Annotated in this window: 54 protein-coding genes (1 of these 54 cut by a window edge); 25 read left to right on the forward strand and 29 right to left on the reverse strand. The window is 54.0% G+C overall.

Annotated features, from left to right (window positions below; translation table 11 throughout):
* Positions 1 to 64: 64 nt before the first annotated feature.
* Positions 65 to 733 carry an FMN-dependent NADH-azoreductase gene (locus tag SD69_RS03835; protein WP_041522157.1) on the forward strand — a complete coding sequence of 223 codons (669 nt, stop codon included), beginning with the start codon at positions 65 to 67 and terminating at the stop codon, positions 731 to 733.
* Between the two features lie 68 nt (positions 734 to 801).
* Here SD69_RS03835 and SD69_RS03840 read toward each other — a convergent pair whose 3' ends face one another.
* The 9 genes from SD69_RS03840 to SD69_RS03880 all read right to left on the reverse strand — a co-directional run bounded on the left by SD69_RS03840 (position 802) and on the right by SD69_RS03880 (position 10,738).
* On the reverse strand, positions 802 to 3,195 hold the full coding sequence (locus SD69_RS03840) for a TonB-dependent receptor domain-containing protein (RefSeq protein WP_041522158.1): 2,394 nt from the start codon (positions 3,193 to 3,195) through the stop codon (positions 802 to 804).
* A gap of 138 nt (positions 3,196 to 3,333) precedes the next feature.
* Complete coding sequence (gene rdgB / locus SD69_RS03845; protein WP_041522159.1) at positions 3,334 to 3,963, reverse strand: RdgB/HAM1 family non-canonical purine NTP pyrophosphatase; 630 nt, start codon at positions 3,961 to 3,963, stop codon at positions 3,334 to 3,336.
* A gap of 2 nt (positions 3,964 to 3,965) precedes the next feature.
* The gene (locus tag SD69_RS03850; RefSeq protein ID WP_052480867.1) at positions 3,966 to 4,475 is read right to left on the reverse strand and encodes a DUF4426 domain-containing protein; all 510 of its coding nucleotides are present in this window, start codon (positions 4,473 to 4,475) and stop codon (positions 3,966 to 3,968) included.
* 21 nt (positions 4,476 to 4,496) lie between these two features.
* Entirely contained in the window at positions 4,497 to 5,084 is a 588-nt protein-coding gene (gene metW, locus SD69_RS03855) for a methionine biosynthesis protein MetW (protein ID WP_041522160.1), read from the reverse strand.
* A 2-nt stretch (positions 5,085 to 5,086) separates the two neighbouring features.
* A complete protein-coding gene (gene metX, locus SD69_RS03860) occupies positions 5,087 to 6,232 on the reverse strand; it encodes a homoserine O-succinyltransferase MetX (protein ID WP_041522161.1) in 1,146 nt (381 codons plus the stop codon).
* A 102-nt stretch (positions 6,233 to 6,334) separates the two neighbouring features.
* Positions 6,335 to 8,323, reverse strand: coding sequence for a dynamin family protein (locus SD69_RS03865; protein ID WP_041522162.1), 1,989 nt, complete (start codon positions 8,321 to 8,323; stop codon positions 6,335 to 6,337).
* Positions 8,324 to 8,480: 157 nt separating this feature from the next.
* Positions 8,481 to 9,071 carry a YggT family protein gene (locus SD69_RS03870; RefSeq protein WP_041522163.1) on the reverse strand — a complete coding sequence of 197 codons (591 nt, stop codon included), beginning with the start codon at positions 9,069 to 9,071 and terminating at the stop codon, positions 8,481 to 8,483.
* A gap of 110 nt (positions 9,072 to 9,181) precedes the next feature.
* Entirely contained in the window at positions 9,182 to 10,006 is an 825-nt protein-coding gene (gene proC / locus SD69_RS03875; protein WP_157471604.1) for a pyrroline-5-carboxylate reductase, read from the reverse strand.
* 9 nt (positions 10,007 to 10,015) lie between these two features.
* The gene (locus tag SD69_RS03880; RefSeq protein WP_041522164.1) at positions 10,016 to 10,738 is read right to left on the reverse strand and encodes a YggS family pyridoxal phosphate-dependent enzyme; all 723 of its coding nucleotides are present in this window, start codon (positions 10,736 to 10,738) and stop codon (positions 10,016 to 10,018) included.
* 109 nt (positions 10,739 to 10,847) lie between these two features.
* Here SD69_RS03880 and SD69_RS03885 point away from each other — a divergent pair, with 109 nt between their 5' ends.
* Together SD69_RS03885 and SD69_RS03890 are read left to right on the forward strand one after the other, a co-directional pair.
* Entirely contained in the window at positions 10,848 to 11,882 is a 1,035-nt protein-coding gene (locus SD69_RS03885) for a type IV pilus twitching motility protein PilT (protein ID WP_041522165.1), read from the forward strand.
* A 61-nt stretch (positions 11,883 to 11,943) separates the two neighbouring features.
* On the forward strand, positions 11,944 to 13,089 hold the full coding sequence (locus tag SD69_RS03890) for a PilT/PilU family type 4a pilus ATPase (RefSeq protein ID WP_041522166.1): 1,146 nt from the start codon (positions 11,944 to 11,946) through the stop codon (positions 13,087 to 13,089).
* A gap of 53 nt (positions 13,090 to 13,142) precedes the next feature.
* On the opposite strand, the gene ruvX is transcribed toward SD69_RS03890, so the two are convergent.
* The 4 genes from ruvX to gshB form a co-directional block, all read right to left on the reverse strand.
* Complete coding sequence (gene ruvX / locus SD69_RS03895; protein WP_041522167.1) at positions 13,143 to 13,580, reverse strand: Holliday junction resolvase RuvX; 438 nt, start codon at positions 13,578 to 13,580, stop codon at positions 13,143 to 13,145.
* Positions 13,573 to 14,169 (reverse strand): YqgE/AlgH family protein, encoded by a 597-nt coding sequence (locus SD69_RS03900; RefSeq protein WP_052480868.1) that lies wholly within the window; start codon positions 14,167 to 14,169, stop codon positions 13,573 to 13,575. Before SD69_RS03900 ends, ruvX begins: the two co-directional genes overlap by 8 nt.
* An 82-nt stretch (positions 14,170 to 14,251) precedes the next feature.
* Positions 14,252 to 15,157 carry an energy transducer TonB gene (locus SD69_RS03905; RefSeq protein ID WP_041522168.1) on the reverse strand — a complete coding sequence of 302 codons (906 nt, stop codon included), beginning with the start codon at positions 15,155 to 15,157 and terminating at the stop codon, positions 14,252 to 14,254.
* Between the two features lie 2 nt (positions 15,158 to 15,159).
* A complete protein-coding gene (gshB, locus tag SD69_RS03910) occupies positions 15,160 to 16,122 on the reverse strand; it encodes a glutathione synthase (RefSeq protein ID WP_041522169.1) in 963 nt (320 codons plus the stop codon).
* A gap of 317 nt (positions 16,123 to 16,439) precedes the next feature.
* On the opposite strand from gshB, the gene pilG reads away from it, so the two are divergent.
* From pilG to SD69_RS17970, 12 genes are all read left to right on the forward strand, one after another.
* Positions 16,440 to 16,835 carry a twitching motility response regulator PilG gene (gene pilG, locus SD69_RS03915; protein WP_041522170.1) on the forward strand — a complete coding sequence of 132 codons (396 nt, stop codon included), beginning with the start codon at positions 16,440 to 16,442 and terminating at the stop codon, positions 16,833 to 16,835.
* A 57-nt stretch (positions 16,836 to 16,892) separates the two neighbouring features.
* A complete protein-coding gene (pilH, locus tag SD69_RS03920; RefSeq protein ID WP_041522171.1) occupies positions 16,893 to 17,255 on the forward strand; it encodes a twitching motility response regulator PilH in 363 nt (120 codons plus the stop codon).
* Between the two features lie 81 nt (positions 17,256 to 17,336).
* Positions 17,337 to 17,882: a chemotaxis protein CheW gene (locus tag SD69_RS03925; protein WP_041522172.1), complete on the forward strand. Its 546-nt coding sequence runs from the start codon at positions 17,337 to 17,339 to the stop codon at positions 17,880 to 17,882.
* Between the two features lie 186 nt (positions 17,883 to 18,068).
* Positions 18,069 to 20,300, forward strand: coding sequence for a methyl-accepting chemotaxis protein (locus SD69_RS03930; RefSeq protein ID WP_041522173.1), 2,232 nt, complete (start codon positions 18,069 to 18,071; stop codon positions 20,298 to 20,300).
* A 36-nt stretch (positions 20,301 to 20,336) separates the two neighbouring features.
* Positions 20,337 to 21,200 carry a CheR family methyltransferase gene (locus tag SD69_RS03935; protein ID WP_041522174.1) on the forward strand — a complete coding sequence of 288 codons (864 nt, stop codon included), beginning with the start codon at positions 20,337 to 20,339 and terminating at the stop codon, positions 21,198 to 21,200.
* A 12-nt stretch (positions 21,201 to 21,212) separates the two neighbouring features.
* Entirely contained in the window at positions 21,213 to 27,731 is a 6,519-nt protein-coding gene (locus tag SD69_RS03940) for a hybrid sensor histidine kinase/response regulator (protein WP_041522175.1), read from the forward strand.
* Positions 27,732 to 27,735: 4 nt separating this feature from the next.
* Positions 27,736 to 28,719 (forward strand): chemotaxis protein CheB, encoded by a 984-nt coding sequence (locus SD69_RS03945; protein WP_052480869.1) that lies wholly within the window; start codon positions 27,736 to 27,738, stop codon positions 28,717 to 28,719.
* Positions 28,716 to 29,201, forward strand: coding sequence for a chemotaxis protein CheW (locus SD69_RS03950; RefSeq protein ID WP_041522176.1), 486 nt, complete (start codon positions 28,716 to 28,718; stop codon positions 29,199 to 29,201). Before SD69_RS03945 ends, SD69_RS03950 begins: the two co-directional genes overlap by 4 nt.
* A gap of 352 nt (positions 29,202 to 29,553) precedes the next feature.
* Complete coding sequence (locus SD69_RS03955; protein WP_041522177.1) at positions 29,554 to 32,166, forward strand: TonB-dependent receptor; 2,613 nt, start codon at positions 29,554 to 29,556, stop codon at positions 32,164 to 32,166.
* Positions 32,167 to 32,180: 14 nt separating this feature from the next.
* The gene (locus SD69_RS03960) at positions 32,181 to 33,068 is read left to right on the forward strand and encodes a hypothetical protein (protein ID WP_052480870.1); all 888 of its coding nucleotides are present in this window, start codon (positions 32,181 to 32,183) and stop codon (positions 33,066 to 33,068) included.
* A gap of 192 nt (positions 33,069 to 33,260) precedes the next feature.
* The gene (locus SD69_RS17965) at positions 33,261 to 33,479 is read left to right on the forward strand and encodes a GNAT family N-acetyltransferase (RefSeq protein WP_052480871.1); all 219 of its coding nucleotides are present in this window, start codon (positions 33,261 to 33,263) and stop codon (positions 33,477 to 33,479) included.
* A 12-nt stretch (positions 33,480 to 33,491) separates the two neighbouring features.
* Positions 33,492 to 33,869 carry a GNAT family N-acetyltransferase gene (locus SD69_RS17970; protein WP_052480872.1) on the forward strand — a complete coding sequence of 126 codons (378 nt, stop codon included), beginning with the start codon at positions 33,492 to 33,494 and terminating at the stop codon, positions 33,867 to 33,869.
* Here SD69_RS17970 and SD69_RS03970 read toward each other — a convergent pair.
* Positions 33,829 to 34,560 carry a 16S rRNA (uracil(1498)-N(3))-methyltransferase gene (locus SD69_RS03970; RefSeq protein WP_041522178.1) on the reverse strand — a complete coding sequence of 244 codons (732 nt, stop codon included), beginning with the start codon at positions 34,558 to 34,560 and terminating at the stop codon, positions 33,829 to 33,831. The genes SD69_RS17970 and SD69_RS03970 overlap by 41 nt on opposite strands.
* 136 nt (positions 34,561 to 34,696) lie before the next feature.
* Here SD69_RS03970 and SD69_RS03975 point away from each other — a divergent pair, with 136 nt between their 5' ends.
* On the forward strand, positions 34,697 to 35,239 hold the full coding sequence (locus SD69_RS03975; protein WP_041522179.1) for a glutathione peroxidase: 543 nt from the start codon (positions 34,697 to 34,699) through the stop codon (positions 35,237 to 35,239).
* Here the strand turns inward: SD69_RS03975 and SD69_RS03980 are convergent, their stop codons facing one another.
* From SD69_RS03980 to sugE, 5 genes are read right to left on the reverse strand one after another with little or no spacing between them, the layout of a single operon-like run.
* Positions 35,240 to 35,425, reverse strand: coding sequence for a CPXCG motif-containing cysteine-rich protein (locus tag SD69_RS03980; RefSeq protein ID WP_041522180.1), 186 nt, complete (start codon positions 35,423 to 35,425; stop codon positions 35,240 to 35,242).
* Positions 35,426 to 35,428: 3 nt separating this feature from the next.
* Positions 35,429 to 35,971: a porin family protein gene (locus SD69_RS03985; protein WP_052480873.1), complete on the reverse strand. Its 543-nt coding sequence runs from the start codon at positions 35,969 to 35,971 to the stop codon at positions 35,429 to 35,431.
* A gap of 37 nt (positions 35,972 to 36,008) precedes the next feature.
* A complete protein-coding gene (locus tag SD69_RS03990) occupies positions 36,009 to 36,317 on the reverse strand; it encodes a hypothetical protein (RefSeq protein WP_041522181.1) in 309 nt (102 codons plus the stop codon).
* Positions 36,318 to 36,328: 11 nt separating this feature from the next.
* Positions 36,329 to 36,697, reverse strand: coding sequence for a PH domain-containing protein (locus tag SD69_RS03995; RefSeq protein ID WP_041522182.1), 369 nt, complete (start codon positions 36,695 to 36,697; stop codon positions 36,329 to 36,331).
* A gap of 8 nt (positions 36,698 to 36,705) precedes the next feature.
* Positions 36,706 to 37,017, reverse strand: coding sequence for a quaternary ammonium compound efflux SMR transporter SugE (gene sugE, locus SD69_RS04000; RefSeq protein WP_041522183.1), 312 nt, complete (start codon positions 37,015 to 37,017; stop codon positions 36,706 to 36,708).
* 227 nt (positions 37,018 to 37,244) lie between these two features.
* Here sugE and SD69_RS04005 point away from each other — a divergent pair, with 227 nt between their 5' ends.
* Entirely contained in the window at positions 37,245 to 38,804 is a 1,560-nt protein-coding gene (locus SD69_RS04005; protein ID WP_041522184.1) for a cation:proton antiporter domain-containing protein, read from the forward strand.
* A gap of 15 nt (positions 38,805 to 38,819) precedes the next feature.
* Here SD69_RS04005 and SD69_RS17975 read toward each other — a convergent pair whose 3' ends face one another.
* The 7 genes from SD69_RS17975 to ftsY form a co-directional block, all read right to left on the reverse strand.
* Positions 38,820 to 39,650, reverse strand: a complete 831-nt coding sequence (locus SD69_RS17975; RefSeq protein ID WP_052480874.1) for a CPBP family intramembrane glutamic endopeptidase — start codon at positions 39,648 to 39,650, stop codon at positions 38,820 to 38,822.
* 44 nt (positions 39,651 to 39,694) lie between these two features.
* A complete protein-coding gene (gene trmB / locus SD69_RS04015) occupies positions 39,695 to 40,402 on the reverse strand; it encodes a tRNA (guanosine(46)-N7)-methyltransferase TrmB (RefSeq protein ID WP_041522185.1) in 708 nt (235 codons plus the stop codon).
* Positions 40,403 to 40,419: 17 nt separating this feature from the next.
* Positions 40,420 to 40,803 (reverse strand): DUF423 domain-containing protein, encoded by a 384-nt coding sequence (locus SD69_RS04020; protein ID WP_041522186.1) that lies wholly within the window; start codon positions 40,801 to 40,803, stop codon positions 40,420 to 40,422.
* A 120-nt stretch (positions 40,804 to 40,923) separates the two neighbouring features.
* Positions 40,924 to 41,784, reverse strand: coding sequence for an RNA polymerase sigma factor RpoH (gene rpoH / locus SD69_RS04025; RefSeq protein ID WP_041522187.1), 861 nt, complete (start codon positions 41,782 to 41,784; stop codon positions 40,924 to 40,926).
* 182 nt (positions 41,785 to 41,966) lie between these two features.
* Positions 41,967 to 42,980, reverse strand: coding sequence for a permease-like cell division protein FtsX (gene ftsX / locus SD69_RS04030; RefSeq protein ID WP_041522188.1), 1,014 nt, complete (start codon positions 42,978 to 42,980; stop codon positions 41,967 to 41,969).
* On the reverse strand, positions 42,977 to 43,645 hold the full coding sequence (gene ftsE, locus SD69_RS04035; RefSeq protein ID WP_041522189.1) for a cell division ATP-binding protein FtsE: 669 nt from the start codon (positions 43,643 to 43,645) through the stop codon (positions 42,977 to 42,979). The genes ftsX and ftsE overlap by 4 nt, the downstream gene beginning before the upstream one ends.
* Entirely contained in the window at positions 43,642 to 44,808 is a 1,167-nt protein-coding gene (gene ftsY / locus SD69_RS04040; RefSeq protein WP_041522190.1) for a signal recognition particle-docking protein FtsY, read from the reverse strand. The genes ftsE and ftsY overlap by 4 nt, the downstream gene beginning before the upstream one ends.
* A 75-nt stretch (positions 44,809 to 44,883) precedes the next feature.
* Between ftsY and rsmD the strand changes: the two genes are divergently transcribed.
* Together rsmD and coaD are read left to right on the forward strand one after the other, a co-directional pair.
* Entirely contained in the window at positions 44,884 to 45,483 is a 600-nt protein-coding gene (gene rsmD / locus SD69_RS04045; protein ID WP_041522191.1) for a 16S rRNA (guanine(966)-N(2))-methyltransferase RsmD, read from the forward strand.
* Positions 45,484 to 45,543: 60 nt separating this feature from the next.
* Complete coding sequence (gene coaD / locus SD69_RS04050; protein WP_041522192.1) at positions 45,544 to 46,026, forward strand: pantetheine-phosphate adenylyltransferase; 483 nt, start codon at positions 45,544 to 45,546, stop codon at positions 46,024 to 46,026.
* Here the strand turns inward: coaD and SD69_RS04055 are convergent.
* Positions 46,001 to 46,831 (reverse strand): type 2 periplasmic-binding domain-containing protein, encoded by an 831-nt coding sequence (locus tag SD69_RS04055; protein WP_157471605.1) that lies wholly within the window; start codon positions 46,829 to 46,831, stop codon positions 46,001 to 46,003. The genes coaD and SD69_RS04055 overlap by 26 nt on opposite strands.
* 279 nt (positions 46,832 to 47,110) lie before the next feature.
* On the opposite strand from SD69_RS04055, the gene SD69_RS04060 reads away from it, so the two are divergent.
* On the forward strand, positions 47,111 to 48,286 hold the full coding sequence (locus tag SD69_RS04060) for an AGE family epimerase/isomerase (protein WP_041522194.1): 1,176 nt from the start codon (positions 47,111 to 47,113) through the stop codon (positions 48,284 to 48,286).
* A gap of 45 nt (positions 48,287 to 48,331) precedes the next feature.
* Here SD69_RS04060 and SD69_RS04065 read toward each other — a convergent pair whose 3' ends face one another.
* On the reverse strand, positions 48,332 to 49,330 hold the full coding sequence (locus tag SD69_RS04065; RefSeq protein WP_041522195.1) for a LacI family DNA-binding transcriptional regulator: 999 nt from the start codon (positions 49,328 to 49,330) through the stop codon (positions 48,332 to 48,334).
* A 295-nt stretch (positions 49,331 to 49,625) separates the two neighbouring features.
* On the opposite strand from SD69_RS04065, the gene SD69_RS04070 reads away from it, so the two are divergent.
* The 5 genes from SD69_RS04070 (at position 49,626) to SD69_RS04090 (ending at position 56,851) form a co-directional block, all read left to right on the forward strand.
* Positions 49,626 to 51,500, forward strand: coding sequence for a sodium:solute symporter family protein (locus SD69_RS04070; RefSeq protein ID WP_041522196.1), 1,875 nt, complete (start codon positions 49,626 to 49,628; stop codon positions 51,498 to 51,500).
* A gap of 123 nt (positions 51,501 to 51,623) precedes the next feature.
* Positions 51,624 to 52,805 carry a 4-O-beta-d-mannosyl-d-glucose phosphorylase Mgp130 gene (gene mgp130, locus SD69_RS04075; protein WP_041524420.1) on the forward strand — a complete coding sequence of 394 codons (1,182 nt, stop codon included), beginning with the start codon at positions 51,624 to 51,626 and terminating at the stop codon, positions 52,803 to 52,805.
* A complete protein-coding gene (locus tag SD69_RS04080; protein ID WP_041522197.1) occupies positions 52,802 to 54,037 on the forward strand; it encodes an AGE family epimerase/isomerase in 1,236 nt (411 codons plus the stop codon). The genes mgp130 and SD69_RS04080 overlap by 4 nt, the downstream gene beginning before the upstream one ends.
* Before the next feature lie 126 nt (positions 54,038 to 54,163).
* Positions 54,164 to 55,492, forward strand: coding sequence for a glycoside hydrolase 5 family protein (locus tag SD69_RS04085; RefSeq protein ID WP_052480875.1), 1,329 nt, complete (start codon positions 54,164 to 54,166; stop codon positions 55,490 to 55,492).
* Between the two features lie 123 nt (positions 55,493 to 55,615).
* A complete protein-coding gene (locus tag SD69_RS04090; protein ID WP_041522198.1) occupies positions 55,616 to 56,851 on the forward strand; it encodes a glycoside hydrolase family 27 protein in 1,236 nt (411 codons plus the stop codon).
* 66 nt (positions 56,852 to 56,917) lie between these two features.
* Here SD69_RS04090 and SD69_RS04095 read toward each other — a convergent pair whose 3' ends face one another.
* A protein-coding gene (locus tag SD69_RS04095; protein ID WP_041522199.1) for a bifunctional protein-serine/threonine kinase/phosphatase crosses the window boundary here: on the reverse strand, positions 56,918 to 57,109 show its end. 1,530 nt of this gene lie beyond the right edge of the window; the window shows 192 of its 1,722 coding nt (coding positions 1,531-1,722); its start codon lies off the right edge, out of view; its stop codon occupies positions 56,918 to 56,920.

Raw genomic sequence — 57,109 nt, forward strand, 5'->3', positions numbered from 1 at the left:
TTCTGGATCGGTCTAAAACTCCTGTGACACAGTGCGCACCACACTGACTTCACAGGAGAGACCCGTGGCAAATTTACTGATTCTTCACGCGAGCGGCCGCATCAACCGCTCCGTTACCCGCGCGCTGACGGCGCAATTTCGCGATCAATGGCAAGTGCGCTTCCCCGGTGGTTGTATCACCGAACGTGATTTGGTGGCCGAGCCCTGCTCGTTTGTGAATGAGCCCTGGATTGCGGCGGCGTTTACCGATCCGGCACATCGAACGGCCGACATGCAGCAGGCGTTGGCGTTAAGTGACGTTTTGATCGACGAGCTAATGGCGGCCGACCATGTGGTGATTGGTGCGCCTTTGTATAACTTTGGCTTGCCCGCCGCACTGAAAGCTTACATCGATCAGATTGTTCGCGTAGGCCGCACTTTTACGTTTGATGCTGAGCAAGAAAACCCCTATACGCCACAATTGCCGGGAACGCCTTTGACGGTCATTACCAGTGCGGGCGATGGCGCTTTACTGCCTGGGGGTGAGTTATACGAGCTTAATTGTCTGGAGCCTAATCTCAAAACGCTGGCGTCTTTTATCGGCCTGGCGGAACCGGTTTTTATCCGGGTGGGGTACGAAGAGTATCAAGATGGCAGGCATCTAAGCTCTAAGGCGCGAGCGGCACGGGAGCTGGCCGATTACGTGGCTCGCTTGGGCGCTGATGAGACGGCGGTTGTGGGTGAAGCCAGCTAGATAGGATTGGCCGGCACCTAAAAAACGCCCCGGGCGGAGCGTTTTTTAGGTGCGTGGATTACAGGGTATTAAAAGCTCACTTGCAGGCTAACCCAGTAATTGCGGCCGGCGTCTTTCACGTTATAGTCGTCGCTAAAGATAACTTCGCTTACCGCTCCGCGACCTGTGGCCAGGGTGTAAATGCCATCGCCGTCCAGATCAATGTACTCGGTGGAGTAAGAGGTAAAGTCTTCATCCAGCAAGTTGTTAACGCGGCCGAACACGGTGACGTTGTCGGTGATCTCCCAGGTTAGGCCCAGGTGGAACAGATCGTAGTTTTCGTAATACTGCGGCTTGTCCAGCACGGTATCCCAGTCGCGGTAGCGATCTGAGCGCAACTCCGCCTGCAGCATCATGCTCAGCTGCGGCAAGATGGCCCAGTTGAGCGAGGCGTTGGCCATATGCTCGGCGGTGTTGGTCAGCGGTTGGCCCTCTTGCGGGCCACTTTTTTGCTCGCTGTCGGTCCAGGTGTAGTTGGCATTAAACGACCAGTCTTCGCTGATCAGATAGCGGCCAGCCACTTCCACCCCCTGGATATCGACATCATCAATATTGATGTTCTGGCTGTAAGTGTCGTACCCCAGGGCGTCGTAGGCCCCGAGGTTAACGCAAGGGCGAGCGCCCCCGGTGATTTCACAGCTGTAGATGGTGTCGCCGCGGGCAATTTTGTCTTCGAACTTGGTGTTGAAGTAGGTGGCGTTAAAGTTGTGGCCATTATCGGAGGTCCAGTAAGCGGCGATCTCGCTGTTAACACTGGTCTCAGGCTGCAAATCCGGGTTGCCGGCAAATGGCGAGGTGCCCTGGCCGCCAAAGCCGGTGATGCCATCGTATAAGTCGGTGGTCTCTGGGGTTTTATAACCGGTGGCCACACCGCCTTTAACGGTCCAGTTGTCGCTGATGGTGTACACCCCATACAGGCGCGGAGATATTTGGCTGCCAAACACATCGTGCTCGTCGTAGCGGATACCGGCGGTTAGGGTAAAAGGGGTGACCATGGTCCAGCTGTCTTCGACAAACAGCGAGTACATTTTTTGCTCTTGCACCGCACCTGGTTGGTTGCTCTCCATACCAAACACGCCGTCTTCCAGCTCGCCGTCAATGATCTGACCGCCGATGACCAGCATATGGCTGCCGAGCGCTTGCAGCGGGATATCGACCCGGGCGTCCAGCGTGTACTGGCTGCTGTCCAGCGGGCGGTCCGGACGTGGCAGGAAGGTATCTTCGGCTAAATTGCGGCGCTCGTCTTCGCTCATGCCAGCATAGGCGCCCGCGCCATCGTACATTTCTTGTAATAGCAGGCGCTCATCCACGGTCAGTGGCAGGGTGCGGCCGTCGTTTTGGGTGTCGACATAAGACAGCGATAAATAACTCGTACCAAAGCCCCAGGTGCCGTCGTGGCTTAACGACCACCACTCGCGGTTAAACTCCTGATCGGCAGCGTAGCCGGCGCGGGGGTTAACCTGCCCGCGGCTGTCTTGCCACAGAGCGGTAATATTGTCTTTGGTGCCCAGTGGGTACGACAGTTCGCCGGTATCGGGGTTGGTAAACGGCGTGTTGTCGTACACCTGCTCCGAGTAGTCGTAGTCAAAGCGCAGAGTGTTATTGCTGTTTGGGGTGTAGGTCAGGGTCGCGCCGTATTCCGAGGTTTCGCTGTCGACGGTGCGGCCGCCGCTGCCAAAGCCGAGGCTGCGGTAATGCACATCACCGTTAGGGTCTACCGCCGGCTCAAATTGTGGCGACGAGGCATCCGTCTCGTAGAGGCTGCCGCGTACCCCGAGCGCCAAGGTGTTGGCAATCAGCGGCCCAGAGGCTGAGAAGTCTGCCTGAGTGGCATCGCCGAAATCGCTGTCTTCCTGAAAGGTACCGGCTAAATTGACGGTGCCGTGCCAGCGGTCGGTCACTTTTTTGGTGATGATGTTAATAACACCGCCCAAGGCGTCGGCGCCATACAGGGTAGAGGCGGGGCCACGAATCACTTCGATACGCTCGATCGCCTCGGCCGGTGGCATGTGGCCAAACGCATTGCCGCCAAAGTTGTTGGGGTAAATGTCGCCGTGGTTATTTTGGCGTTTGCCATCAATCAGGTACAGGGTGTACTCGCCGGTTAAGCCCCGCATGCTGACGCTGCCTTGTCCGGTTTTGTCGCGGGTGGTACCGATATCGATACCTTCCTGGTACTTCAGCATATCCAGCAGGTTAACGTGGGGGCGGGTGAGGATTTCGGTTTGGTCGATCAGCGAGATACTGGCCGGTGCGTCGGTTAGCTTTTGCTCAAAGCCCGAGGCGGTAATCACCATTTCTTCGACGATGCGTTGATCTTTTTCCGTCTCGGTGGCGGCGCCCGCCTGAACCGCAGCGAATAAAGCGCTCGTGCTGACAGCGCCTAGTAATAATGTACGACCGAGTACTTCTGAATGTGACAAAACTAATCCCCCAAGGATTTGCTATTAATAATAAGGGTGAGAATTATTAACATTTGCAGGTGCGAATGCAAGCCCTAAATAATACCGCCACCTTAAAGTTTGCTGGCGGTATTGTTTGAGTAAGTGTCGGGGGCGGGTTTAGCGAGTCGTTGCAGTGGGTGCGGCGAGCTGCTCGAGCAGTGCCTGTAACGCTTTGGCGCGGTGACTGATGCGGGATTTTTCATCTTTACTGAGCTCGGCCGCGGCGCATTGGTGAGTGGGCACGTAAAATAGCGGGTCGTACCCGAAGCCGCCGTCACCGGCCGGCGCCGTTAAAATGCGCCCTCCCCAGCTGCCCTGACAAATGAGGGGGGTTGGGTCGCGGCTGTGGCGCATGTACACGAGCACGCACTGGTAGCGAGCGCCGCGCTCGGCCTCGGGAGTGTTAATCAGCGCTTGCAGCAACTTTTGGTTGTTGCTTTCGTTGCTGGCACCCTCGCCGGAAAATCGCGCCGAGTAAATGCCGGGGGCGCCATTGAGGGCGTCTACCTCGATGCCAGAGTCATCGGCCAGCGCGGGCAGGCCGGTGGCGTCACACGCATTGCGGGCTTTGATAATAGCGTTTTCGACAAAACTCAGGCCGGTCTCATCGGCGTCGGTTACGTTAAATTCTGACTGGGGGCGCACATCGAGTCCGACGCCCGCCAGTAATTGCTGAAACTCTTTAAGTTTGCCGGGGTTGGAGCTGGCAAGCACGATTTTGTTTGGCGCCTGTGTGGTGGCTGACACGGTTATTCGGCCTCCTTGAAGTAGAGTTTACGGCTAAATTTGACGCGTAAAGGCTGTATGCCGGTTTGCTCCGCATCGGTAGGAGTAACGTTAAGCGTGAAGTTATACACCTCTTCATTACTGTGCTTGAGTGGTGCCAGGTAATAGGTGGCATCGCCTTCGTTAATCTCGTCGAACTCCAGTACTCGCTGCTGCTGCAACAGGTTGCTGGCGGTGCCGGTGACGTTGGCGGGTAGGCCCAGGCTGGTTTTTCCTCGCTTAGTTTGAGTGACACTGACATTGACGAGCACTTGATTGCGGGCGCGGGTAATACCGTAGATCTCGGCTACCTCGGGGGTTACAAAGGCGCTGTTAAAGGTGCTGAAGTGAACCGTGTAATCGCCAAAGGTTTGTTCGCGATAATTGGGGTCTAATACGGTGGCGTCGGGGATATCGGCGGCCGTGCTGATATTACTTGCCAGTAAAAAGCTGATGGCAATCACTGCGCGGGCGAGAGTTTGTAGGGCTGTCATAAACCAAGCTCCGAAGGGCGTTTATTTGCTGAGGTGATAAATCGCGGTCTCGCCAAATAAATTGGGGTTAAAGCTGCCCAGTGTTTGGCTGGTGCGCTCGTTAACCACCTGGCGGTTAAGCACATTGATGTGTTTTTCATGGCACAGCACTTCAAAATCTTTAAAGGTACAGAAGTGGATGTTGGGGGTGTTGTACCACTCGTAAGGCAACAAATCGGATACCGGCATACGGCCGCGAAACGCTAAGTGAAAACGCGCTTTGTAGTGGCCGAAATTGGGAAAGGTAATAATGCACTCTTTGCCCACGCGCAGCATTTCATCCAGCACTTTGTGCGGGAAATACATGGTTTGTAGGGCTTGAGTCATCAACACGGTATCAAAGCTTTTGTCGGCAAAGTTGCCCAAGCCCCGATCGAGGTTTTGATTGATAACGTTGACGCCGCGGCCGATACAGGCTTCGATTTGCTCGGGGTCGATCTCCAGGCCGTAGCCTTTGACCTGCTTGCTGTCGGTGAGGTATTTCAGCAAGGTGCCATCACCACAGCCTAAGTCGAGCACTCGGCTGCCTTCGCCAATCCACTGCTGTAGGTGGTTAAAGTCGATGCGCATGCTTACTCCGTGGCGATTCGGGCCATGTACTGGCGAAAGGTTTGCTCGTAGTGTTCGTTGGGCAACAAAAAGGCGTCGTGGCCGTAGGGCGAATCGATCTCGGTATAGCTGACCGATTTATCGGCGGCGATCAAGGCGTCGACAATCTCACGCGAGCGCTCCATGGGAAAGCGCCAGTCGGTATTAAACGAGGCGACATAAAATTTACACTGAGCGCGGCGAAAGGCCCCGGCCGGATCGTCATTGTATTCGCGGGCCAAATCAAAATAATCCAGTGCCCGGGTCATTAAAATATAGGTGTTGGCGTCAAACTTATCCGAGAAAGTGTCGCCCTGGTAGCGCAGATAACTCTCAACCTGAAACTCGACTAAATCGTCCAGTCCCTGCTCAAAGCTGCCGCTGCGCAGCTCGCGGCCAAACTTTTCGCCCATCACATGATCGGACAGGTAAGTGATATGGCCGATCATGCGAGCCACCGCCAAGCCGCTTTTCGGGTAGGTATCGTGCGCAAGATAATCGCCGTTGTGGTAATTGGGGTCGCTCATAATCGCTTGGCGCGCGGTCTCGTTAAAAGCGATATTTTGCGCGCTGAGTTTCATGGCTGAGGCGATAACTACACAGTGGCGCACCCGGTTGGGGTACTCCAGCGCCCAGCGCATGGCCTGCATACCACCTAAACTACCGCCGACCACAGCGGCCCATTGGCGAATACCGAGGTAATCGGCCAGGCGCGCCTGCGAGTGTACCCAGTCGCGCACACGCAAGGTGGGGAAGCGTGCCCCCCAGGGCTTTCCGGTCTCCGGTTCGATCGAGCGCGGCCCGGTCGAGCCGCTACAGCCGCCTAAGTTGTTGAGGCACACCACGTAAAAACGATTGGTGTCGATGGCTTTTCCTGGGCCGATGTAGTGGTTCCACCAGCCGGGTTTGCGGTCGGATTCACTGTGGTAACCGGCGGCGTGATGGTCGCCCGATAGCGCGTGGCATATAAGCACGGCGTTGCTGCCCTCGGCATTGAGTGTGCCGTAGGTTTCGTAAACCAACTCAAAGCTATCTAGGTTACGGCCGCAGGCCAGGGTCAATGGCTCTTGCAGCACAGCAGTGCGCGGCGTAACCAGGCCCACCGAGTCCGGTGGTAAAGGTGTCGTCATGGTGCTTGTTGTCTCACAGTGCCGGCGTTAGCGGCAAAAGCGCAAGTCTAAAGTCGTGTCGGCACGCCTGCAAGGGCTATCGCCAGCAAGCGGCCGCAGGCTTTAAATGACTTGGGCCTTCCGGGCTGACTGCAGCGAGACGACTTCGGCGCTCTCGTGGCTGGTGGGCCTCGGGGCGGTGGTGATTTCGGTAAACAGTGGCGCCAGGTCCGTGCGGGCGTGGCTGAGCTGGGCCAGGCTGGACTCCAGCGCTTGCAGCTGTTCCGTGCGGCTGTGGCTTTTGTTACGCAGCTCACCTAAACGCAGCATGTGGTGCTCGAGCAGCTGCTTTTGGTAGTGGTTGTGATGGGTGAGGGGCGCTAGAGCCTCGGCCAGCCAGTGATCGACACTTTGGTTAAGCTCGTTAAATAAGCCTTTCACCTCTTTGACGAGGGTTGCGACAAAACGCTTGATCAAGACCTTTTTGCTGGTAAGCACGCTGTTCAGCGAGCGCCGAAAGCGGTCGGCGTTTTGTTGCAGAGCGCGCAACTTGCGCCGTTGTCGGGTAATGTTTAGGCGGTGCTGGCTGGCCAGCGAGCCCGAGTCCAGCGCGTATTCAGGCCGCTCGTAGATGGACGTCATCACTTGATTGGCGCGTTCGATCTCGCGCAGCAGGTGGTTAATGCTGGTATCCACATCGTCAAAAAAGCCGCCGATGGCGCGCGATAAGCCTACAGTCGTCCAACTTTGTTCCATGGCGTCGTGGGTTTCGGTGATTAGTCTATCTAGGTTGCCCGGCGCGATGGGGGCGAGCAGTGCGGTGCGCTGGTTGTCCAGCATACGCTGACTGGTGCGCAGCGAAAGCGCCTGCTTGTGGTAGCGATGGTGCGCAACGCGAATTTTTTCTCGCTGCTGGTTTAGGGTTTGTTGCTGGTGCTGGTCGTCGGTGCCGCGCAGTGTTTGCAGCTCTTGCTCGGCCTCTTCGATGCGCCTGGTTAGGCTGTTATAGGTGCTAACCACCATTTCCAGGCTATTGCTGACAACCCTATGGCCAATAATTTGCTGCTGTGAGCGGATAATACATTCGCCCAAACGCTGCTCTAATTGCGGAAAGTTGCTGCGCAGCAGGGCGCTGCTGCGTTTGCAGGTTTTGGCTACCAGCGCCTGTTTGGCCGATAGCGGCAGCACGTGCTCGGGTGCCAATTGCAGTTGTCGAGCGGTTTGTAGACGCACCGCCTCAATATTAGCGGCTACTTGCCCGGGTGGGGTGAGTTCGTCCCATAGGGTGTCGATTTTATTTAACAGCGCCAACACCGCGGTGCAGTTTTCATCCCGCAACCCGGCAATGTGATTACGCCATATGGCCATATCGCTGGCGCTGACGCCGCTGTCGGCGGCCAGCAAAAATAAAACGGCCTGCGCTTCTGGCAGTGTTTTTAGGGTCAGTTCAGGCTCATTACCCAAGGCGTTCAAGCCGGGGGTATCGACAATACGCAGCCCCTCTTTTAACAGCGGGTGCTTAAGGTTAATCAGCGCGTGGCGCCAGGTGGGTACTTGTACCAGGCCGGTTTTTTCGTCCGGCTCCAGGTCGGCGGCGTTAAAGCCAAGCTTAACGGCCTCGGCGCGGCTGACGAGTTTATTGGCCGATACCTGAGCAATGGCCTCAGCTACGGCTTCCGGCTCATTCGGATCAAACTCGAGCGTAAACCAGTTTTGCGGAATGCGCTTAAAGCTCTGCAGGCTGGCGGCGCTGCGGCGTGTTTCGATAGGCAGTAAGCGCACACAATTGGCAGCTTGTGTGGCATCGTAAAAAATCTCAGTGGGGCACATGGTGGTGCGGCCTGCCTGAGAAGGCAGTAAGCGTGGCTGGCCATCGGTGTACAGCAGAGCATTGATCAGCTCGGTTTTACCGCGGGAGAATTCGCCAACACAGGCAAGGGTAAAGTGCTCGCCCTTGAGTAAGGTGCGAGCGCGCTGCAGTGAGCGCAAGGCGTCGCGGCTGACCAGCTTATGCTTGTCGCTCCACTGGGTAAACGCCACCAGGCGCCGATCGAGTTGTTGCTTCCATGCGTTGTACTGCGCCATTTGGCGGTGGAGTGCTTTTATATCCATAGTGCGCCTGCCGTATCCCGTCCCATTTTGCCTGTTAATTGTCGTTATAGGTAAAGTTTAGTAATAAAAAGGCAGGCTTATTAAAGCGCAAAAGCCCCGCCACCGCCAGTAGCAGTGAATAAGGGGCGATAGTCGGGGGATTTGGCGGTATTGGCGGTTAGAAACCGATCATCAGGCCTCGTGGCGCACCCATAAACTGGGCGATAGCGGGAATCACGAATTGATTGATGAGGTTGAGCGCCAGCATTAAAAAGATGGGGGAGATATCGATGGGCCCAAGCGGCGGAATGATTTTGCGAAAGGGCGCCATGACCGGCTCGATCAGCTGTCGCAGTAGCGCCAACGCCGGGTTGTGGCTAAAGGGCGCTACCCAGCTGGCGATGATGTAAATGATCATGCCCCAAAAATAAATGCTGGAGAGCATGGCCAATATGCCGACGACCGACCAGGCCAGTAGCATCAGCGGATTAAAAAAGCCGTAGCCGGCCATCATTAAAATTAGCTGCAGGACGATCCACTGCACGATAAGTGCGAGTACCAGGCAGGCGAGGTCGATACCAAACAAGCCTGGAATGATCCGCCGCAGTGGCAGCAACAACGGATTGGTGGCTTTGCTGATGCCCTGTGAAATGGGGTTGTAAAAATCAGCGCGTGATAGCTGCAGCAAAAACCGCAGCAACACCACCATTAGGTAGAGCGAGCCGAGTGTTTTAATCAGGTAAATGGCCATTTGTGCCATGGTTTGCATGGGGTATCCTCGTAGTGCGCTTAACAGTTGTCGTCGTGTTGGGGTCGCTCGTTATTATGCCTGATCACTCGCGTAGATGCGCAGTGGCTCGAGCTTTTTGGCCTGCACGGTTACGACTTGTCGGCCAACTCCTGAGCCAGAGACTTGGACCGCGCGGCGCACTCGCTCATTGCCTTGGCCACTTGCTGGCGCAGGCCGGCCTCTTCAAAGCTGTGAATGGCGCGCTCAGTGGTGCCACCCGGGGACATAACGCGGCGCTTGAGCTCGTCTACCGGAGCATCCGCCTGATTTGCCAGCGTTGCTGCCCCGAGGGCGGTTTGCAGCGTAAGAGTGCGCGCCGATTCGGGGGTGAGCCCAAGCTGCACGCCGGCCTCAATCATGGCCTCCATAAACAAAAAGTAGTAGGCGGGCCCCGAGCCTGACACGGCTGTAACCGCGTGGATTAGCGCTTCATCTTCTACCCAGATAAACAGGCCGGCAGCGCCGGCCAGTTGTTCGGAAAACTCGCGCTCAGCATCGCTTACCTGGGCGTTGGCGTATAAGCCGCTGGCGCCAACGCCTACCTGTGATGGAGTGTTGGGCATACTGCGGACAATGGCACGGTGGCCGCCGAGCCATTGATTAATGTCGTTGCAGCCAATACCCGCCGCCACTGAGACGATTAACTGTTGTTGTAACGATGGCTGAATACTACGGCACAGGTCGGCCAGCATTTGCGGTTTAACCGCCAGTACGACTACATCGGCCCATTGAATGGCGGCGTGGTTGTCGGTGCCTACCTTAATGCCCAGGCGTTGGCTGGCGCTTTGGGCTGACTCGTCCGAGCGGGTGGTGGCGCGGATCGCCTCGGTGGGGTAGCCCTTGTTAAGTAGGCCGCTAATAATGGCGCCGGCCATATTGCCTGCGCCGATAAAGACGATGTTCTTGTGATTCACGGTAACTCCTTATAATGAACGAGCGTTGGCCGCTGCCGCGTTTGGGCGCGGGCCAAAAATATCGGTGCCAATACGCACGGTAGTTGCGCCTTCGGCGATGGCCGCTTCAAGGTCGGCGGACATGCCCATGGACAATGTGTCCAGGGGGCAGTTTGGGTGCGATTGGCGCAGCTGCTTGAGAGCGGCGGCTACTTGGGCAAAACTACGTCGGCTGTCCTCAGGGTTGCTTGCCGGTGCCGGAATTGCCATTAGCCCACGCAGAGCAAGATTAGGCAACTGCGCTACTTGCCCGGCAAGCGTTGTTAACTCGTTTAGAGTGACGCCCGCTTTACTGGGTTCGTTATCGATGTTGAGCTGCAGGCAGATGTTAAGTGGGCCTAATTCGGCCGGGCGCTGATCGTTTAATCGCCGAGCAATTTTGAGCCGCTCGACGCTGTGTACCCAGCTGAAGTGTGTGGCAATCGCGCGGGTTTTGTTGGACTGGATGGGCCCGATAAAATGCCACTCGATGTCATTGAGCGCTGTTAATTCCTGTTGCTTGTCCAACGCCTCTTGCAGATAGTTCTCGCCAAAACGACGCGCGCCGGCGTTGTAGGCCTCACGCAAACGCTCGGCCGGTTGCGTTTTACTAACGGCTAGCAGGCTAATGTCGGCCGCATTGCGCTGCGCGGATTGGGCCGCGCGCATAATGCGGGCGGTGACATCGGCGAGCTTCTCGTCTATCTTGTGCATTTGGGCCTCGGGTCTGTGCCATCGTGCCAATTGCGAATTTAGCCTTTGACGGCGCCGCCGCAGCACAATAGCATGACTGAAAACTGACAAAAATTAAGGGTTTTGCTGTATGGATATCACGGAGCTTCTCGCCTTTAGCGCCAAGCAGGGCGCCTCGGATTTGCACCTTTCGGCGGGTTTGCCGCCTATGATTCGCGTCGACGGGGACGTGCGCCGAATCAACCTGCCGCCAATGGAGCACAAGCAGGTGCATAGTTTGATCTACGAGATCATGAATGACAAGCAGCGCAAAGATTACGAAGAGTTTTTAGAAACTGACTTTTCGTTTGAGGTGCCAGGGGTTGCGCGCTTTCGGGTTAACGCCTTTAACCAAAACCGCGGCTCAGGCGCGGTGTTTCGGACCATTCCGTCAAAAGTACTGACCATGGAAGAGCTGGGCATGGGGCAGGTGTTCCGTGATATTTGCGCGGTGCCGCGCGGTTTAGTGCTGGTAACCGGGCCTACCGGCTCGGGTAAGTCGACCACTTTGGCGGCGATGATGGATTACCTGAATGACAATAAGTACGAGCATATTTTGACCATTGAGGATCCCATCGAATTTGTCCACGAGAGTAAAAAGTGCTTGGTCAACCAGCGTGAGGTGCACCGCGATACTCACGGCTTTTCTGAGGCGCTGCGCTCGGCTCTGCGGGAAGACCCGGATATTATTCTGGTGGGTGAGCTGCGGGATTTGGAAACGATCCGGCTGGCGCTTACCGCCGCTGAAACAGGCCACTTAGTGTTTGGCACCTTGCACACCACCAGTGCGGCAAAAACCATCGACCGGGTGGTCGACGTATTCCCCGCCAACGAAAAAGCTATGGTGCGTTCGATGCTGTCGGAGTCATTGCAGGCGGTTATCTCGCAAACCCTGTTGAAGAAAAACGGTGGTGGCCGGGTGGCGGCGCACGAGATTATGCGCGGCACCTCGGCGATTCGTAACTTGATTCGCGAAGATAAAGTCGCGCAGATGTACTCGGCTATTCAGACCGGGGCATCGGTGGGTATGCAGACGATGGATCAGTGTTTAGAAGATATGGTGGCGCGCCGGGTTATCAGCCGCGAAGTGGCGCGCGAAAAAGCGAAAATGCCTGAAAACTTTTAATAGTATCGGCGCACATTGCGCCGCTCTGGTATAAGAATTTTAAAAAGACGGTGGTTACACTATGGATTTTGATCGATTACTGCAGCTGATGGTGGATAAGGGGGCGTCGGATTTATTTGTAACCGCCGGTGTTCCGCCCTCCATTAAATTAAACGGTAAAGTTGTTCCGGCCACGGCAACAGCGTTAACACCCGAGAAGGTTCGAGAGTTGGTGTTGTCGGTCATGAACGAGAAACAGCGCCGCGAGTTTCTGGATGCAAAAGAGCTTAACTTTGCTATCAGTGCGCGCGGCATCGGGCGGTTTCGGGCGAGTGCGTTTTACCAGCGCAATTTGGCTGGCATGGTGCTGCGGCGTATTGAAACCACCATCCCCAGAGTTGATGATCTGAACCTGCCGGAGGTTATAAAAGAGCTGGCGATGACTAAGCGCGGCTTGGTTATTTTTGTTGGTGCGACCGGTACGGGTAAGTCGACCTCGCTGGCCGCGATGATTGGCCACCGCAACAGAAACTCAAAGGGTCATATCATTTCTATTGAGGATCCGATTGAATTTATTCACCAGCACGAGGGGTGCATTATTACCCAGCGTGAAGTGGGTATTGATACGGATTCGTTTGAAGTGGCTCTGAAAAATACCCTGCGTCAGGCGCCCGATGTGATTTTGATTGGCGAGGTGCGCTCACGTGAAACCATGGAGCACGCGATCGCTTTCGCCGAGACCGGTCATTTGTGTCTGTGTACTCTGCACGCCAACAACGCTAACCAGGCCCTGGATCGAATTATTCACTTCTTCCCGGCGGATCGCCACCGTCAGTTGTGGATGGATTTGTCGCTAAACCTGCGGGGTATTGTCGCGCAGCAGTTGATTCCCACACCGGATGGTCAGGGGCGGCGCGCTTGTCTGGAGGTTCTGCTGAATACACCGCTGGCCTCGGATCTGATCCGTAAGGGTGAGGTGAACGAGCTTAAAGAGTTAATGAAAAAGTCCACCGAACTGGGTATGCAAACGTTTGATCAGGCGCTCTACGCGCTCTATGACAATGGTGAGATCACCTACGAAGATGCTTTGTCCCACGCCGACTCACCCAACGATTTGCGTTTGATGATCAAGCTGGGCTCAGAGACTGATGCGGCTTATTTGTCGAATGCCGCCGACGGCTTGTCGATCGAGGAAGAAGATACCGGCCGTGGCGGGCGGATGTTTTAATTAAGGCTGAATGACTGGGGGCTGACGCAGCTTCGATGCGAGCGCGTCCGCCCTTAGGTGTTAGCGGCCAGCCAGTCTTGCAGAATAATCCGCGCCGCTATGGCATCCACCGGATCACTTTTGTAGTGGCGTGAGCCGCCGCTGGCCAAATGCTCGCCTTTGGCCTCAAAGCTGCTAAGCCGCTCATCGACCATTTCAATCTGTACCCCAAAGCGGCCGTGTATACGGTTGGCAAATTTTCTTGCTCGAGGGCAGAGCTCGCTGTCGCTGCCATCCATGTTGAGCGGAAGACCCACTAATACTACATCTGGCTGCCACTCATTTAATAATTGACCAATCTCGTCCCAATTAGGTATGCCGTCTCGAGCTTTTAATTGGGTAAGCGCGCGGGCGCTACCCGTTACCGTCTGGCCTACCGCTACCCCAATATTCTTGGTGCCATAGTCAAAGCACAATAATGTGTTTACGCGTTTTGCGTCTGGTTCAGGCATGGCCGGCGGTGTTAGAAATTAGGTTGAGGTCTACCCCTAAGTGGCGCGCCGCTGCGCTCCAGCGCTGTTCGACTGGGGTGTGAAACAAAATTTGCTGGTCGGCCGGAACGGTAAGCCAAGCGTTATCGGCAATTTCTTGCTCCAGTTGGCCGCTCTCCCAGCCGGCGTAACCCAGGGTCACCAAAAAGTGCTCGGGGCCTTCGCCCTGTGCCATAGATTTTAAAATATCACTGGAGGCGGTCAGGCAGATGTGTGGGTCAATTTCGACCGTAGATTGCCACTGCCGCTCAGCGACGCTGTGCAGCACAAAGCCGCGCTCAGTGCTGACTGGCCCGCCGGTCAGTACCTGCGATTGCGCCGAAGGGTCGCCCTCGGCGAGTTCCAGCTGCTGGTAGATATCGCTCAAGGTGAGTGACATTGGTTGATTGATGACCAGCCCCATAGCGCCATCGGCGCCGTGCTCGCAGATGTAGGTGACGCTGTGGGCAAATCTCGGGTCGCTCATGCCGGGCATGGCGATTAAAAATTGATTGCGCAGTGAGCCGAGCTCAAAGGCGGCGAGGTCAGGATTGTGTGTGGGTATCGTCATGCTTCAAGTATTGGGGGCACCGGGGTGAAACTCAAGCACTGTTTGCCCCCGATTTGGCGAATTTAATGGCTGTGAATAAAGCCTAGCGTGGCTGGGTGCGGGTCGAAAGGCCGTCAATTTCAAACGACCAGGTGCGGATAATAACCAGTTGGTCAGTATCTTTACGGATTTCAGGGGGGAACGGGGCGAACGGTGCCGCCAGCCGGACAATTTGCAGCGCGGCTTCGTCCAGCAGCGTAACGCCTGATGATTCGAGTAGCGAAAGATCGCGAATGGTGCCGTTGGGGTTTACCGTTACCGAGAGTCGTAAATCGCCGGTAAGCCGTTGGCGCAGCGCTTGCTGCGGGTAGTTGTCGTTACCCACTTGCTCGATCTTGGCGCTCCAATTGTGCAGGTATTCGGCGCCGGCCGAGCTGCGTGTCGCCACTGAGGTGAGCCGCCGGATGCGCGGGCGCTTGGCGTACTCTTGGCGCTGGCGGTCGAGCTTAGCTTGTAGGCTGGCGATCTCGGCGGTAATGGCAGGCTGCTCTTCCGGTAGGCCCTGGCGCTCGATGTCATTTTGTTGGTTTTCTTCATCGGGGCGGCGCAGTTGTTGCCGCTCGGTTTCGGCGCTGGTGGTAATCACCTGAGTTTGTTGCTGGTTGCTGGGGGTGGCGGCCTCCGGCATTGGGGCGGGGTTAACCTCCCGCACGTCGGGTGCGGCAAAGTCGGCGCGACGCTCGGTGGTTAGTTCGCGGCTCTGCTCTTCGGTGCCGCTCGCCTCTTGGTTGTGCTGCGCCAGAAACTTGGCATCCTCCGGTGCTTTATCGGATTTGTGGGTGGCCAGCGTGATCTCAAGCGTGGGCGCCAGCTGGTCCGGTGCGGGCAGCTTAAACGTCAGGCCGAAAATAATCAGTGCATGGGCGATGATCGCGATAAAAATCGTGAAGCTTAAACGGTCGGTGGATTTGACCGAGGTGTCGACTCCGACGGCTACATTGGATGCCATAGTTAGTGCTGTGCCCGCTGTTTGATCTCGGCCTCCAGTGCCACTATTAAGCGTTCTCCAATGCGGGTGTCGTAGGCCTTGTCGATTTCGCGCACACAGGTGGGGCTGGTGACGTTGATCTCGGTGAGGTAATCGCCGATAACATCGAGGCCGACAAAATACAGGCCGCGGGCTTTAAGTTGCTCGGCGACTTGCTCGACAATCCAGTAGTCCCGCTCGGTTAACGGTTGGGCAACGCCGCGGCCGCCGGCGGCTAAATTGCCGCGGGTTTCGCCTTCGGCGGGAATGCGCGCTAAAGCGTAAGGTACCGGTTCGCCGCCGACCACTAGAATACGTTTATCGCCATTGCTGATTTCGGGGATAAACTTCTGCGCCATGGTGAGATGTTTGCCGTGGCCTGTGAGCGTTTCGAGAATCACCCCGACGTTGGGGTCGCCTTGTTTGCAGCGAAATATGCTGCTTCCGCCCATGCCGTCCAGAGGTTTAAAGATGACGTCGCCGTGCTCTTTGTGAAAGTTTTTTAGCTGATCCATATGAGCGCTGACAATCATCGGTGGGCAGCACTGAGGAAAGTGCGTGGCAAACATCTTTTCGTTGCAGTCGCGCAGTGAGCGCGGGTTGTTGGCAACCAGTGCGCCCTGACGCTCGGCGGCTTCCAGAATATAGGTGCTATAGATGTAGTCGGTATCAAACGGCGGGTCTTTGCGCATCAAAATGATATCGAGCGAGCCCAGTGCTATATCCTCCGGTGGCGCAAGCTCGTACCATTGTTTGGCGTCATCAAATACGGTGAGTGCCCGGCTGCGGGCGCGGGCGGTTTCGCGCTCAAGGTAAAGATCCTGCGGCTCCATATAGACGAGCTTCCAGCCGCGCTCTTGCGCCGCTAGCAGTAATGCCAGTGTCGTATCTTTGTAGTAAGTAATTTGGGCAATAGGGTCCATTACGACGCCAAGGGTCTGACTCATAGTCTCGGGCTCAATCTAGGGCAAATCTGGGGTTGTTGGCGGTACGCGCCGCGCCGTTAAGTTAACGGCTTGCTGGTGTGGGCGCAAGTGCCTGTTCCTCATAATTGTAAGGAATATTAAACATTCAGAAAGTATAATTTTTGTATATATTCAGTGATTTATAGATAAACCTTAAAAACTATGTTAAAAAACTTGTCAGATAAATAAATCCGTAGAGTGGTTGCGGACAGATCGAATGCGTACTATTGTGCCAGCAATAGTGTGAACTCTGTCGCAAAATAGAGCCCTCTACAATAACAGCGCAAAGGTCAGCACCTATGGACGTGAGTTTGGAAAGTCTAAAAGTCATGGTGATCGACGATAGTAAAACGATTCGTCGCACCGCTGAGACATTACTTAAAAAAGCCGGTTGTACCGTAATCACTGCCACCGATGGCTTTGATGCGCTTGCCAAAATAGCCGATTCACGGCCCGATATTATCTTTGTCGATATTATGATGCCGCGTCTTGACGGCTATCAAACCTGTGCGCTCATCAAAAACAATACTGAGTTTAAAGCGACGCCTGTCATTATGTTGTCCAGTAAGGATGGCTTGTTTGATAAGGCCAAGGGCCGCATCGTCGGCTCAGATCAGTATTTAACTAAGCCGTTCAGCAAAAGTGAACTGCTGGGTGCCATTGAAGAACACGTAAAACAAGCGCAGGCGTCGTAAGCCGCGCACCAATAACAATTTAATTACCTATAAGCTAACCGCACAATTGGGGATCCTATGGCCAGAGTACTTATAATCGACGACTCGCCCACTGAAACTTACAAGCTGACCACCATGCTGGAGAAAAATGGCCACGCTGTGTTGACCGCACCCAATGGTGAAGAGGGCGTGGCGCTGGCTAAAAAAGAGCTGCCAGACGTGGTATTGATGGATATCGTTATGCCCGGGCTAAATGGTTTTCAGGCGACACGTCAACTGACCAAGGCGCCCGAGACGGCGACTATTCCCGTGATTATTGTGACCACCAAGGATCAGCAAACCGATCGTGTTTGGGGTATGCGTCAAGGCGCGCGAGCTTACTTGGCTAAGCCAATTACCGCCGAAGTCTTGATGGACTCGATTAATGAGGTTATGGCCTGATCAATTGGGTTGTCAGTACTCACAGGCTTGATCGTGTGAGTACTGGAGTCGGACACAATATATAAAACACGGACTCGGATCATGTCAGATCAATCTAGTGCATTTTCTGCTCTGGTTAACTTGGCCAGTAGCTGCCGGGCGGCCGCCAAAGGCTTGCCCGCCCAGATAGATGCTCGCCCGCAGTGGAGTGGTATCGGCTTTACCTTGCTGGGTAGCCACTTTGTGGCGCCGATGGACGAAGTGTCCGAAATGCTTGAAGTCCCCCATTTTACTCACCTTCCTGGTGTGCAGCCGTGGGTTCGCGGTGTGGCTAATGTTCGCGGCCGGTTGCTGCCGCTGTTCGATCTCGCTGCCTTTTGTGGGGGGCGGCTGGTGGGAGGGCGTAAGCGCCGTCGGGTGCTGGTTCTCGAAACAGAGACTTTGTACACGGGGCTAATCGTCGACCAGGTGTTTGGTATGCAGCATTTTCCCGCTGATGAGTTTCAGCCCAATAACTCAGATTTGGTGGAAGGGTTACAGCCTTATGCGCAAGGAAGTTATCGCGATGAGCGAGATACGTGGAATGTATTTCGGTTGTCGGCGCTTGCGCAAGACCAACGTTTTACGGATGCCGCAAAAGACATTTAGCACGTTGGTTTAGATTGGCCCGTACTCGGGCAACGTTAAAGTGGCCTAGCGCCGCAAGATAAAAATGATTGTCATAGTTTTGTGTAATACCAGAAGAGGAATTCTGGGGGGAAGGCTCCTTGAGCCAGTCCGGGTTTCTCAGCTAACAATGAACAACAATGATGCAGAGTCGGTCAGGAGTATGTAATGAAAACTGAGTCCAGAACTATTGCTGCGACGCTTAAAGGCAATCCCGCGATTGTCCTTGTGGGTGTCCTGCTGGTGGCGCTTATTATTGCCATGGCGGTGATCTTTACCATTGTCAATCGCGACAGTGATCGAGACGCCTTCTACGAGCAACAGGCGGCAGAACTGCGGGCTCAGGCCTACCGGCTGACCTCTTTAGCCCGTGACGCCACCTCGGGTAATGAAGACGCCTTTGGGGAGCTCGAAACGGTGGTAAACACCATGAGTGAGACCTGGGAAAGTCTGCGCTCAGCAGACCCCCGTACCCGAGAAGTGCTGAGTGCCGAGTTTGGCGCTTTTGGTTTAGTGTGGAACGACATTAAAACCAACGCTCAGTCCATTCTTGATAACCAAGAGGCCATCGTATTTATTAATCGTGTTGGTAACGACCTGAACAACAACCTGCCAACCCTGCAGGCGCAGCACAGCAATATTGTGGAGATCCTGCTGGAGGCTGGTGCACCGGCTGAGCAGGTGTCCCAAGCACAGATGCAGTCATGGCGCGCCGAACGGATCGGGCGAAACGTGGATAAGATGCTCCGGGGTGATACTGATGCGGATAAAGCCGCCGATCAGTTTAACTTAGATGCCAACCTCTATGGCCGGATGCTGGCGGCGATGCTGGAGGGCGACGAAATGCTGGGTATCTCGCGCGTATCCGACCCTGACGCCCGTGCCAGTCTGGAAGAAATCTCGCAGCTCTTTGAAGGCGTTGGTAACTCAATTCGCGATATCTTCGAAGGCGCCCCGGCGCTGTTCTCCGCACGTCAGGCTGAAGAAGCCATTATTACTCAAACGCCAGCGTTGCTGCAGGCACTGAGTGATATCGCTGACAAAATTTCGGTACAGGCCACAGAGCGTCCGCTTAATAATACCTTGCTGCTGATTATCGCCGGCTTGATTCTCGCCTGCTTGGCGTTTATCGGTATTCTGTTGTATCGCGGTACGCGTCGCCGTTTGGCGGTAACCGCCGAGGCGAACGAGCGTAACCAAACGGCTATTTTGCGACTGCTGGATGAGCTGGCCGACCTGGCTGATGGTGACCTGACCACCACCGCCACGGTAACCGAGGATTTCACCGGTGCGATTGCTGACTCTATTAACTACACCATTGACCAGCTGCGGATTCTGGTAGCGCGAATCAACGAAACGGCCGTGAACGTATCGGCTGCTGCGCAAGAAACCCAGCAAACGGCACTGCACTTGGCCGAGGCATCTGAGCACCAGGCACAAGAGATTGCCGGTGCGTCGGCGGCGGTAAACGAGATGGCGGTGACCATTGATCAGGTATCTGCCAACGCCTCTGAATCGGCCGCGGTAGCCGAGCGCGCGGTATCGATCGCGAGCAACGGCGCCAAAGTGGTACAGAACACCATCCACGGTATGGATACGATTCGTGAGCAGATTCAAGACACTTCGAAGCGTATTAAACGGCTGGGTGAGTCGTCACAGGAAATTGGTGACATCGTATCTTTGATTAACGACATTGCTGACCAAACGAACATCCTCGCACTTAACGCCGCTATTCAGGCCTCGATGGCCGGTGATGCGGGTCGAGGCTTTGCGGTGGTAGCGGATGAGGTACAGCGTCTTGCGGAACGTTCTGCGGCGGCAACAAAGCAGATTGAGGCGCTGGTTAAAACCATTCAGAACGATACCAACGAGGCGGTTATCTCGATGGAACAAACCACCTCTGAGGTGGTTCGTGGTGCACGTCTGGCGCAGGACGCCGGTGTGGCACTGGAGGAGATTGAGGGCGTATCAACCTCGCTGGCAGAATTGATTCAGAACATTTCGAACGCGGCTCGTCAGCAGGCATCGTCTGCTGGTCACATTTCTAACACGATGAACGTGATTCAGGAAATTACCACTCAAACCTCGGCCGGTACCAGTGCGACGGCACAGTCGATTGGTAACCTCGCCGCCATGGCAATGGATCTTCGTGAGTCGGTGGCTGGTTTCAAACTGCCGGAAGAGGATACTGGTGAAATCGTGAGCTACGAGCAAAGCAGCGATTTTGCCACCTTTGAAACGGAAGCGGCTGACGTTGACACACAAGCGCCCAGTGAGCTGAGTGATTACGACGAAGTCGTTGATTTGGGAGAGGCCGACGTTGTTGATTTAAACGATGAGGTTGAACTCGATATTGATATTGACGCGGATGACGATGAGCCCAATCGTCATCACGTGTAAGTCGTTTCTTTAGTTAGCGTTGGTAGATAGCTAATTATGGGGTGGTCGTTACGGACAATTGCCGATCTCAGCGATAGTGAGTTCGAGCAATGGAGTAAGCTGTTGGAGGAGCGCGCGGGCATTCAGTTAACGCTGGTGCAAAAATCGTTGCTCCAATCGCAACTCTCTATCCGTATGCGCGAGTTGGGTTATGAGCGCTACAGCGATTACTACTCGCTGGTGACCGACGGCCTACAGGGTCGGCTGGAGTGGTCCATTCTTATCGACCGGGTGGCCGTAAAAGAGACTAGTTTTTTTCGCCATCGGCAATCGTTTGAATACGTGCGCCATTATTTGCAAGACAAAATAAATAATCGCCAGCTTAACGACAGTTTTGATGTCTGGAGCGTAGGTTGCTCTACCGGTGAAGAGCCCTATTCACTGGCCATGGTCATTAACGATTGCTTTGAGTTGGCACAGCTCGAACCCTATTACGGTGTTACCGCGCTGGATATTAGCTCAACCGCACTCGCGAAAGCGCGATTGGGGCGTTATTTGCCTCGTGCTATCGAGCAGATGACTGCTGAAGAGGCGCGACGCTACAGCACGTTGTGCAATGACGGTAGCTACGAGATTGCGCGTAAATTACGGGACAGAATCTGTTTTACCCACGGTAATATTTTGCAGGTAAGCGAGATCCCCAAGGTGCCCATGGATGTGGTGTTTTGCCAGAATCTATTGGTGTATTTTCGCCGCTGGTTGCGTCGGGATATTCTCAACAGCCTGGCGAGCCGTTTAAAGCCCGGTGGTTTGCTGGTGGTGGGGCTCGGTGAAGTAGTGGATTGGGAGCACCCTGAGATGACTCGGGTAGCGGACGATAAAATCCAGGCTTACATACGGGTCGAGCAAAAACAACAATGAGGAAGGCGCTAGATGGCTGACAATCGCAACTTTGCGGCTCTCGACTGGGTTATTCATGAAATAGCCGAGACCTTGAAGCAAGCGCGACAATCGCTCGAGTCTTATGTACAGGATACAAATGACAAAGCGCGTTTGCGCTTTTGTTTGACTCATATTCACCAGGTGCGCGGTAGCTTGCAAATGGTGGAGTTCCATGGCGCCGCAATGCTCGCCGAAGAAATGGAGCAGCTGACTCAGGCGTTGATTGGTGGCAACGTGGCCAATACAGGAGAAGGGCAAGAGGTGCTAATGCGCGCTATCTTGCAGTTTCCTGTTTACCTCAATCAAGTAAAAGTAAGTCGTAACGACAATCCGCTAGTGGTTCTGCCATTGCTGAATGATCTGCGCACGGTGCGCGGTGAAAGCCTGTTGTCAGATACCAACTTGTTTATGCCCGACATGTCGCCCTCGCGTGTGGTTAGTGGTGAGCGTATGCCGTTGGCGGCTGACAACGAGCAGTTTATTGCTACCGCCAAAAAGCTACGGCAAATGTACCAGTACGCCGCTGCGGGTTTTATCAAGTCGGTAAACCCCGATGAAAACCTCGCCTATCTGAGTAAAGTGTTTTCGCGGCTTTACCGGCTTACATCGGGCACTGCGCGTCAACCCTTGTGGTTAATCGCTCAGGCGTTGGCAGAAGCGCTGGAAATGGACGCCATTGAGTCAAGCGTGTCCATCAAAAATTTATTGCGCAAGCTTGATCGTGAGATCAAGTTKCTCGTGCAGCACGGCACTAAGGCATTAGACAGCTTTAGCGACGAAGAACTCATTAAAAGCCTGCTTTACTATGTGGCGCGCTCGGGCAAGCACACCCCTAGCTTTGCCGCCGGTTCCAAATTAAAGCAAGTGTATGAGTTGTATCAACTCGATCGTGCACTGCTGGAGGGTAAAGAGCAGGGCGATAGCCAAGACGTTCTCTCTACTCCCGACCCCGATGCTATGCGCTCGGTGGTTACGGCGCTTAAAGTCGAACTCGATGGAGTTAAGAGGGCACTGGATGAGTGTTTGTCGAACCCAGAGAACGATCAGCCGTTAGGTGATGCCGTAGGCATTCTTAAGCGTGTTGGCGATACGATGGCCGTGTTGGGTATTGGCGATTTGCGTCGCGCTGTTATTGAGCAAAGCGCCGCGCTCGAGTTGGCGGTCACCACTTCTTCTGGGTTGTCTCACGATCAGTTAGTGGGTGTCGCCAATCGCATTATAGATATTGAAGGCGAACTGGATGTATTGGCATCTAATGCCGGCAAAAGCGTCGGTAAGCAAGCCAAAGATCAGGCAGGTATGACCCTGTCGGATGCTAAAGCCTCGGTAATGCGTGAATCGCGCAACGGCCTTGAGCATGCTAAAGACTCCATCGTTGAGTATATTGCCTCGCAATGGAATCGCGATCATCTAAACAATGTTCCGCAAATGTTGCGCGATATTCGCGGTAGCTTAGAGATGGTTCCGTTGCCGCGTCCGGCGCGAATTTTGGGCGCTTGTGCCCGCTATATTGAAGAGCAATTACAACAGCAAGAGCAAACCCCTGAGTGGTCGACGCTAGACACTCTCGCCGATGCGATTACCAGTGTCGAGTACTACCTCGAGCGAATCGGTGGTGAAAGCAGCGAAGAAGAAAACGAATTACTACTGATGGTTGCCGAAGAAAGTGTTGAGCAACTGGGATATGCGGTTACGCAGTACTCGGGCCGAGCGAATACCGATACGAATGACGCGGTTGATAAGCCGATAGTTGAACCAAGTGCCTCTGATGATGTATCAGAGAGTGAAGCGCTGCGTCATTCCGACGACGATGCCGATTCGGCTTTGCTTCAAAGCGCTTACGCACAAGTGTTGGATTCCCCGGGTGAGGATCACGAGGAGATTGACCTCGAGCCGATCGATGCGGTGGCTGCCGAGACTGAGCTATCGTCTGAGTCAGAGATCGAGGCCGAGGCCGAGCCTGTCAATGAGCTGACTGACGAGACGGTTGATGCGGAACCGGTCTCGGCCGAAGAAGCGATTGACGACTTAACCATCGATGACGATGAAGAGGTTGTTGACGATGAGATTTTAGAAATCTTTATCGAAGAGGCCGGCGAAGTGAGCGAGGCCATTGCTGAGTACTTCCCCCAGTGGGCACAAAATTTTGATGATGCTAGTGCTCTGACGGAATTTCGTCGCGCCTTTCACACCTTAAAAGGCAGTGGGCGTATGGTGGGCGCCAATGATATTGGAGAGCTCGCCTGGTCGGTTGAAAATATGCTGAATCGCGTGATCGACGGCACCATTGTGCCTAGTCGGTCGCACGTTATTTTTATCGAGAATGTCCGGCAGACATTACCGCCAATGATTGCCGCTTTTGAGGCGCGTGAGGCCACCCCTAATCTGGATGTGGTGAACCAGTTGCGGGCTCAGGGCGAGGCTATGGCCCGGGGCGAAACCCCCGATGACCTGCAACCTCTCGACGGGGGCGAAGAGTTAACCGAAGGTTCAGCTGAGCCGTCAGTAAAAGAGGACGCGACGGCAGAAGAAAAATCCGTTGATTATAATGACCAAACGGTAGCTGATGAGCTTGACGATAGCTTGTCCGATGGCGATGACGGCCAGTTATGGCAAATATTTGGCGTAGAAGCGCTGGCGCATCTGGCCATTGTAGAGAGTTATATTGATCGTATGGAACAAGCTCGACCACTGTTCGAGCCGCCCAGTGACGATATGCAACGTGCGTTACACACCTTAAAAGGTAGTGCGCATATGGCGGATGTCACACCGATCGCCGAGCTGGCAACGCCACTGGAAAAGTTTGTCAAAGAGCTGCGCAGTTATCAGGTTAATATTAACGATGACATTTTGCAGTTGCTGCGCGATGGTGTGAGTTATACCCGTGCAGCGCTGGAGGATATCGATCGCAAGCGTGAATTAATGATTCCGCGGTTGGATCAATATTTGGCGCGCGTGCATGAATTGCGCGAGCTCTATGTTGCACCTCTGGCTCAATTGCAGCAGGTGGACGCCGCCGGTAAGCACCCGGTCGACCCAGAGTTATTGGCAATTTTTATGGCCGAGGAGATGAATCTACTGCTCGACGCCGATCAGCTGATTCATGCCTGGCAACAAAACCCGCAGAACATAGAACAATTACAGCCCATTGTTGACGAGTTAAAGAACTTAACCCGTGGTGCGGCGCACGCTAATTTACCGCCAATGGCCAGCTTGGGTGATAAGCTGCACCAGGTGTATCAACGTATTTTGGCCGCCGAGCTTAACTGTGACTCGCAGCTGTGCGACGAGTTGATTCGGGTGCACACCGCGCTGTTGGATATGGTGGATGCCATCGCCGCCGGCCAGAACCTACAGCCGATACCCCCCGATGTTGATGCCGTTTTGGCAGAGCTACTTGACGGTGCAGTGCCCAACAATAGCCTGTTGGCCGAAGCCGAAGCCGAAGCCGAAGCCGAAGCCGAAGCCGAAGCCGAAGCCGAAGCCGAAGCCGAAGCCGAAGCCGAAGCCGAAGCCTTCGAGTTCTACACTGACCCCACGCCTTTTGTTGAAGATGCGGTGCTGGTCAATGAAGCGGAAGAGGTGGATAGCACAGGCCGATATCTGGATGAGTCCGTAGGCGACGTTGAGCATATTGCGCTGGCTCCGTCAGCTGATGGCTCTGTTGATAACGTTGATGACGCTCTAAGTGACGCGAATGGCTCCGCAAACGATACCGAAGAGCTCTATTTAGGTGTGGATGTTGAGGCAACGCCAGAGTTGAGTGAAACCGCGGAGCAGTTGCCTGACGCTAACGGCGAACCAGGTGCCGAGGCGATAACGCCGACCGACGATGAGGGCGAACACCTTGACGCTGTTGCAGCTACACTGTCGTCAGATGCGGAGCTTGAAGCAGAGAGCGAGTCTGATTCTGTACCCGTAGATAGTTTGCAGCCCCCCGTAGTGGACGAGGAGGCTCAAGAGCCGGAACTGAAAGAGCCGCTTCAAGACGCCCCCAGCGCGCCGGTGGCCACCGACTATGCGGCCGAGATTGAAATTGAAGATGAGCTCGACCAGGAGATTCTGGAGATTTTCCTCGAAGAGGCAAACGAGCTGGATGAAGACATCGAGCGCTCGATGCACGACTGGCAGGACGACTGGGGCAACGCCGAGTGCATTGAAGAGTTAAAACGTAGTTTGCACACACTTAAAGGTGGTGCCCGGCTTGCTGGTTTGAATGAACTGGGCGATCTTACTCACGATTTTGAGACTCTGGTCATCGAGTTGAATATCGACGACATGGACCAGGCGACTTTTAACCGACTGGTGCACTTTCAAGATCAAATCCATCACTGCATACAAGTGGTTCAGGCAAAAGTTCACGGTACCGAGGTACCGGATAAACCTGTAACGGCTGGTGCACATATTGAAGAAGCTGCTGCGCCTGATAGTGATGAGAGGCAATCCGTTGTCGAGCGGGATTCCGACGAAGTGACCTCCACTGATAACGCTGCTGAGGCGGAGCGAGTAAACACGGAATCGGTGCAATCGCTTGAGCCGGCCAAGGTATTACCGTTTGCGCCTAAAGCCAAGCCCCCTGCCAAACCGACAACCGGAGGCTCAACCCCTGGTGGTGGGGCCGTTACTGCGCCGGGTTCACAAGCTCAGCATTTGGCGGCTAAGCGCAGCGGTCCGCAAGAGGTCGTTAAGGTATCGGCCGAGCTTTTGGAAGAGCTGGTAAACCTTGCCGGTGAGACATCGATTGCCCGCGCCCGTATTGAAGAGCAGGTGGGTGATACCGGTGTGGCGCTGGACGAAATGGACGCGACTATTGAACGTTTGCAAGAGCAGTTGCGTCGCCTGGATATTGAAACTGAAGCGCAAATTCTGTTTCGCCAAGAGCAGATGGCAGCGCACGATGAGTTTGATCCGCTGGAGATGGATCGTTACTCAGCATTGCAGCAGCTTTCTCGCTCGTTAGTCGAGTCGGCGTCAGATTTGCTGGATTTGCGCATGACACTCGCGGATAAAAACCGCGACACCGAAACCCTGTTATTACAACAGTCACGAATTAACACCGACCTGCAAGAGGGTTTGATGCGTTCGCGCATGGTGCCGTTTGCGCGTTTGGTGCCACGCTTACGACGTATCGTGCGGCAAGCTGCTAACGAGCTTGGTAAAGAAGTCAGCTTTGAGTTAGATAACGTCGAAGGTGAATTGGATCGCTCGGTACTGGAACGCATGATTGCTCCGCTTGAGCACATGCTGCGCAACGCCGTGGACCATGGTATAGAGTCTGCCGATGCCCGACGCGAAAGTGGCAAAAGCGACGTGGGTGTGATCTCGCTCAACTTATCCCGTGAGGGTGGCGAGGTCGTGCTACGGCTGGTGGATGACGGCCGCGGTATTAACCTGGAAAAAGTAAGAGCCAAAGCGGTAGAGCGTGGATTGATGGCTGAAGGCGCTCAGCTGTCCGATCAAGATGTTATGCAGTTTATTTTGCATGCGGGGTTTAGTACCGCCGAGCAAGTGACGCAAATCTCTGGTCGCGGTGTTGGGATGGACGTGGTGCACTCCGAGATCAAACAGCTCGGCGGCTCGATGTTTATCAACTCTGAGTGGGGGCGTGGTACCGAGTTTACCGTTCGGCTGCCATTTACGGTATCAGTAAACCGCGCCCTAATGGTTCAAATTGGTGACGACCACTATGCGATACCACTGAATACGATTGAAGGTATTGTGCGGGTAAGCCCGTTTGAGCTGGAGCATTATTATCAGGACGAGCAAGCTCGCTTTGAGTACGCTGGAGAAAATTACCTTGTACGTTATCTGGGGTCTTTGCTCGATAGCGATTCGCTGCCAAAACTAGATGGTCAGGCATTGCCTTTGCCGATTGTATTAGTGCGTAGCGCCGATAATACGATGGCACTACAGGTCGATAAGCTGCTGGGTAGCCGTGAAATTGTGGTAAAAACCCTCGGGGCGCAATTTAGTAAGGTACGAGGGGTTTCGGGCGCTACCGTAATGGGGGATGGCTCGGTCGTGGTGATTTTGGATCTGCACGCGCTAATTCGCGAGCAGTTGGCGCAAGGCTTGGCAGAGTCAACCTTGTTGGAGCCATTTTCTCGAACAGAGCCCCTCGATAAAGAAGACGATGAAAAAACCGTTATGGTGGTGGATGACTCGGTCACGGTGCGCAAGGTAACCGGACGCTTCCTGGAGCGCGAAGGTTATCGTGTAATAACGGCAAAAGATGGTGCCGAGGCGATTTTACTACTACAGGATACCGTGCCCGATGTTATGTTGCTCGACATCGAAATGCCCCGTATGGATGGGTTTGAGGTGGCAAAAAATATTCGCACCAGCTCGCGCTTGAAGCATTTGCCGATCATTATGATTACTTCCCGTACGGGCGAAAAACACCGTGAGCGAGCCCTTAACTTAGGGGTTAATCGCTACATGGGTAAGCCGTACCAAGAGGAGATTTTGCTCGGTAATATCCAACAGCTAATAGAAGAGCAGGACGCATAACCGCGTGAAACCCCTTGGGCTGGGACTGTTAGTCGATAGCAAAGATAAGCTGCGACAACTAAGTGCGCTGGTGGCGCAAACGGGGCAACAGGTCGATTACAGTTTAGCCCTGTCGCAACCTGAGCAGTCAGCAATACCCGATTTGGCGTTAGATGACTTGGAGCGTATTGCCGAGCTGGATGCCTGGTTGGTGGACGTGACTCACGTCGAAAATGGGCACCGTGCTGCCGACGAAGTATTAAGTGTATTGCTGGCGACTGCCGAGGTGCCGGTGCTGCTCTGCGACAGCAGCGAAATTGGCGATGATGCAGTTGCACGCATGCGCTGGTCTACTCGCTTATGCGCCAGGTTGCAGCGCTTGATAGGCGAAGTAAACCTCGCCCGCTGTAAACCGGCGCCAAACGTTTGGGTGTTAGCGGCCTCTACTGGCGGCCCGCAACCCGTACGTGAGTTTTTACAGGCGTTACCCGTCGGCTTAAACGCGGGTTTTTTGTACGCTCAGCATATAGATCGCGAATATTGTGGTTCGCTGATCACCATGTTAGGGCATAGCGGGGCTTATCGCGGCGTCATGCCAGAGCAAGGTGCCGTCATTGAACCGGATACCGTGACGATTATTAACCCGAGTCAGCGCGTCGAGTTGCTCGAGAACAGTACGCTTGTGGTTTACGACGAACCTTGGGGCGGGCAATATCAGCCGTCTATTGATCAACTGTTGGCCAATGCGGCAAGCGTAAAAAAAAATCAGTGCGGCGTTATTGTTTTTTCCGGAATGGGGAGCGATGGCGCCGCCAGTTGTCGCTTTGTGAAGCAGCATAAGGGTCAGGTTTGGGTGCAGGAACCAGGCAGCTGTGTGGTCGACTCAATGCCTTTGGCTGCTCTGGCGACAAAGAGTGTTGATTATATTGGTACGCCGGCGCAATTGGCCGCTAAATTTGTTGATTACATACATCAAACTAATGGGATAAAAGGGGCGGTTAGCTCATGACAGCGGAACATCAAATAGAATCCGATCAGTATCAAGAGGTGGCAAGTTTGTTGGTGCCTCTGAGTGAGTCTTTGCTGCTGCTGCCTAACGTTACTGTTGCCGAAATCGTACCAGTAAGCGAAATCCAGTCTGTCGACAATGCTCCTGATTGGTTGCTAGGTGACGTTAGCTGGCGTGAGTTAGACGTTCCGATTATCTCTCTTGAGGTTATGAACGGCCAGAGTCGCCCAAACTTTAGTAGCCGTTGCCGGATCGCAGTGCTTAATACTACCGGTATTAGTGATTCGTTAAGCTTTATTGCTATTTTAACTCAAGGCCTTCCTCGCCTGGCTCGTGTAACAGCTAGCGAAATTACCCATCTGGATGACGAGATCCCTGCCGAGTATGATGAACTTGTTGTAAGCTGGGCTGGTGAGCGAGCAGTGATTCCCGCCCTGTCCAAGATCGAGCAAGTCTACTTAGAGTTCTCCACTCAGCGTTAGCAATTACGTGAGGTCGATGGTGCTGGTGGCGCCATTGGCCTTTTGACGCTTTCCTTTTGTAATTAAAATCTCCCGATCGACTTGCTTACCTTGCGGCTGCGAACAACAATCTGAGCTTTAGATAACCGAGCGTCGTTTTAGATTTTCCCGGAGCAACCGCGGCTATTAGTAATACGATAACTTCATAGATCCTTCATTGAAAAAACCTTTATTTGTAATGAACGTTGGGGCGACTAATGGAGAAGTGTAAATTAACGTTGGTTTAGCGTTGCTTATAAATTTCTGTAATAAATCTTGAATATTCACCCTGCATGATTCACGCGTCTTTATAACCTGTCGTGTGGAGAAGTTCATGTCCTGTCAAAAATTACTACCTGTTGTGTTGGGCTTTTGTAGCTCTTTTGCGCTAGCTCAGACTGAGCAAGTTGGTGACAATGTGTATGAAGAGATTACGGTCACCGGAACTCAGCTGGCTCGCCAGCGGGCATTGGATTCTAAGCGTGATTCGCTGCGCATTATTGACGCGCTAGGGGTTGATGAGTTGGGTCAGCTACCCGACAAAAATGTGGGCGAAAGTCTGAATCGTGTGCCCGGTGTGTCCATGTTGGTGGAGAAAGGTGAAGGGCGGTTTGTGCAGATTCGCGGCATTCAGCCAAGCTTAAATAATGTCACCTTAAACGGTGTGTCTATGGGTTCGCCAGAGGCTGATGGCGGTGGTCGTGCTACACCTATGGATGTGGTGTCGGGTAGCTTGCTGGGCGCCGTGCAAGTTATTAAAACACCGACGCCAGATATGGATGCTCAGGGCATTGGCGGTACAGTGAATGTGGATGTGAAAAAGCCGTTTGACCGAGAGGATGACTTTTATGGTTACGCAACTGCGCGCTACGGCTATGAAGAAATTCGTCCGGAAGAAAGTGCCTATGGCGGTCACGACCCCTACGCGCTGGATGCATTGGTCTCTGGTAAAAACGATGCAAAAACTATGGGTTGGTTGTTAGGAGCCTCTTATTCGTCACGCGAGTATATTGCTCAGGGTATTTATCAAGATGATTGGCGTGAGGTTAGCGACGGCGTTAATCTGCCGGAAGAAGTTAAAAATAACTACTATGTTATTGGTCGAGAGCGCTTAAATTTGTCAGCTGTTATGGAGGTTGAGCCATCCGATACCAGCCGGTATTTTGTTCGTGCGTTTTATTCCGATTGGGATGAGTTTCAGCATCGCAATCGTTACCAGCAGTCATTAAGTGAAGGCTTGGTTGCCGATGCCCCCTATAGCGGTCGCTCGGCTGAGAACGCAGTATCCGCCAATATCCGTTTGGAGACCGCAGAGAAACAACTTCTGTCCTTTGCCGCAGGTGGTGAAAATACCTTTGGTGATTGGCAAACGGACTACCTGGTACAGTATAACGACAATGAACTAGCCGAGCCCTATAGCTCCTGGGAGTTTACCAGCGCCGAACAGTTTGGTCCCAATCGGTGGGATGTAAGTGCTGATGGTGTGGTGTTTATCACCCCAGATACAGGTACCGCTGATCGTGTCGATCCGAGGTATCAGGTGTTTGATCGTGTGCAATATCAAGAGCGCTCAATGCAAGAGCAGGCTGGCATTGGTGAATTGAATCTACAGTTTAATACCGATGAGGGCGGTTTTTATAAAACTGGTGTCAAAATGACCCAGACCTCGCGGGATAATGACTATGATCGCTCGCGCTATGCGCCGGGCGAGACAGAGCTAACGTTGGCCTCAGAGCCTGCATTTAATAACGGTGGCTTTGTAAATGACGTAGAAGCCGGTGATGTTCCCAATATATGGATGAACGTCGATGCCATGGATCAATTCTTTTCTGATTCCGCTAATGGCGAGTATTTTGAGCTGAATGACTCGAATACTTTTGCCAGTAACTATGGCAGTGATTATGAAGTAGATGAATCCATTTATGCCGCCTACGGCATGGGGATGTGGCAGTGGGATTGGTTTAATGTGATCGGGGGTGTTCGCGTCGAGGCGACGGATATCGAGTCGGCGGGTTACGTCATGCTTGCTGACGGTACCGCAGAACGGGTCGAGGACGGCGGCGATTACATAAATTGGTTGCCGTCGCTTCAGACAAATATCAATCTAACGGATTCTCTTATTTTACGAGGTGCAATTACGCGGGGACTGGGTCGTCCGGATTACGACACCATTGCGCCGCGATCTGAATACGAAGTCGATGCTCGGGAGGGGTTCTTAAATATAGGGAACCCCGACCTGGAAGCGCGCGAATCATGGAACTACGATGTATCGCTCGAGTGGTATGTTAATGATCTAACGCTGCTGTCGGCCGCTGTGTTCTTTAAAGATATCGAAAATGAGTTGGTGTCGCGCACGACTGAGTATGATGGTCAGCAAGACATAACCGCTGCCTTAAATGATCTGGGGTTGGCCGGTGTAATTGATCCGACAGAGATAGACGACTTGACGGTATCGACTACTGAAAACGGCGATAGCTCGGAGCTTATGGGGTTGGAATTGACGGCGCAAACACAGTTTGCGTTTTTACCGTCACCGTTTGATGGCTTAGGTGGCTCGGCGTCCATGAGCTACATCGACGCCGATGTTGAAGTGGAGCGCAACGGAGAAACCGTCGATCTTCCGTTGCCGGGCCAAGCCGAGAGTACCTACAATTTATCGCTTTTTTATCAAACAGAAAAGCTCGATCTTGCGCTGAGCTATGCTTACAACGATAGCTTTCTGACCGATATTGGCGGTAGCCCGGAAGAGGATATTTATCAGGGTGAGTTTGGTCGTTGGGACTTTAAAGCATCTTGGGCTATGCAGGAAAACCTCAAGTTATTTTTTGAGGCGGTTAATCTCAATAATGAGCCCACCACCGAGTTTCAAGGTGGCTTCGAGCGACAAAATACAGAGTATGAATACGTTGGCCGAACTCTATATGTTGGCGTCTCACTTGGGTTTTAAACATGAGGAGCATTATGAATAAGTTAGCTTCTGTATTTGTTGTGTTGCTTTGCTCTTCGGGCATGAATGCCTGGGGCGCAGAGCCGCCTCCCGTAGATCAACTTGAATATCAGGCACCTCAAGTCATACAGCTAAAAGCCCAGACATTAAATACCTTTAATGCACCTGAGGCTGATCAGGGTGTCGCGGTAGACGATCAATACTTTTACCCGGTAGATAACGCTGTTATAGGTAAGTACCGTAAAGACAATGGTGAGTTTGTTGCCCGCTGGACGGGCACCCGAACGCGTCCAGTGCGACACATTAATAGCTGTTATGCGCGCGACCAACAGCTTTGGTGTGCTAACTCCAACTACTCTGAAATCCCTATTGCCAGTTCGGTAGAGGTATTTACAACGGACCCGCTACAACCTCATAAAAGTCATAGCCTTGGGCTTACCGACGCCGGCTCATTGGTGTGGTTTGAGCACTGGCAAGATGGTTTTATTGCCGGCTTTGCGCACTATTCCAAAAAAGGCGGCGAGTCTTTTAAGGGCAGTGAGTACTCATCAATCGTGAGCTACGATGATCGCTGGCGCCGAACGGGTGGTTGGGCTTTGCCTCCTTCACTGGTAAACATGATGGCACCTTACGCAGCCTCTGGCGGGGCTATTGGCCCCGGCGGCTATCTTTATCTGATGGGGCATGACGCCCCACAGATGTACGTAATGGGGTTGCCTTCCATGGGGCCTGAGTTGGTGCATTTGGCAACCATCGATTTGCAGGCGCAAGGTCAGGCGTTCAGTTTTGATCCCGCCGCGGCGCAGCAGGTGTGGGTGATTGATAGGCATGCAAAAAAAGTCCGTCAAATATTGTTGCCCGAGCTTAAGTTAACCACAGATGTAGCAAAGCCATTTCGTTAACTTGCCGTAACGGTTGTCAGCGGTAATACTCGATTTATGATTGCTGAACATTGTTTCACGACAACCATGGTTGCCATCGCACCTTAACGGGCGGCGTTGGCATTTGTGAAAATCCCGCCGTAAAAAGGCGGGCTTTTTTGTGCCTGTCTGAGCGGTTTTACTATAGCGCAAGCGCGCGAGGAGAAAGGCAAGATGGAGTTTGATCCACAGGTACTGAACTTGAACAGAGTTCGCCTTGAGCCATTAACGGAGCATCACTTACCCGGTTTGACCGCCGCGATTGCCGACGGCAATTGGCATGAGCTGTTTTTGACTATTGTGCCAGCACCGGAGCGGCTAGACGCCTTTTTGGCAAAAGCGCTGTCCGACCATCGGGTGGGCTCGGGGCTTACTTATGCCATTATTTGTTAACCGAGTAATGCCGTGATTGGCTCCACACGTTTTATGCGTGCGGTGCCTGAACATCGCCGGGTTGAAATTGGTTTAACGTTTATCGCCCAGCGCTTTCAGTGTACCGAGGTGAACACTGCCATTAAATATTTAATGCTGCGTCACGCCTTCGAGCAATTGGACAGCTTGCGAGTCGAGTTTTTAACGGATTGCCTTAACCGTCGCTCCCGCCATGCGATCGAGCGTATCGGTGCAAAATATGAAGGCCTGTCGTGCAAACATATGCAGATGCGCGATGGGCGTATACGTGATTCGGTGCTTTACAGTATTACGGCTGATGAGTGGGCGGGCGTTAAACAGCACTTAAACTTTATGATGCAAAATCTCCCCACTGGTATTGCAGCACGCTAATGGCGGCCAGTGGTGCGGTTTCGGTGCGCATCACCCGGGGACCCAGTGTTAGTGGATTAAAGCCTGCGTTGCGCGCGGTGACAATTTCGTCTTCACTAAGGCCGCCCTCGGGGCCAATGAGCAATGCGACGCTGCTTGGCGTAAGCGCTTTGGGTAAGGCTTGGTGGTCGCGATGATGCAAAACAAACTTTTGCTCTGCATCGGAGCGGGCTAAATAGTCGCTTAACTGGGTGAGTGGCGCAAGCTCGGGCAGGCGATTGCGCTGACACTGCTCGCAGGCACTGATGGTAATTTGTTGCCAGTGCTGCCACTTTTTCTCCAGCCGCTCACCCTTGAGTTTTACTTCTGTGCGTTCAGTAACGAGCGGCACAATTCGTGTGACGCCAAGCTCGGTGGCTTTTTGTAGCACTAAGTCCCAGCGCTCGCCGCGCGACAAACCGACGGCCAGCTCGATAGACAGGCGAGACTCCCGGTCGTTGTCGTCGTAGCTGTTAAGTGTAACCTCGATGTACTTTTTAGCCACGTCGGTGATGACACCGCTGTATTCTCCGCCCTGACCGTTAAATACAATCAGCGGCCGGCCGGCCGTCATGCGTAACACCTTTCCCAAGTAGTGCGCCGCGTTGTCGTCCAGTTTAACGGGAGTGTTAAGGCTGAGATCTACCGGGCAGTATATACGGGGAATGCGCATGCTTATTTGGTCTTGGCTGAATGTAAGAGTAAGATCATAACAGGACTGCACTCAAGGTTTGAAGTCATCCAATCTGTTACGGTTGGCGTAACCTTGATACTGTGAGTATTTTAATTGTTAGTAGAAGGGTGTAAACATGAAAACCGCAAAGGCTCTAATCGCTTTATTGGGTGTTAGTGGCGCGTTGGCGCAAGCGGCCAGCTGCCCCGCGTATTTAGAGGGCGAGTACCGCAAGTTGCACTCTAGCGAGAGCGCTAATTTATGTGAGTTGCTGGCCGGTAAAGACGCGCTGATTGTGAATACCGCCAGCCACTGTGGTTTTACCCCGCAATTTAAGGCACTTGAGGCGCTACACCAAGAGTACGCGGATCAGGGCTTGGTCGTGGTGGGGTTTGCCAGCGATGATTTTAAGCAGGCTGCCAAGTCTGAGGAAGAAGCGGCGACGATTTGCTATACCAATTATGGGGTAAGCTTTACCATGTTAGCGCCCACGGCTGTATCTGGAGAAGAGGCCAATGGCTTGTTTGCCTATTTGGGCGCTCAGAGCGAGCAGCCGGGCTGGAACTTTAATAAGTACCTGCTGGATGGTGAGACTGGCGCGGTACAGCATTTTGGCAGTAAGGTCACGCCCGACAGCGAGGAGTTAAAGGCCGCACTCGATACGGTGCTGCAACCCTAATTACTCTTGCTCGACGGTGACACTCACGTCACCGTCGCTATCGACCCAGATGTTGACATCCATGGGCTGGCAGCATACATGGCAATCTTCCGTGTAGCGCTGCGTACCGGCGGAGTCATCAACAAGCAGGGTTAGCGGTGCATCGCAAAAAGGGCAGTGCACCGGTTTTTCTAGCAACTGGGCCACGACTTAAAAGCGGTAGTCCAGGTTAATGTTAATGGCGGTAAACTCTTGGCTGTCGACATCGGCCAGGTTTTTATACTCAAAGTTCAGGTTCCACTGAGGGGCGATATACCAACCAAAACCTAGCCCCCAAGAGAAGCCGTCGGTGCTGAGCTTAGTGCTCTCGATGCGGTAATCTAAGTCGGAGTAACCCAGTAAGGCGTAAAAGCGGCCATGTTGGTTGGTGGCCTCTGCGCGGTAGTAAATTGCCTGGTAGCTATCGATGTCCATATCCGCCTCGATGGTGTCGTCCCCATCCAGGTACACGGTATCGGCCCCTAAACCTGTGCCGTAGCGCACTTCGGCGCCCAGCAGGCTGTTGTACTTGTAGCCACCAAACAGCTCGGCCACCCACAAGTCGGCGCCGTCGTAGCTTCGTTCATCGTCGGCATTAACCGCAGACACACCGGCACCGGCAAAAAAACCGCGCTCGTTATCGGCTAGGCAGGCGTTACTGGCCAGCAGTGTTGCAGGTAAGGCGATAGCTAATAAAGTACGAGTCAGATTCATAAAAATTACACTGTGTTGGGGCCGATCGTTGGGCGGGCTAAAATATCCACGCAATCATCAGCCAAATGATAATAAAAAAGGTAAAAAATCCACCGAGCACAAACTGTAGCTCGCCGATCAGGCCGTCGCCAGAGGTGATGGCGAATACCACGAGCAGTGCGGTGGTGACAAAAAACGAGATAACGGCGGCGTCTTTCAGGCCTAAGCCCTGTGAGAAGGCGCCATCGGTAATGTCACCAAGCATAGGTAGCAGGAGCACGGTGGCAATCACTGCCAGTAGTAATACCGCCACAATGCCAATTAGGGTGGCTCGTGCCTGACGCTTGTCCTTTTCGTCGCTGCCCATAAATGCCTCGGTTAATCGTGAGCTTTGATAATGTCTCGCACTCGGTTTGGGTCCGGCATGCCTACAGCGATGATCTCGGCCGAGTCGCCCGCGGTGTAGAGCTCGATGGTGCCAGTGCCAAAAATACGGTTCCAGAAAGACTGTTTTACTTTGACGGTGCGAATACTGGTAATGTTCAGCTCCGAGCGCTCTTTGCTTAGCAGGCCTTTCTCGTACAAAACATCGGATTTGGTCACCATCAGGCGCGATGATTTGTTGTTGAGGTGCCAGATCAGCAAAATAATGATGCCAATCCCGACTAAGCACAAAAGCAGGGCCAGAATAAAACCCAGAGGATTGTTTTTAAACATCACGGGGTGTTCGTCGTACAGTGCTTCCATGGTGTGTCCTAGGTTAGTTTTAGTCCGGCAATGCCCGTGAGTATAAGGGCAATGCAGACAAGGCGCAAAGCCGATACGGCCTCACCAAAGAGGAATATGCCGAGGATCACAGTCCCCACCGCACCGATGCCGCTCCAGATTGCATAGGCGGTGCTAATTGGCAGGTCTTTAAGGGATAACCCCAACAGCGACAGGCTGATAATGATGGCGAGTAATGTTCCGATGCTGGGCCAAAGGCGGGTAAAACCATCGGAATATTTTAGGCCTACGGCCCATACAACTTCGAATAGCCCGGCTAAAAGCAAGTAAATCCACGACATGTTTGGTAATCTCATCGGGGCGGGGTCGTCCCCGGTTAGAGATAATCAGATAACTCTGCCGTGCGGGTCGTCCCGTACGGGTTGCTGGCCGGCAAGTGTGGCCAACAACATGGGGTAAAATAAGGATATTCGGCGCTATTTTCAAGGTTGGCTAGCGGGATAATCACAAGAGGTTCGCCACATGCGGTGACGATACCTATAGCTTAAGGCAGATAGAAGGCACAGGAATGTTAGAAGCAGTATGGATTGCGTGTGCATTCACGCTCGGTTTGATGGTGCGCTCGGTAGGCTTGCCGCCACTGGTGGGGTATCTGGCCGCAGGCTTTGCTATCAGCGGTTTGGGGCATTTTGTCGAGCTGCCAGCCAATGGTGACGAGATTATCGCTCATGTTGCGCATATTGGCGTGTTGTTGCTGCTGTTTACCGTGGGGTTAAAACTCCGGGTGCGCAACCTGGTGCAACCGGAGGTGATCGGCGGCGGGATTTTGCACTTTGTGTTGGCTGTGGCGCTGCTTACACCTGGCATGTACATGCTGCTGGACGTTACTTGGTACGAGGCGGTGCTGCTGGCTATTGCGCTGTCGTTTTCCAGCACTGTGTTGGCGGCAAAGGTGCTGGACAGTAAGCGTGAGCTGCGGGCATTTCACGGCCGGGTCGCTATTGGTATTTTGGTGGTGCAGGATCTTATCGCTCTACTGGTGATCTCTGTGGCTAGTGGCAATGTTCCCTCGGTGTGGGCACCGTTGGTGTTGGGTCTACCGCTGCTTAGGCCTTTGCTATTTAAGCTGTTGGATGTCTGTGGTCACGACGAGCTGATGGTTTTGCTGGGGTTGCTGCTGGCGTTGGTGGTTGGCGGTATGGGCTTTGAGGCGCTGGGGTTAAGCTCCGAGTTGGGCGCTCTGGCTTTTGGCGTGTTGCTCGCGCAGCACCGGCGTGCCACCGAGCTGTCCAACTCTTTGTGGAGTATCAAAGAGGTGTTTCTGGTCGGCTTCTTTTTGCAAATTGGCATGAGTGGCCTGCCGGGCAAAGAGGCCTTTATTTTGGCCGCGGTGGCGATGTTGTTATTGCCGCTGAAAGGCATTGGGTTTTTCTTACTGCTGGTGCTGTTTAAGTTGCGCGCACGCAGCGCGTTTCTGAGCGGCTTGGCTCTGACCAATTACAGCGAGTTTGGGCTTATTGTGGCGGCCGCGGTATTGCCCGAGTGGTTAGTGCCGCTGGCTCTGGCGGTGGCGGTTTCGTTTGTCGTCTCGGCGCCCCTTAACCGGGCGGCGCACCCCTTTTATGAAAAGCTGTCACGCTGGCTGTTGCCGTTAGAGCGCAATATCCACCATCCCGATCAGCAGCCAATCTCGCTGGGCGATGCCGAGGTATTGATATTTGGTATGGGGCGCACCGGCACCGCCGCCTACGATCAGCTGAGCGGTAAAACGACTAAGTTAATCGCACTCGACTCCGACCCGGGTAAGGTGGATCGGCACCGTAAAGCCGGGCGTGCGGTGATGTTTGCCGACGCCGAGGACCAGGTGTTTTGGCAGGGCGTGGAGATGAGCAATATCCGGGCGGTGATTCTCAGCATGAGCGATCTCGAGGCTAAAATTATCGCCGCACGTCAACTGCGTCAGCGTGGATACAGCGGCTTTATTGCCTCCCACAGTTTGTTTCAGGATGAAGCTGACAAGATTAATCTGGCAGGCGCCGATGAAACCTACCTGACGATGTCTGAAGCGGGTGTGGGGCTGGCCGAACACGTACAGGAAAAAATGGTGACCTCAGTCGGGCGGGTGTAACCGCCCGCGCTTAATCTAGAGCGTCAGCGGGTATTCTAATAACGTGAAGTGCAGTATGTTCACACCAAAATGCGTGGCGGTGGCGGCACTAAAGCGGCCCGTGCATTGGTACACCAGCGCATAAACGCCGCCGGCCAATAAAAATAGCCAAAATAGCGGGTGCGTAATGGATGCATGCGCCAGGGCAAAAAGCAATGTGGCAACGGCTGCGGCGCCCCACTGAGCTACCCGTTGTTTTTTTGCGCTGGCCATTAGCACGAGTTTAGCCAAACCGTCTTGCAAAAGCAGTCTAAAGAATGCCTCTTCGGCCACCACGGTAATGCCGAAATTAATCAGCACAAACCAAAGGATGCCGTCGGGTAGCTTGGGCTGCCAGTCTATTTTGAATACAAAGCTGGCGGCGCACAGTACCGCCAATGCACTGACGCCGACGAGCAGCGCTGCAGGCGCTCGCGTTCGCCCCTGCCCTATGCCGTAAGGCTCCCAAAGCCAAATAATAATGAAGTAGCCCGCCAAAGCCTTGGCAAGATTGGGGTAGAGCGTAAAGCCCAATTCACTAAAGTGGTGTACGGCAGGGTAAGTAAAATTACCAGGCCGGTACAGAGCGATGGCAAAGCCGCTTATCAAGGCCAAAAGCCAAAGGCTAGCCGCCAGCAGAGTGTTGAGCCGACTGCGCGTTACTTTAAACGAGGTGTGTAACGCGACGAGCAGGGCAAATATGGGTAGGGCGACGGCACTTGTCAGCGCCAAAGTGCCGCTGACATACAGGGTAAGGCTAAGCGCGACGAGTGCAACGCTTACCAAGGCGCGTTTTTGCGTCGCCGGTTGCCATGATAAGTGCACCATTTGCCTCCCGGCCGATTCCCTGTGCGTGGGTACTGGCTCGGCGTTTAGCGGTCGCGGCGGTAAAGCAAATCCCATACGCCGTGGCCGAGTTTTTCGCCGCGCTTTTCAAACTTAGTGATGGGGCGGTAGTCTGGTCGAGGCGCGTATCCACCGTCCGATTGGGTGTTGCTATAACCCTCGGCGGCGTCCATCACTTCTTTCATATGCTCGGCGTAGTTTTCCCAGTCGGTCGCAAAGTGCAGCAAGCCACCTATTTTAAGCTTGCCGCGAATACGCTGGACAAACTCGGGCTGAATAATGCGGCGCTTGTGGTGCTTTTTTTTGTGCCATGGGTCGGGGAAGTACACCTGCACACGGTCGAGACTGGCGTCGGCAAAGCAGTCATCCAACACATCGGTGGCGTCGGCCATATACACTTTTAGGTTGTCGACACCCGCTTCCCCGGCGGTGTGGATTAAACGACCGGCGCCTGGCGGATGAACCTCAATGCCAACAAAGTCTTTGTCGGGCTCGTTTAGTGCCATCTCCCGCAGAGAGTCACCCATGCCAAAACCAATTTCGAGTACCAGCGGCGCCGTGCGGCCAAACTGTTCGCTTGGCTCAAAGCTGCCGGCAAACAAGCTGGCACCAAATTTAGGCCAGTATTGCTGAAACGCTTTCTTTTGCCCGTCGGTCATGCGCCCGGCGCGAATCACAAAACTGCGGATGGACTTGTCTTTAAACTCGGGGCGAAACTCTGGAATATCGGTCATGTTGCGGTGAGAGATCCTTAAAAAGATTTTAATGCGGCAATAAACAGGCTCAGCCAACCTAGCAGCAGGCAGACACCGCCCAGTGGCGTCACGGGGCCAAACAGGCCAATACCGGTAAGGGTTAAGGCGTATAAGCTGCCGCTAAAAAGTAGGGTGCCGGCGATAAACAGTCCACCGGCGCGTGTTAGCCACGCGGTAGCGCCCGGTGACAACGACTGTAGGGACCAAATGCCCACCAGTAACAATGCCAGAGCGTGGTACATCTGGTACTGCACACCGGTTTGAAACGCGCCGAGTAATTCGGCGGGCAGTTTACCTTTTAAGCCGTGGGCGGCAAAGGCGCCCAGCGCAACGGCGATAAACCCATAAGCGGCGGCGATGCTGAGTATCAGTTTGGGCATGGTTTATTCCGTGGGGTATTCAGCCAGTATTATAGCGGGGTGGCAACGTCGAGTCGCGCAATAACAGCTGACACAAAAAAGCCGCGCAGTGCGCGGCTTGCGGTGACGTGTGCGGCGAGCTTAAGCCGCTTCGGTCATCATGTTTTTAACTTTCTTCATGGCGTTTTTCTCGAGCTGGCGGATACGCTCGGCGGATACGCCATACTCGGCAGCCAAATCGTGCAGAGTAGATTTGTCATCGCTTAACCAGCGACGCTGCAAAATAGTGCGGCTGCGCTCGTCCAGCTGCTCCATGGCGTTTTCCAGGCTGCTGACGCTGGTCTCTTCCCAGTTGGCGGCTTCAAGCTGCGCAGCCGGGTCTTGGCGTTTGTCTTCTAAGTAGTGTGCCGGCGCGACAAAATGGCTGTCTTCATCGTCGTTTTCCGGGGCGTCAAACGCGGCGTCGTAAGAGGAGAGGCGGCTCTCCATCTCGCGCACGTGTTTAACGTCGACATTTAAATCTTCGGCAACGGCTTTGGCTTCATCGTTGGTGAGCCAGGCCAAGCGCTTTTTAGCGCCGCGCAGGTTAAAGAACAATTTGCGTTGTGCTTTGGTGGTGGCCACCTTCACAATGCGCCAGTTCTTTAAGATAAATTCGTGAATCTCGGCTTTGATCCAGTGCACGGCAAACGATACCAGGCGCACACCTTTTTCTGGGTTGAAGCGCTTTACTGCCTTCATCAGGCCGACGTTGCCCTCCTGGATCAGATCTCCCAGTGGCAGGCCGTAGCCGTTGTACGAGCGGGCGATGTGAACCACAAAGCGCAGGTGCGCCATAACCAGCCGGCGGGCGGCTTCGAGGCTGTCGTTGTAGTAAAGGTCTTCAGCGAGGGTCTGCTCTTCCTGTGCTGTGAGAACAGAAAAGCCGCTGACAGCCTGCACATAGGCATTGAGGTTGGCACCCGGTGCGAGGTTCCCCAGTGGCTGTAGGCTTGTGCCCATAGTTGTGACTCCCAGTAAATACCGATTAAACCCTGCTTATTTGCAGGGTCAGTTAGTCTAGCACTGATCCTTTGAGCCTGCCAAGGCCGAGAAGTTCCCTCGCTTAGATAAAAAAGCCATATAAAACAAGGGTTTGACGAATCTTAACGGGTGCGACTTCACATTGTGGACAAAAACCGCAATTAGCGGGGGGCGATTTGTGCCAAATGGCGGCCCACTGCAAGCCAAGCCCCGGCAAGGCCAATGAGCCCGGCGCTCAGTACCAACTGTAGGCTATGGGTCAGGCTCAGGCCACTCAGACTAAACTCACTCTGATAAAGTTCCGCCAGCGAGGCCACTGGCGCCTCGAGCCACGCGAGCCCCAGTGCCAGTAGCAGCAGGGCGATTAACCCGCCGCCCAATCCGTACCAGAGGCCGGTATAGAGAAAAGGCCGGCGCACGTAGGCATCGGTGCCGCCTACCAGCTTAACCACTAGAATTTCATCGCGCCGGCTCTCGATGGCGAGGCGAATGGTGTTGCCGACGACCAACAGCAGGCCCAATGCCAGTAGCGCCGCCAGAAAGAATACCCCGCGACTGGCCAGCTCTACCAGTTGTTCCAGGCGCTTAACCCACATCATGTCCAGCCGTGCATCGTCACTTAGCCCGTGCCCGTTTAGCTCGTCCAGCAGCGTCTCTAGGGCGCCACCGGTGGTCTGGTCGCTCGGTTGTACTAACAGTACCGGGGGTAGCGGATTTTCGGTTAAATCATCCAGCACAGCACCGAGGCCGGAGTAGGTTTTAAATTCTACCAGTGCCTGCTCGGGGCTTACGTAAACCACTTCGCTGATATCCGGCCGGGCTCGCAAGGTGCTTGCCCACTGCTCAATAGCTTGGGGTTTTGCGGCGGGTTTTACAAACACCGAAATTTGGCTTGAGTCCTGCCAGTGATAACCCAGTGACTCGATGTTGAGCAGCGCCACATAAAGGGTGGCGGGTAGCGCGGTGGCGATGGCAACCACCAGCCACGTAAGCGTGCTTTGCAGCGGCGTGCGCAGCAGACGCAGCAAGCTTTGGATAGCGCAATCGCTGTGATGCGCCTGCCACGCTTCTAACCGGTGGCGCCAGGCGGTTTTGCTCTGGATCGCGCCCTGCGCGCGCGGTGCGGGCTTGCGTGGCGGCGGGGCCGGTTTACGCTTAGGGTTAAAGCGGTTCATTGCGGTGTACCACCGGCGATCACCCGGCCGTCGGCCAGTTGCAGTACGCGCTTGTTCATACGCTCGATTAAATCGATATCGTGGGTGGCAATCATCAAGGTGACGCCCAGCTCATTAAATTGGCGAAACAGCGTCATAATCTCGGCCGACAGCTCTGGGTCGAGGTTGCCGGTGGGCTCATCGGCGAGCACTAAGGAGGGTTTATTAACCACTGCGCGGGCGATGCCTACGCGCTGCTGCTCGCCACCGGACAGGGTAACCGGGTTGACCCGCTCTTTGTGCAGCAGTCCCACTTTATCTAATGCTGCGCGTACCCGGCGGCCGATATCCGAGGCGTGGTAGCCCGCCACCTGCAGAGGTAGGGCGACGTTATCAAACACGCTGCGGTCAAACAGAAGTTGGTGATTTTGAAACACTACGCCGATGTCGCGCCGGTAATGTGCGATACCGCTGCGCTTGATCGCACTCGTGTCGCGCCCGCCAATTTCGATGTGGCCGTGACTGGGCCGCTCCATCAGCATAATGAGCTTCATCAGGGTGCTCTTGCCGGCGCCCGAATGGCCGGTTAAAAACACCATCTCGCCGCGATTGATTTGCAAATCAACCCGGCTGAGCGCCTCCTGCCCGGTGGCGTAGCGTTTGGTGACATTCTGAAAGCGAATCACCGCTCAAACAAGGCCTCGATAAAGGGCTTGGCGACAAACGGTTGTAAATCGTCGATGCCCTCGCCAATGCCGATAAAGCGCACAGGCAAGCCAAATTGTTTAGTAAGCGCAAAAATCACCCCGCCCTTGGCGGTGCCGTCGAGCTTGGTCAGGGCGATGCCGGTTACCCCGGCCGATTTAATAAAGTGCTCGGCCTGGCTGACGGCGTTTTGCCCGGTGCCGGCATCCAGTACCAATAGGGTCTCGTGGGGGGCGCTGTCATCCAGCTTGCCCATCACTCGGCGCACCTTAGAAAGCTCTTCCATCAGGTGATCTTTGTTGTGCAGGCGCCCGGCGGTATCGGCGATCAGCACATCAATACCGCGCGACTTAGCCGCCTGTACGGCGTCAAAAATGACCGAGGCGCTGTCGGCACCCGTGTGCTGGGCGATTACGGGGACGCTATTGCGCTCGCCCCACACTTGCAGCTGCTCGACCGCGGCGGCGCGAAAGGTATCGCCGGCCGCGAGCATGACCGATTTACCCTCGCCCTGTAAGCGCTTGGCCAGTTTGCCAATGGTGGTTGTTTTACCCACACCGTTAACGCCGACAATTAAAATTACGTAGGGCTTTTTACCGGTGTCGATAATCAGCGGCTGCTCGGAGCCCGCGACCAGCTCGGCCAGTGATGCCTTAAGGGCATCGTACAGAGCCTCGGGGTTAGCCAACTGCTTGCGGGCTACCCGGGAGGTTAAGTCATCAATAATGTCAGTGGTGGCCTCGATGCCCACATCGGCTACCAATAACTGCGATTCGAGATCTTCCAGTAGCTCATCGTCAATCTCTTTTTTACCCAAAAAGATATTGCCGAGGCCCTCAGAGAAGTTGCTGCTGGTGCGAGACAAGCCGCGCTTGATACGGCCGAACAAACCCTCTTTAGCCACCGGTGCTTCGGGCACGGGCTCGGCAGCCGGTGCCTCGCTGGCTGGCGGCTCGGGTTTGGTGGCGGGCGCTGCAGGAGTCGGCTCGGGCTCAATCAGAGCGGGGTCCGGTACTTCTGGTTCGAGCGGGACGGGTTCGGCCTCAGGCGGCTCGCTTTGCGTTTGCTCGTCTGATTCGGGCTGCTGTTGTTCGACTTTTGGGTCGTCTTTGGGGGCGGATTTTCTAAACCGTTTAAAGAACATGTGAGTAGGCGGCTCTTATCGCTGCTAAACAAAGGCGCTATCCTACCACTTCTGACTAGCGGGGGAGAGTGATAGGTGGCAAAACAAACGCGGCGACAGCCGGCCGGGGATTCTTTGCGCCAGCCATTGCGGCTGATTGGTGGGCAGTGGCGTGGGCGTAAACTACAGTTTCCTCTGTGTGATGGCTTGCGCCCTACGGGGGATCGCATTCGCGAAACCCTGTTTAATTGGCTTGGCCCATACGTGCCTGACGCCGTCGGGGCGGATTTGTTCGCCGGCTCCGGCGCGCTGGGTTTAGAGGCGCTGTCGCGTGGCGCCCGTGTAATGAGCTTTTGCGAGCGCGACCCGGCGGCGGCAAAAGCGCTGGCGGGTAATTTAGCGCTACTCGGTGCCAGTGGTGGGCGCTTGCAGCATATGGATGCGCTGCAGTGGCTAAACAGCAGCAAAATAGATGCGCCGCTGGATTTGGTGTTTCTCGACCCGCCCTTTGCTGCCGATTTATGGCAGCCGAGTATCGATGCGCTCGCGGCGCGCCCCTGGCTGGCCGACGGCGCTGCGATTTACATAGAGTCGGGCGTGGACAGCGTGTTTCAAGTGCCCGATAGCTGGGAGTTACACCGTGAAAAACGCGCCGGCAGTGTTTGTTACCGACTGTATTTTTATCGTGCCGACTAGCAAGGGCTGGGCTATTTTTGTAGTATCCGCCCACACCGCATGCCACACAGAGAATAAACTATGCGCAAGGTTGTATACCCAGGCACGTTCGACCCTATTACCAATGGCCATAAAGATCTGGTAGAGCGCGCTTGCCGTCTCTTTGATCGCGTAGTGGTGGCTGTGGCGGCCAGTAACCGCAAAGCCCCCATGTTTGATTTAGAGCAGCGCGTCGAGCTGGCCCAAAGTACGCTCTCGCATCTGGATAACGTGGAAGTATGTGGCTTTGATAATTTACTGGTGGATTTTGTTCGCGACAGTGGTGCACAGGGGGTTGTGCGCGGCTTGCGAGCGGTATCCGACTTTGAATATGAGTTTCAGCTGGCCAATATGAACCGGGCCTTGGCGCCGGATATGGAGAGCTTGTTTCTCACCCCGGCCGAACATTTGTCTTATATATCGTCTTCGATTGTGCGCGAAATAGCCGTATTGGGCGGCGATGTGAGCAAGTTTGTGACGCCTGAGGTTGAGCTGGCACTTAAGGCGAAGTTCGCCTCTCGCTAAAAGCAGGGTGTTCATGCTTGTGTAGTTCTATGGTGTAAGCGTTTTTCGCAGTCCTGCGGAATGCGCCATAGTGTTGTTCAAATAGGGCGTTTAAGCTGCCATCGCGGCGAGCGCGCTCTAACCCAAACCGTAAACGCGCGGCAAGCTCGGGGCGATTGTGACTGACTTGCACATACACCGGCAGCGGGTAGTGAATAAGCAAATCATCAACGATTGTCAGTTGCGCCGCGTGCCCGGAGGCCGCCAGCGTCGGTGCCGCCTCGATAGAGCCCAGTGGCAAGTAGTCAAAACGGCCGTGTACTAGCATGTTAAACAGCTGGTCGATATCGGCGCCACTGGTAAAGGGTAGCCCCGCGTCGCGAAAAAAGTCACGGTCCAGCCAATCGAACCCCAACCCTGCGTTAAACTGCTGTAATTGTTTAACTGAGTGCACCTCCGCGAATTGGGCGGCGCGCTCGCGCCGAACAATGGCCACGCGGCTGCCGAGCAACCCCTTTAGCAATGGAATGGGGATGGTGATTAGCGGTTGCTCATCGCTGGCCATACGATATGTGAGCTCGGGGGCTGTGACGATTTGAGCAATCTCTCCATCGCGTAAATTGCGAATGGCTCGCGGGCGGGAGAAAGGCGCGGTATTTAGGGTTAATTTATAGGGGCCGTAATGATCGCGGCTTTTGTCCAGCGCCAGACGCACGACGGCGCTCTCGTGGGACTTGCGCGCCTCAGTCATATTGCCGATCCAGAGCGTGAACTCTGAGTCGGTGTTGCCGGATGTCGGCGAGCCGGTGTCCGCTAGCCCGTACATTGATGTATATAGCAATAGGGCCAGCGTAATGACGCAGGCTGGAGATCGTGTCCTTGAGCGTATCGCTGTGGCTGGAGCAATCAATGGCTTGGGCCCGGCTAAATAGGAATATTTTTCGCGCTTTATACGATATAGTTTAACGTATTTAGGCGACAACACACTATTGTTCTCCTTAGCAGCTTGAAACCGGTTACATTGTGCGGCATTATTCGCACGCGCACACCAGCCGAGCAAGCTAGGTGATGGCTGCGTTAACGTGGGGCGGTAAAAAGGTAATGCATGAGCAATGATATTAAAGACCAGACACAGCGGCTAACCCAGTGGTTTGCACGCGATGCGCTGCCGCTGTGGAGTACCCGAGCTATTCACCCGAGCCTGGGGGCCAGCTACGAGCGGTTGCGGCCGGATGGCGAAGTAGACCAAAACGCTAACGTACGGGTACGGGTGCAGGCGCGGCAAGCCTTCTTTTTTGCCGCGGCTGATGCCTGCGGTTGGTGTGATAACGGTACTGAGCTGGCTAGTGGGCTCCTGGATTTTGTTGAGTCGCACGCGGCGCACCCCAGCGCCGGCGGCGGGTTTACCCACCTGTTAAGCCCTGAGTTTGAGGTTATCGACACCAAGCAAGATCTGTATGACCATGCCTTTTTTTTACTGGCCTACGCATGGCTGTACCGTGCCACCGGTGAACGCACGGCGCTGGATAAAGCCGAGGCGCTGGTGCAGCATCTCGATAAACGTTTTGCGGCCGATTATGGCGGCTGGCTTGAAGGGGATTACGCCTACAGCGTACGCCGGCAGAATCCGCATATGCACTTGTTTGAAGCCTGCATGGCTTTATACGAGGCGAGCGGTGAGGCGCACTGGTTAGCCCGTGCCGGCGAGCTATTTAGCGTGTTTGAGTCGCGCTTTTTTTGCCCTGTGCAGGGCGTGCTTTTTGAGTTTTTTAATGCCGACTGGACGCTGGCTGAGGGCGCCACGGGACAAGTGGTAGAGCCTGGGCATATGATGGAGTGGGTCTGGCTGCTGGATTGGTACGCGCGCCTGACGGGGCAGTCGGTTAGTCGCTATACCGGGGTGTTATATCGCCGCGGACTGGAGTTGGGCTTAAAAGCGGATTCTGGTTTATTGTTTGATTCGGTCACCCCGCAGGGTGAGGTGTTGCAACATACCAAGCGCTGCTGGGGTCTAACCGAGTTAATTAAGGCAAGCCTGGTGATGGCCCGGGAGGGCGAACCGGGCGCTGAAGCACGCGCGGCACAGGCGGTAAACACGCTTTTTACCTACTATCTGTGTGGCACTACTCCGGGCAGCTATATCGATCAGCGCGGCAAAGACGATGAGGTAGTGGCTGCTGAGGCGCCGGCCAGTACGCTCTACCACTTGATTGTGCTGGCGCAGGAGCTAATGCGTTACTGCGATGAGTTGCCGGATCAGGCTGCGGGTATAAACACCTAGACTGCGCCACAGCTGCCGCGGCAGGTGTGGCGCAGCTTTGGGTAGTTAATCTTTGCGGGGTACGGCAGTGCTTTTGCGAATTACAAACTCTGCCGGTAGTACGTTCTCCTCTTGGGCGAGTTCTTCGCCCTCAATCAAACGCAGTAGCATGTCCATTGCCAGCTTGCCGATTTCTTCGGCGGGCTGAGTGACGGTGGTGAGGCTCGGGTCGCAATAGCGGGCGTAGCTAATGTCATCAAACCCGGTGACAGAAATGTCTTCCGGTACCCGTAAGCCATGTTGTTTTAGGGTTTGGATAGCGCCAATAGCCATTTCATCGTTCATGCAAAACAGTGCCGTGGGCTTGTTCTTCATGGTGCAAAATTGTTTGGCGCTGTTTAGCCCGGACCAGGTGGTAAAGTCCCCCTCGGCGACCAGAGATTTATCAAACTCGATTCCGGCTGCCTCAAGGCTCTCCAGATAACCGGCCAGACGGTCGATGGTGTGGGGGTTGTCTTTAAGACCCGAGATTACGCCAATACGGCGATGGCCTAGTGAGATTAGGTAATCTACTACGGCCCGGGCGCCGCCGCGATTATCGATGCGCACCCTGGGCCCCACCGTAGATTCACAGCTACAGGCTTTAACACAGGCCACATCGGCTGGCATCTCGGAGTGTTTGTTAAGCTCATCCGGGCGCAGCTGAATAACACCATCGGCAAGTCGCGTCTCTACCCGGCGAATATACTCTTTTTCGCGCTCGATAATACCGCGTGTATCCCCCAGCAGCACGGCGTAGCCTTTTTGCTGAGCGCGATCCTCGATGCTGCGGATAACTTGCGAGAAAAACGGATTGGTGATGTCCGGCACCAGTACCACAACCGCATAACTTTTGGCCGAGCGAAAACTGCGCGCCAACATGTTGGGCCGATAGCCCACTTTATCGATGGCGGTGTGAACTTTATTGAGGCTCGCTTGAGAGACTTTCTCTGGGTCGCTCAGCGCGCGCGAGACGGTGGCGACTGAAACGCCTGCTTCGCGTGCTACATCTCGAATATTGGACATAAATAGTGCTTTTTAAGAGGAGTAAAGGTTTTTAGCGATAGTAGCATACCGCTAGAAAACGCTTAAGTAACGTAAAGCGCTGGTATTATTTGGTGTAATCGGTTACATTTGTCTTCGCTTTACGACAAGGTGATCGTCTATGCTAAGACTGTGGCGCGTTGGGTTGCTTGATGGCTGTGCTCTTACGGCGTAGCAATATCCTGCAAAAACTAATCTGGGTTCGGGTTACGCGCTGCACACCTTGTAACTACACCGCCTGGGCGGCAGTCCGGCGCTATAATAATTGGACGCACACATGCAGTTAGCAATTTTAGATGTGGTGGTTATCGCGGCGTATTTGCTCGCCACTGTTTTTATCGGTTTCTGGATTTCCAGCCGCGCTTCAAAAAACCTACGCAGCTACTTTTTAGGGGGCAACAAACTTAAGTGGTACACACTTGGGTTGTCCAACGCCTCAGGTATGTTCGACATCAGCGGTACTATGTGGATGGTGTACCTGTTGTTTGTCTACGGGCTTACCAGTATTTATATCCCCTGGTTGTGGCCGGTATTTAATCAGATCTTCCTGATGGTGTTCCTGTCGGTATGGTTGCGTCGCTCAGGTGTGCTCACCGGTGCCGAGTGGATTACCTTCCGCTTTGGCGACAGCACCGGCGCACGGTTATCGCATTTAATTGTGGTTTTGTTCGCGCTGGTGAATGTGGTGGGCTTTTTGGCCTACGGCTTTATCGGTATCGGAAAGTTTGCCTCCGTCTTTTTACCTTGGGAGCTATCGGCCGACCCGGACACCAACGACATCTATTACGGGTTAATTATCACGGCGTTAACCACGGTCTACGTGGTTAAAGGTGGTATGTTCAGTGTTGTTTTTACTGAAGTGCTACAGTTTTTTATCATGACAGTGGCGTGTGTCTCGGTAGGTATTATTGCCATGCAGCAAGTCTCACCCGAGATGTTGGCGGCAGTGGTGCCCGATAACTGGGACAAAATAACCTTTGGTTGGAATCTGGATATGGATTGGTCCGGCACACTTGAGGCGGCCAATACTAAAATTGCCTCCGATGGTTACGAGCCTTTCACGATTTTCTTTATGCTGATGCTCTTGTCAGGTATCGCTAAGAGCCTGATGGGGCCGCCGCCAAATTACGATATGCAGCGTGTGCTGTCGGCGCGCTCGCCAACGGAAGCGGCCAAAATGAGCGGCTTTGTCAATGTGGTGTTGCTGTTTCCGCGTTACATGCTGATTGCCGGCCTGACTATTCTGGCGCTGGTGTTCTTTATGGACGAGCTGCAGGCGATGGGCCCCGATGTGGATTTTGAGCAAATCCTCCCCTTTGCCATGAAGGAGTTTGTGCCGCCTGGTTTGCTCGGTTTGTTGATTGCTGGCCTGTTAGCAGCGTTTATGTCGACGTTTGCCGCCACCACCAATGCGGCGCCGGCCTATGTGGTTAACGATATTTATAAACGTTACTTTAAGCCTAACGCCGATGCTAAAAACTACGTTAAGGCCAGCTATGTTGTTTCGGTTTTATTTGTGGCACTGGGGGTGGTGATCGGTCTGTTTGTGCCTTCACTCAACTCGATTATTTTGTGGATTGTCAGCGCGTTTTACGGTGCTTACACCGCCTCCAATTTACTTAAGTGGTTTTGGTGGCGCTTCAACGGTGTGGGTTATTTTTGCGGTATGGCCATGGGTCTGGTGATTCTGCTGATTATTCAGGCGCTGCAGTGGACTCTCGACTGGGAGATCATGCAGGTTTATGCCTTCCCGTTTATTTTTACCGGCTGCTTTATTGCCTGCGTCGTTGGCTCGCTGCTGAGTAAAGCCGATGATATGGAAGTGTTAAAAACCTTCTATATTAAAGTTCGCCCGTGGGGTGTGTGGGGGCCGGTTTATCGCGAGGCGGTTAAAGACTACCCCGAGCTAAGCCGCAACACCGACTTAGCGCGCGATGTAGGCAATTTAATTGTGGGTGTTATCTGGCAAACCTCGATGGTTGCCGCCTCTATCTTTATGGTGATTCAACACTGGGTAGAGTTTGTCGCTGCCGTGGTGGTGTTTGTGGTGACGAGCCTGTGGTTGTGGCGCTTTTGGTGGTGCCGGCTAGAGGACTACCCGGCCGATACTCCTACCAAGTACACCCTGGCAACCGCAGACGATACCGAGTAACGCCCGCGGCCGTATTTATCGGCGTACCTAATGGGGGCGCCGTTTTTAGGTAAAGTTGTAACCGGTTGCGCGCAGGTCCGCCGGTTGCAACGCCGAATGATTTTGAATTTTAGGACAACTATTATGAGTGACTTTCGCGTTCGCGCCCAACAATTGCTAAAGCAGCATGAAGCGCTTATTACCCGTGCCAACAAAGCCATTGAGCCAGGCAACGGCGTATACACGCGCTATCAACACCCTATCTTAACGGCCGAGCACGCCCCCATTTTTTGGCGCTACGATCTTAATGAGGCGAGCAACCCGCATTTGATGGAACGCTTGGGTGTCAATGCGGCTTTTAACTCGGGTGCGCTTTACTGGAACGGCAAGTACATTTTGGCGGTTCGTGTGGAAGGCGACGATCGTAAGAGTTTTTTTGCCATCGCTGAAAGTGATAACGGCGTTGATAATTTCCGTTTTTGGGATTACCCCATTACCTTGCCGGAAACTGACCGCCCCGATACCAACGTGTACGATATGCGCTTGACGCAGCACGAAGATGGTTACATTTACGGTTTGTTTTGCACCGAGCGAAAAGATGAAAACCAACCCAACGATCTATCGGCGGCTGAAGCTCAGTGCGGTATTGCACGTACCAAAGATTTGGTGACCTGGGAGCGTCTGCCCGATTTAATTACCTATTCTGGCCAGCAGCGTAATGTGGTGTTGCACCCAGAGTTTGTCGACGGAAAGTACGCCATGTATACCCGCCCGCAAGATGGTTTTATCAGTGTCGGCAGTGGCGGTGGTATTGGCTGGGGCTTAAGCGATTCAATGGACGGCGCTGAAATAAAAGACGAAGTTATCGTCGACGGCAAGGAATACCACACTATCAAAGAGGTGAAAAACGGCCAGGGCCCGGCCCCCATAAAAACCGACCAGGGGTGGTTGCATATGGCTCACGGCGTGCGCAACACCGCCGCCGGCTTGCGGTACGTGTTGTATATGTTTATGACCGAGTTGGAGCGCCCCTGGGTGGTAACGCACCGCCCCGGTGGCCACTTTATCGCCCCTAAAGGCAATGAGCGTGTCGGCGATGTGTCGAATGTGGCCTTTGCTAACGGCTGGATCGTCAACGAGAAAAACGAAGTGTTTATCTACTACGCTTCATCCGATACCCGTATGCATGTGGCAACCTCAAGTGTCGATAAATTGGTCGACTACTGTATCAACACGCCGGAAGACGGCCTGCGCTCGGCCGCCTCGGTGAGTACGCGCAATACATTAATTTCTGGCAACCTGGATATTCTGGATACCTTTAAATGAGTCAGGCTGTAGACACTCACAAGGTTGACGGAGCTGCTCTGGCAACCGATGAATCGTTAACGAAAACGTTTACCGGACAGCTGCATGCTATTGCCCGGTGGTGGCTCGATTACGCGCAAGATCAAGCTCGCGGTGGTTTTTATGGTGAGGTGGGTGACGACAATGTTGCCCGCGCTGATGCTGAGAAAGGCATCGTATTAAACACCCGGATCCTGTGGTTTTTTTCTGAGGCGGCCGTTTTTACCGGTAACGATGAGTACCGCACAGCCGCTGACCGAGCTTATCGATACTTGTGCGAGTACTTTTTTGATCGTGAGCAGGGCGGGTTTTATTGGTCGCTCTCGCCCACGGGTGAAATCGAGCAAAGCAAAAAGCAAGTGTACGCTCAGGCGTTTGCGATTTATGCCCTGGCCGCTTACTACGAATTAACCGCTAACTCCGATGCCCTAACTCTGGCGATGGATACTTTTGCGTTAATCGAAGCTAACTGTATTGATCGCGACGCTGATGGTTACTACGAGGCTTATACCCGCGAGTGGGGAAAAATCGAAGACGTTCGCTTAAGCGAAAAAGATTTAAATTACCCCAAAACCATGAATACCCACCTGCATGTGCTGGAGGCCTACACCAAATTGCATCAGGTAAACCCTGACAAGAGTGTGGCGGCTGCGCTGGGTTACGGGATTGACCTGTTCGATAAATATATGATCGATCACGACAATTACCATCTTAAAATGTTTTTGGACGCTAACTGGCAAGATCACTCGCCGGGCTTAACCTACGGTCACGATATCGAGTGCAGCTGGTTGTTATACAAAGCGCTAATATCGTTGGGGGATCAAGAGCGTCTGGCGCGTTTAACCCCGGTTATTATCGAACTGGCTAAAACCTGTCAGCGTGAAGCTATTCGCGAGCGCGGCGATGTTATCGACGCCTACGACCGCGCCAGCGATCGGTATCACAGCGCGCGTATCTGGTGGGTTCAGGCGGAGGCTCTAGTCGGCTTTTTAACGGCCTATAAACTCAGCGGCGACGATAGCTTTTTAAGCACGGCAAAGAATTTGTGGTCATTTATTGATGCTTATCAAATTGATCACGACCGGGGGGAGTGGCGCTGGCACTCGACCCTGGATGCTCCGGATGGATCTCGCGATTATAAAGCGGGGTTTTGGAAGGGTCCCTATCATAATGGGAGAGCCATGATAGAAGCCGCCAAGCTGCTCGGACGTTAACTCCGTGCGGCTGGAGCGGCTCGCCTAACACCAGATGTGGGCGTATTTAATATGCCCACATCTGAATAATAAAACCACCAATAAAAGCTGGCTGATCTGACCAGGGTCTTTGTAAAGGTAATCATTATGAGAAAAATCATTGTCCGTTGTTTTGTGTTGTTGGCTGCGGCTCTGCTTGTGGGCTGCGTGCAACCCTCGGCGGAGCAACCGGCTAGCGACGCGTTTGTTACGGTAAAAGGCCAGCAGTTTTATCTGGGAGGTAAGCCCTATCACTACGTCGGCGCCAATATGTGGTATGGCGCCTACCTTGGGGCGCCGGGTATCGCAGGTGATCGCGAGCGCTTAACGCGCGAGCTGGACTTGCTGGTTGAACACGGCATTACAAACCTGCGCGTGTTGGCCGTCTCTGAAACCAGCGACCTGATGCGCGCCGTTCGCCCGGCTGTATTACAAAACACTCAGGGTGAGCTTGACACTGACCTACTGCGCGGCATGGACTTTTTATTGGCCGAAATGGCTAAGCGCGATATGAAAGCCGTGCTCTACTTAAATAACTTCTGGCAGTGGTCTGGCGGCATGTCGCAATACGTGGCGTGGTTTACCGGCACCGAGGTGCTTGATCCGGACATAACTGGCAAGTGGAACCCGTTTATGGAAAACTCCGCGCGCTTTTATCGTTTAGAAGAGGCGCAGGCGCTTTACCGCAACGTTATTCGCGCTCTTGTTACCCGCACTAACAGTATTACCGGCACGGTTTACAGTAACGATCCGACCATTATGTCATGGCAGTTGGCCAATGAGCCCCGCCCCGGCAGCGATGCCGATGGCCGGGCGCACTTTGATGACTTCTCCCGCTGGGTAGATGAAACGGCCGGCTTTATTAAAGAGTTGGCGCCGCATCAGTTAATCAGTACCGGCAACGAGGGAGCTATGGGCACTTTGGGTGATGCCGACCTGTTTGAGCGCTCGCACGCCAGCGCGAATGTGGATTATTTAACCTTTCACATGTGGATTAAAAACTGGGGTTGGTTTGATGTTACGCAGCCCGAGGAAACTTACAGCTCGGCCGTCAGCACCGCAAAGCAATACATGAGTGAGCATGTCGCGATCGCCGAGCGCTTAAACAAGCCCATTGTGCTTGAAGAGTTTGGTGTAGAGCGCAACGGCGGGGCCTTTGATCACGGCACACCTGTATCTTACCGGGACAGCTTTTACGCGATGGTCTATCGTGTGATTGAAAAAAATGTCGCCGCCGAAGGGCCTTTTGTTGGGTCGAATTTCTGGGCTTGGGGCGGTTTTGCAACAACCGACCGCGAAGACTATATGTGGCAAAAGGGCGATGACTTTTTTGGCGACCCACCGCAGGAAGCTCAGGGTTTAAATTCTGTGTTTGCTGATGATAAATCGACCTTGAAGGTTATCGCGCAGCACGCACAAAACCTGAAAGGTCTCTAGCAGTCTGCTAATTTATTTGCGTTACCGGACCGTAAGTAAGCCACATCGGTGGCTTGCTGTAAGCGAGCGATCGACCGGTGGCCTGATTGCCCATAAGATAACTAATAATAGTGAGAGAGCATCATGAGTAGGAATTTTCTGCAAAAGCTTTTCGTCTTGATAAGCGTACTAAGTTTGGCGCTATTTAGCGTGCAGGCAAGCGCTGAGAAAAATTCAAAGATCGGTCAACTGCCAGCCATGGGATGGAACAGCTGGAACACTTTTGACTGTGATGTCGATGAGCAAATGATTCGGGAGATGGCCGATGCCATGGTTGAGTCCGGCATGAAAGACGCCGGCTATGAATACATTAATATCGATGACTGCTGGCACGGTGAGCGCGACCAAGACGGCAATATCCAGGTCAGTAAAGAGCACTTTCCGTCAGGCATGAAGGCGCTGGCCGATTATGTCCACTCTAAAGGCTTAAAACTCGGCATTTATTCGGATGCGGGCAACACCACTTGTGCGGGGCGCCCCGGCTCGCGCGGGTATGAGTACCAGGATGCAAAAACCTACGCAGACTGGGGTATCGATTACTTAAAGTACGATTGGTGTGATACAGATAAGCTTAACCCGGAGGGCGCTTACACCACAATGCGCGATGCGCTGCATGCGACCGGTCGGCCCATCTTATACAGTATTTGTGAGTGGGGCGATAATCAGCCGTGGGAGTGGGCAACAGATATAGGTCACAGTTGGCGAATTTCCGGTGATATTTATCCGTGCTGGGATTGCGGCTACAGCTGGGGTAGCTGGTCGTCGTGGGGCGTGCTGAAAATTCTGGATATGCGTAAAGATTTAAACCTTCGGCAATACGCTAAGCACGGTCAATGGAACGATATGGATATGATGGAAGTGGGTAACGGTATGACCGCCGCCGAAGATCGGTCTCACTTTTCGTTGTGGGCCATGCTCAACTCACCACTGATTGCCGGTAATGACTTGCGCAATATGTCTAAGCAAACCTTAGACATATTAACCAATAAAGACATCATTGCGCTAAACCAAGATGCTGCTGGTGTACAGGCTATGCGCTATATCGATGCCGGCGATTTGAATGTTTTTGTGAAGCCGCTAATGAATGGCGATTGGGCCTTTCTGTTTTTAAATCGTGGCGATGATATTTTAACCGTTAATCACGACTGGCAGTTTAATATTGTTAAAGACGACCTTACGGGCCGCTCGATCGACTTTAATAAACAAACGTTCGGCTACAAAGGCTTGTGGAAGTCATTCAGTGGCGACACGAGTCAACCCTTGCAGCTCAATATTCCTGCTCACGATGTGGTGGTGTTACGGCTCACGCCAAAAGGCTAGTTTGTTTGCCGCGCGTAATACCCTAAAAAGGCCAGGCTTGAAAAGCCTGGCCTTTTTATTGGGGTTTTAATTGATAAGCAGTGTGATGATCAGCCCCAGCGCTACTGCCCAGCCGCTCAATGCGGCGGCTTTCCAAACGCGCTCCGGGTGGCGCTCCATTAGTGGTTTATGTTTTGCGGTCAGCCAGTTGGGGTTGGGTCGTTGTAAGTCTTTTAGCCACTCCGATAGTGCGTCGTAGCGTTGTGCGGGCTGAATTTG

This window comes from Gilvimarinus agarilyticus (assembly GCF_000832015.1).
In the GTDB taxonomy this organism is placed as follows: domain Bacteria; phylum Pseudomonadota; class Gammaproteobacteria; order Pseudomonadales; family Cellvibrionaceae; genus Gilvimarinus; species Gilvimarinus agarilyticus.

What these genes read in the sequence shown, in the direction of transcription:
- SD69_RS03850 (WP_052480867.1), bottom strand. Translation starts at nt 4,475, where the DNA reads ATGACAGCCCTACAAACTCTCGCCCGCGCAGTGATTGCCATCAGCTTT.
- metW (WP_041522160.1), bottom strand. Translation starts at nt 5,084, where the DNA reads ATGCGCATCGACTTTAACCACCTACAGCAGTGGATTGGCGAAGGCAGC.
- metX (WP_041522161.1), bottom strand. Translation starts at nt 6,232, where the DNA reads ATGACGACACCTTTACCACCGGACTCGGTGGGCCTGGTTACGCCGCGC.
- SD69_RS03865 (WP_041522162.1), bottom strand. Translation starts at nt 8,323, where the DNA reads ATGGATATAAAAGCACTCCACCGCCAAATGGCGCAGTACAACGCATGG.
- SD69_RS03870 (WP_041522163.1), bottom strand. Translation starts at nt 9,071, where the DNA reads ATGCAAACCATGGCACAAATGGCCATTTACCTGATTAAAACACTCGGC.
- SD69_RS03880 (WP_041522164.1), bottom strand. Translation starts at nt 10,738, where the DNA reads ATGCACAAGATAGACGAGAAGCTCGCCGATGTCACCGCCCGCATTATG.
- SD69_RS03885 (WP_041522165.1), top strand. Translation starts at nt 10,848, where the DNA reads ATGGATATCACGGAGCTTCTCGCCTTTAGCGCCAAGCAGGGCGCCTCG.
- SD69_RS03890 (WP_041522166.1), top strand. Translation starts at nt 11,944, where the DNA reads ATGGATTTTGATCGATTACTGCAGCTGATGGTGGATAAGGGGGCGTCG.
- ruvX (WP_041522167.1), bottom strand. Translation starts at nt 13,580, where the DNA reads ATGCCTGAACCAGACGCAAAACGCGTAAACACATTATTGTGCTTTGAC.
- SD69_RS03900 (WP_052480868.1), bottom strand. Translation starts at nt 14,169, where the DNA reads ATGACGATACCCACACACAATCCTGACCTCGCCGCCTTTGAGCTCGGC.
- SD69_RS03905 (WP_041522168.1), bottom strand. Translation starts at nt 15,157, where the DNA reads ATGGCATCCAATGTAGCCGTCGGAGTCGACACCTCGGTCAAATCCACC.
- gshB (WP_041522169.1), bottom strand. Translation starts at nt 16,122, where the DNA reads ATGAGTCAGACCCTTGGCGTCGTAATGGACCCTATTGCCCAAATTACT.
- pilG (WP_041522170.1), top strand. Translation starts at nt 16,440, where the DNA reads ATGGACGTGAGTTTGGAAAGTCTAAAAGTCATGGTGATCGACGATAGT.
- pilH (WP_041522171.1), top strand. Translation starts at nt 16,893, where the DNA reads ATGGCCAGAGTACTTATAATCGACGACTCGCCCACTGAAACTTACAAG.
- SD69_RS03925 (WP_041522172.1), top strand. Translation starts at nt 17,337, where the DNA reads ATGTCAGATCAATCTAGTGCATTTTCTGCTCTGGTTAACTTGGCCAGT.
- SD69_RS03930 (WP_041522173.1), top strand. Translation starts at nt 18,069, where the DNA reads ATGAAAACTGAGTCCAGAACTATTGCTGCGACGCTTAAAGGCAATCCC.
- SD69_RS03935 (WP_041522174.1), top strand. Translation starts at nt 20,337, where the DNA reads ATGGGGTGGTCGTTACGGACAATTGCCGATCTCAGCGATAGTGAGTTC.
- SD69_RS03950 (WP_041522176.1), top strand. Translation starts at nt 28,716, where the DNA reads ATGACAGCGGAACATCAAATAGAATCCGATCAGTATCAAGAGGTGGCA.
- SD69_RS03955 (WP_041522177.1), top strand. Translation starts at nt 29,554, where the DNA reads ATGTCCTGTCAAAAATTACTACCTGTTGTGTTGGGCTTTTGTAGCTCT.
- SD69_RS03960 (WP_052480870.1), top strand. Translation starts at nt 32,181, where the DNA reads ATGAATAAGTTAGCTTCTGTATTTGTTGTGTTGCTTTGCTCTTCGGGC.
- SD69_RS17965 (WP_052480871.1), top strand. Translation starts at nt 33,261, where the DNA reads ATGGAGTTTGATCCACAGGTACTGAACTTGAACAGAGTTCGCCTTGAG.
- SD69_RS03970 (WP_041522178.1), bottom strand. Translation starts at nt 34,560, where the DNA reads ATGCGCATTCCCCGTATATACTGCCCGGTAGATCTCAGCCTTAACACT.
- SD69_RS03975 (WP_041522179.1), top strand. Translation starts at nt 34,697, where the DNA reads ATGAAAACCGCAAAGGCTCTAATCGCTTTATTGGGTGTTAGTGGCGCG.
- SD69_RS03985 (WP_052480873.1), bottom strand. Translation starts at nt 35,971, where the DNA reads ATGAATCTGACTCGTACTTTATTAGCTATCGCCTTACCTGCAACACTG.
- SD69_RS03990 (WP_041522181.1), bottom strand. Translation starts at nt 36,317, where the DNA reads ATGGGCAGCGACGAAAAGGACAAGCGTCAGGCACGAGCCACCCTAATT.
- SD69_RS03995 (WP_041522182.1), bottom strand. Translation starts at nt 36,697, where the DNA reads ATGGAAGCACTGTACGACGAACACCCCGTGATGTTTAAAAACAATCCT.
- sugE (WP_041522183.1), bottom strand. Translation starts at nt 37,017, where the DNA reads ATGTCGTGGATTTACTTGCTTTTAGCCGGGCTATTCGAAGTTGTATGG.
- SD69_RS04005 (WP_041522184.1), top strand. Translation starts at nt 37,245, where the DNA reads ATGTTAGAAGCAGTATGGATTGCGTGTGCATTCACGCTCGGTTTGATG.
- SD69_RS17975 (WP_052480874.1), bottom strand. Translation starts at nt 39,650, where the DNA reads ATGGTGCACTTATCATGGCAACCGGCGACGCAAAAACGCGCCTTGGTA.
- trmB (WP_041522185.1), bottom strand. Translation starts at nt 40,402, where the DNA reads ATGACCGATATTCCAGAGTTTCGCCCCGAGTTTAAAGACAAGTCCATC.
- SD69_RS04020 (WP_041522186.1), bottom strand. Translation starts at nt 40,803, where the DNA reads ATGCCCAAACTGATACTCAGCATCGCCGCCGCTTATGGGTTTATCGCC.
- rpoH (WP_041522187.1), bottom strand. Translation starts at nt 41,784, where the DNA reads ATGGGCACAAGCCTACAGCCACTGGGGAACCTCGCACCGGGTGCCAAC.
- ftsX (WP_041522188.1), bottom strand. Translation starts at nt 42,980, where the DNA reads ATGAACCGCTTTAACCCTAAGCGTAAACCGGCCCCGCCGCCACGCAAG.
- ftsY (WP_041522190.1), bottom strand. Translation starts at nt 44,808, where the DNA reads ATGTTCTTTAAACGGTTTAGAAAATCCGCCCCCAAAGACGACCCAAAA.
- coaD (WP_041522192.1), top strand. Translation starts at nt 45,544, where the DNA reads ATGCGCAAGGTTGTATACCCAGGCACGTTCGACCCTATTACCAATGGC.
- SD69_RS04055 (WP_157471605.1), bottom strand. Translation starts at nt 46,831, where the DNA reads ATGTACGGGCTAGCGGACACCGGCTCGCCGACATCCGGCAACACCGAC.
- SD69_RS04060 (WP_041522194.1), top strand. Translation starts at nt 47,111, where the DNA reads ATGAGCAATGATATTAAAGACCAGACACAGCGGCTAACCCAGTGGTTT.
- SD69_RS04065 (WP_041522195.1), bottom strand. Translation starts at nt 49,330, where the DNA reads ATGTCCAATATTCGAGATGTAGCACGCGAAGCAGGCGTTTCAGTCGCC.
- SD69_RS04070 (WP_041522196.1), top strand. Translation starts at nt 49,626, where the DNA reads ATGCAGTTAGCAATTTTAGATGTGGTGGTTATCGCGGCGTATTTGCTC.
- mgp130 (WP_041524420.1), top strand. Translation starts at nt 51,624, where the DNA reads ATGAGTGACTTTCGCGTTCGCGCCCAACAATTGCTAAAGCAGCATGAA.
- SD69_RS04080 (WP_041522197.1), top strand. Translation starts at nt 52,802, where the DNA reads ATGAGTCAGGCTGTAGACACTCACAAGGTTGACGGAGCTGCTCTGGCA.
- SD69_RS04085 (WP_052480875.1), top strand. Translation starts at nt 54,164, where the DNA reads ATGAGAAAAATCATTGTCCGTTGTTTTGTGTTGTTGGCTGCGGCTCTG.
- SD69_RS04090 (WP_041522198.1), top strand. Translation starts at nt 55,616, where the DNA reads ATGAGTAGGAATTTTCTGCAAAAGCTTTTCGTCTTGATAAGCGTACTA.